This is a genomic window from Pseudomonas sp. ICMP 3272 (assembly GCF_001466905.1).
Classification (GTDB): domain Bacteria; phylum Pseudomonadota; class Gammaproteobacteria; order Pseudomonadales; family Pseudomonadaceae; genus Aquipseudomonas; species Aquipseudomonas amygdali.
Genome location: NZ_LKEK01000038.1, coordinates 1 through 57,348, shown reverse-complemented (window position 1 = coordinate 57,348; position 57,348 = coordinate 1). Strand labels below are relative to the sequence as shown.

At 58.4% G+C, this 57,348-nt stretch carries 50 protein-coding genes and 3 pseudogenes; 37 read left to right on the top strand and 16 right to left on the bottom strand.

From position 1 onward, the window contains the following. Positions 1 to 353 precede the first annotated feature (353 nt). From AO068_RS06025 to AO068_RS05990, 8 genes are all read left to right on the top strand, one after another. On the top strand, positions 354 to 2,015 hold the full coding sequence (locus AO068_RS06025) for an OFA family MFS transporter (protein ID WP_058407897.1): 1,662 nt from the start codon (positions 354 to 356) through the stop codon (positions 2,013 to 2,015). 267 nt (positions 2,016 to 2,282) lie between these two features. Continuing rightward, positions 2,283 to 3,482: an amino acid aminotransferase gene (locus AO068_RS06020; protein ID WP_058407896.1), complete on the top strand. Its 1,200-nt coding sequence runs from the start codon at positions 2,283 to 2,285 to the stop codon at positions 3,480 to 3,482. A 92-nt stretch (positions 3,483 to 3,574) separates the two neighbouring features. Beyond that, positions 3,575 to 4,168 (top strand): imidazoleglycerol-phosphate dehydratase HisB, encoded by a 594-nt coding sequence (hisB, locus tag AO068_RS06015; protein ID WP_058407942.1) that lies wholly within the window; start codon positions 3,575 to 3,577, stop codon positions 4,166 to 4,168. Beyond that, the gene (gene hisH / locus AO068_RS06010) at positions 4,168 to 4,806 is read left to right on the top strand and encodes an imidazole glycerol phosphate synthase subunit HisH (protein WP_058407895.1); all 639 of its coding nucleotides are present in this window, start codon (positions 4,168 to 4,170) and stop codon (positions 4,804 to 4,806) included. Before hisB ends, hisH begins: the two co-directional genes overlap by 1 nt. Before the next feature lie 4 nt (positions 4,807 to 4,810). Further along, positions 4,811 to 5,071 carry a DUF2164 domain-containing protein gene (locus tag AO068_RS06005; protein ID WP_002551456.1) on the top strand — a complete coding sequence of 87 codons (261 nt, stop codon included), beginning with the start codon at positions 4,811 to 4,813 and terminating at the stop codon, positions 5,069 to 5,071. A gap of 107 nt (positions 5,072 to 5,178) precedes the next feature. Then, positions 5,179 to 5,916, top strand: a complete 738-nt coding sequence (gene hisA / locus AO068_RS06000) for a 1-(5-phosphoribosyl)-5-[(5-phosphoribosylamino)methylideneamino]imidazole-4-carboxamide isomerase (protein ID WP_058407894.1) — start codon at positions 5,179 to 5,181, stop codon at positions 5,914 to 5,916. Positions 5,917 to 5,935: 19 nt separating this feature from the next. Then, positions 5,936 to 6,706, top strand: coding sequence for an imidazole glycerol phosphate synthase subunit HisF (hisF, locus tag AO068_RS05995; protein ID WP_002551458.1), 771 nt, complete (start codon positions 5,936 to 5,938; stop codon positions 6,704 to 6,706). Positions 6,707 to 6,890: 184 nt separating this feature from the next. Beyond that, complete coding sequence (locus AO068_RS05990) at positions 6,891 to 7,646, top strand: substrate-binding periplasmic protein (RefSeq protein ID WP_058400090.1); 756 nt, start codon at positions 6,891 to 6,893, stop codon at positions 7,644 to 7,646. Positions 7,647 to 7,879: 233 nt separating this feature from the next. On the opposite strand, the pseudogene AO068_RS05985 reads toward AO068_RS05990, so the two are convergent. The 5 genes and pseudogenes from AO068_RS05985 to gpmI all read right to left on the bottom strand — a co-directional run. Beyond that, a pseudogene (locus AO068_RS05985) lies at positions 7,880 to 8,341 on the bottom strand (serine protease); the annotation flags it as partial. A gap of 1,035 nt (positions 8,342 to 9,376) precedes the next feature. Continuing rightward, on the bottom strand, positions 9,377 to 10,159 hold the full coding sequence (locus AO068_RS05980) for a divergent polysaccharide deacetylase family protein (protein ID WP_058407892.1): 783 nt from the start codon (positions 10,157 to 10,159) through the stop codon (positions 9,377 to 9,379). Between the two features lie 3 nt (positions 10,160 to 10,162). Continuing rightward, positions 10,163 to 11,500, bottom strand: a complete 1,338-nt coding sequence (locus AO068_RS05975) for a S41 family peptidase (RefSeq protein ID WP_002551463.1) — start codon at positions 11,498 to 11,500, stop codon at positions 10,163 to 10,165. A 33-nt stretch (positions 11,501 to 11,533) separates the two neighbouring features. After that, positions 11,534 to 12,856 carry a murein hydrolase activator EnvC family protein gene (locus tag AO068_RS05970; protein WP_058400091.1) on the bottom strand — a complete coding sequence of 441 codons (1,323 nt, stop codon included), beginning with the start codon at positions 12,854 to 12,856 and terminating at the stop codon, positions 11,534 to 11,536. 153 nt (positions 12,857 to 13,009) lie between these two features. After that, positions 13,010 to 14,542 carry a 2,3-bisphosphoglycerate-independent phosphoglycerate mutase gene (gene gpmI / locus AO068_RS05965; protein WP_058407891.1) on the bottom strand — a complete coding sequence of 511 codons (1,533 nt, stop codon included), beginning with the start codon at positions 14,540 to 14,542 and terminating at the stop codon, positions 13,010 to 13,012. Between the two features lie 156 nt (positions 14,543 to 14,698). Between gpmI and AO068_RS05960 the strand changes: the two genes are divergently transcribed. The 3 genes from AO068_RS05960 to secB are packed head-to-tail and all read left to right on the top strand — an operon-like array spanning position 14,699 to position 15,895. Then, the gene (locus AO068_RS05960) at positions 14,699 to 15,112 is read left to right on the top strand and encodes a rhodanese-like domain-containing protein (protein ID WP_002551466.1); all 414 of its coding nucleotides are present in this window, start codon (positions 14,699 to 14,701) and stop codon (positions 15,110 to 15,112) included. A gap of 2 nt (positions 15,113 to 15,114) precedes the next feature. Further along, positions 15,115 to 15,366: a glutaredoxin 3 gene (grxC, locus tag AO068_RS05955; RefSeq protein WP_058400067.1), complete on the top strand. Its 252-nt coding sequence runs from the start codon at positions 15,115 to 15,117 to the stop codon at positions 15,364 to 15,366. Between the two features lie 40 nt (positions 15,367 to 15,406). Next, positions 15,407 to 15,895 (top strand): protein-export chaperone SecB, encoded by a 489-nt coding sequence (gene secB, locus AO068_RS05950; protein ID WP_002551468.1) that lies wholly within the window; start codon positions 15,407 to 15,409, stop codon positions 15,893 to 15,895. Between the two features lie 61 nt (positions 15,896 to 15,956). Here secB and trmL read toward each other — a convergent pair whose 3' ends face one another. Further along, positions 15,957 to 16,412, bottom strand: a complete 456-nt coding sequence (trmL, locus tag AO068_RS05945) for a tRNA (uridine(34)/cytosine(34)/5-carboxymethylaminomethyluridine(34)-2'-O)-methyltransferase TrmL (RefSeq protein ID WP_058407890.1) — start codon at positions 16,410 to 16,412, stop codon at positions 15,957 to 15,959. Between trmL and AO068_RS05940 the strand changes: the two genes are divergently transcribed. Then, the gene (locus AO068_RS05940) at positions 16,411 to 16,851 is read left to right on the top strand and encodes a hypothetical protein (RefSeq protein ID WP_004655063.1); all 441 of its coding nucleotides are present in this window, start codon (positions 16,411 to 16,413) and stop codon (positions 16,849 to 16,851) included. The two genes, trmL and AO068_RS05940, sit on opposite strands and share 2 nt — an antisense overlap. A gap of 347 nt (positions 16,852 to 17,198) precedes the next feature. Here AO068_RS05940 and tauC read toward each other — a convergent pair. The 3 genes and pseudogenes from tauC to tauA all read right to left on the bottom strand — a co-directional run. After that, positions 17,199 to 17,963, bottom strand: a pseudogene (gene tauC / locus AO068_RS05935) (taurine ABC transporter permease TauC); the annotation flags it as partial. 107 nt (positions 17,964 to 18,070) lie between these two features. Then, a complete protein-coding gene (tauB, locus tag AO068_RS05930) occupies positions 18,071 to 18,856 on the bottom strand; it encodes a taurine ABC transporter ATP-binding subunit (protein WP_058407889.1) in 786 nt (261 codons plus the stop codon). Positions 18,857 to 18,881: 25 nt separating this feature from the next. After that, positions 18,882 to 19,859, bottom strand: coding sequence for a taurine ABC transporter substrate-binding protein (gene tauA / locus AO068_RS05925; RefSeq protein ID WP_058407888.1), 978 nt, complete (start codon positions 19,857 to 19,859; stop codon positions 18,882 to 18,884). A gap of 770 nt (positions 19,860 to 20,629) precedes the next feature. Here tauA and AO068_RS05920 point away from each other — a divergent pair. From AO068_RS05920 to AO068_RS05890, 7 genes are all read left to right on the top strand, one after another. After that, on the top strand, positions 20,630 to 21,976 hold the full coding sequence (locus AO068_RS05920) for an OprD family outer membrane porin (protein ID WP_054071664.1): 1,347 nt from the start codon (positions 20,630 to 20,632) through the stop codon (positions 21,974 to 21,976). 169 nt (positions 21,977 to 22,145) lie between these two features. Beyond that, on the top strand, positions 22,146 to 22,784 hold the full coding sequence (locus tag AO068_RS05915; protein ID WP_058407887.1) for a peroxiredoxin: 639 nt from the start codon (positions 22,146 to 22,148) through the stop codon (positions 22,782 to 22,784). A gap of 540 nt (positions 22,785 to 23,324) precedes the next feature. Continuing rightward, positions 23,325 to 24,290 (top strand): sulfonate ABC transporter substrate-binding protein, encoded by a 966-nt coding sequence (locus AO068_RS05910; RefSeq protein WP_002555773.1) that lies wholly within the window; start codon positions 23,325 to 23,327, stop codon positions 24,288 to 24,290. Positions 24,291 to 24,318: 28 nt separating this feature from the next. Next, positions 24,319 to 25,116, top strand: coding sequence for an aliphatic sulfonate ABC transporter permease SsuC (gene ssuC / locus AO068_RS05905; protein WP_004655051.1), 798 nt, complete (start codon positions 24,319 to 24,321; stop codon positions 25,114 to 25,116). Next, positions 25,113 to 25,925, top strand: a complete 813-nt coding sequence (ssuB, locus tag AO068_RS05900; RefSeq protein WP_002555771.1) for an aliphatic sulfonates ABC transporter ATP-binding protein — start codon at positions 25,113 to 25,115, stop codon at positions 25,923 to 25,925. Before ssuC ends, ssuB begins: the two co-directional genes overlap by 4 nt. Before the next feature lie 26 nt (positions 25,926 to 25,951). Further along, positions 25,952 to 26,167, top strand: coding sequence for a TOBE domain-containing protein (locus AO068_RS05895; protein ID WP_002555770.1), 216 nt, complete (start codon positions 25,952 to 25,954; stop codon positions 26,165 to 26,167). A 133-nt stretch (positions 26,168 to 26,300) separates the two neighbouring features. After that, positions 26,301 to 27,347, top strand: a complete 1,047-nt coding sequence (locus AO068_RS05890; protein WP_058407886.1) for an RHS repeat-associated core domain-containing protein — start codon at positions 26,301 to 26,303, stop codon at positions 27,345 to 27,347. A gap of 6 nt (positions 27,348 to 27,353) precedes the next feature. Here AO068_RS05890 and AO068_RS05885 read toward each other — a convergent pair whose 3' ends face one another. Both AO068_RS05885 and AO068_RS05880 read right to left on the bottom strand, forming a co-directional pair. Further along, on the bottom strand, positions 27,354 to 27,986 hold the full coding sequence (locus AO068_RS05885; RefSeq protein WP_058407885.1) for a TetR/AcrR family transcriptional regulator: 633 nt from the start codon (positions 27,984 to 27,986) through the stop codon (positions 27,354 to 27,356). Between the two features lie 294 nt (positions 27,987 to 28,280). Continuing rightward, entirely contained in the window at positions 28,281 to 29,657 is a 1,377-nt protein-coding gene (locus AO068_RS05880; RefSeq protein ID WP_003413528.1) for a glutamine synthetase family protein, read from the bottom strand. 593 nt (positions 29,658 to 30,250) lie between these two features. Between AO068_RS05880 and AO068_RS05875 the strand changes: the two genes are divergently transcribed. The 7 genes from AO068_RS05875 to AO068_RS05845 all read left to right on the top strand — a co-directional run bounded on the left by AO068_RS05875 (position 30,251) and on the right by AO068_RS05845 (position 38,545). Beyond that, a complete protein-coding gene (locus tag AO068_RS05875) occupies positions 30,251 to 31,609 on the top strand; it encodes a glutamine synthetase family protein (protein ID WP_002555767.1) in 1,359 nt (452 codons plus the stop codon). A 69-nt stretch (positions 31,610 to 31,678) separates the two neighbouring features. Further along, positions 31,679 to 33,046: an aspartate aminotransferase family protein gene (locus AO068_RS05870; RefSeq protein ID WP_058407884.1), complete on the top strand. Its 1,368-nt coding sequence runs from the start codon at positions 31,679 to 31,681 to the stop codon at positions 33,044 to 33,046. Positions 33,047 to 33,188: 142 nt separating this feature from the next. Continuing rightward, positions 33,189 to 34,286: a polyamine ABC transporter substrate-binding protein gene (locus AO068_RS05865; protein WP_004663257.1), complete on the top strand. Its 1,098-nt coding sequence runs from the start codon at positions 33,189 to 33,191 to the stop codon at positions 34,284 to 34,286. Between the two features lie 171 nt (positions 34,287 to 34,457). Continuing rightward, positions 34,458 to 35,552, top strand: a complete 1,095-nt coding sequence (locus AO068_RS05860; RefSeq protein ID WP_011169790.1) for a polyamine ABC transporter substrate-binding protein — start codon at positions 34,458 to 34,460, stop codon at positions 35,550 to 35,552. A gap of 55 nt (positions 35,553 to 35,607) precedes the next feature. Next, positions 35,608 to 36,750: a polyamine ABC transporter ATP-binding protein gene (potA, locus tag AO068_RS05855; RefSeq protein WP_058400076.1), complete on the top strand. Its 1,143-nt coding sequence runs from the start codon at positions 35,608 to 35,610 to the stop codon at positions 36,748 to 36,750. Then, positions 36,747 to 37,667: an ABC transporter permease subunit gene (locus AO068_RS05850; RefSeq protein WP_003372160.1), complete on the top strand. Its 921-nt coding sequence runs from the start codon at positions 36,747 to 36,749 to the stop codon at positions 37,665 to 37,667. Before potA ends, AO068_RS05850 begins: the two co-directional genes overlap by 4 nt. Then, on the top strand, positions 37,664 to 38,545 hold the full coding sequence (locus AO068_RS05845) for an ABC transporter permease subunit (protein ID WP_058407883.1): 882 nt from the start codon (positions 37,664 to 37,666) through the stop codon (positions 38,543 to 38,545). Before AO068_RS05850 ends, AO068_RS05845 begins: the two co-directional genes overlap by 4 nt. A 320-nt stretch (positions 38,546 to 38,865) precedes the next feature. Here AO068_RS05845 and AO068_RS05840 read toward each other — a convergent pair whose 3' ends face one another. Then, positions 38,866 to 41,253 carry a penicillin acylase family protein gene (locus tag AO068_RS05840; RefSeq protein WP_058407882.1) on the bottom strand — a complete coding sequence of 796 codons (2,388 nt, stop codon included), beginning with the start codon at positions 41,251 to 41,253 and terminating at the stop codon, positions 38,866 to 38,868. Between the two features lie 270 nt (positions 41,254 to 41,523). Between AO068_RS05840 and AO068_RS05835 the strand changes: the two genes are divergently transcribed. After that, a complete protein-coding gene (locus tag AO068_RS05835; RefSeq protein ID WP_058407881.1) occupies positions 41,524 to 42,465 on the top strand; it encodes an alpha/beta hydrolase in 942 nt (313 codons plus the stop codon). Between the two features lie 14 nt (positions 42,466 to 42,479). Here the strand turns inward: AO068_RS05835 and AO068_RS05830 are convergent, their stop codons facing one another. After that, on the bottom strand, positions 42,480 to 43,232 hold the full coding sequence (locus AO068_RS05830) for a DUF2059 domain-containing protein (RefSeq protein WP_002555757.1): 753 nt from the start codon (positions 43,230 to 43,232) through the stop codon (positions 42,480 to 42,482). Between the two features lie 141 nt (positions 43,233 to 43,373). On the opposite strand from AO068_RS05830, the gene AO068_RS05825 reads away from it, so the two are divergent. Beyond that, on the top strand, positions 43,374 to 44,009 hold the full coding sequence (locus AO068_RS05825; RefSeq protein WP_058407880.1) for a 2OG-Fe(II) oxygenase: 636 nt from the start codon (positions 43,374 to 43,376) through the stop codon (positions 44,007 to 44,009). A 136-nt stretch (positions 44,010 to 44,145) separates the two neighbouring features. Continuing rightward, positions 44,146 to 44,583: a DUF4399 domain-containing protein gene (locus tag AO068_RS05820; protein WP_057453652.1), complete on the top strand. Its 438-nt coding sequence runs from the start codon at positions 44,146 to 44,148 to the stop codon at positions 44,581 to 44,583. Positions 44,584 to 44,767: 184 nt separating this feature from the next. Here the strand turns inward: AO068_RS05820 and serA are convergent, their stop codons facing one another. Beyond that, entirely contained in the window at positions 44,768 to 45,997 is a 1,230-nt protein-coding gene (gene serA, locus AO068_RS05815; RefSeq protein WP_002555754.1) for a phosphoglycerate dehydrogenase, read from the bottom strand. Between the two features lie 161 nt (positions 45,998 to 46,158). Between serA and AO068_RS05810 the strand changes: the two genes are divergently transcribed. The 4 genes from AO068_RS05810 (at position 46,159) to AO068_RS05795 (ending at position 50,417) form a co-directional block, all read left to right on the top strand. Next, complete coding sequence (locus tag AO068_RS05810; protein ID WP_058407879.1) at positions 46,159 to 47,553, top strand: FAD-binding oxidoreductase; 1,395 nt, start codon at positions 46,159 to 46,161, stop codon at positions 47,551 to 47,553. A gap of 67 nt (positions 47,554 to 47,620) precedes the next feature. Then, entirely contained in the window at positions 47,621 to 48,286 is a 666-nt protein-coding gene (locus tag AO068_RS05805) for a fumarylacetoacetate hydrolase family protein (protein WP_058400082.1), read from the top strand. 182 nt (positions 48,287 to 48,468) lie between these two features. Beyond that, a complete protein-coding gene (locus AO068_RS05800; RefSeq protein ID WP_058407878.1) occupies positions 48,469 to 49,401 on the top strand; it encodes an SdiA-regulated domain-containing protein in 933 nt (310 codons plus the stop codon). A 110-nt stretch (positions 49,402 to 49,511) separates the two neighbouring features. Then, the gene (locus tag AO068_RS05795; protein WP_058407877.1) at positions 49,512 to 50,417 is read left to right on the top strand and encodes an SdiA-regulated domain-containing protein; all 906 of its coding nucleotides are present in this window, start codon (positions 49,512 to 49,514) and stop codon (positions 50,415 to 50,417) included. A 45-nt stretch (positions 50,418 to 50,462) separates the two neighbouring features. On the opposite strand, the gene rpiA is transcribed toward AO068_RS05795, so the two are convergent. After that, positions 50,463 to 51,134 carry a ribose-5-phosphate isomerase RpiA gene (gene rpiA / locus AO068_RS05790; protein ID WP_058407876.1) on the bottom strand — a complete coding sequence of 224 codons (672 nt, stop codon included), beginning with the start codon at positions 51,132 to 51,134 and terminating at the stop codon, positions 50,463 to 50,465. Between the two features lie 163 nt (positions 51,135 to 51,297). Between rpiA and ilvA the strand changes: the two are divergent. Both ilvA and AO068_RS05780 read left to right on the top strand, forming a co-directional pair. Continuing rightward, positions 51,298 to 52,781 (top strand): annotated as a pseudogene (gene ilvA / locus AO068_RS05785) (threonine ammonia-lyase, biosynthetic). A gap of 276 nt (positions 52,782 to 53,057) precedes the next feature. Continuing rightward, a complete protein-coding gene (locus AO068_RS05780) occupies positions 53,058 to 53,486 on the top strand; it encodes a DUF2269 family protein (RefSeq protein WP_058407875.1) in 429 nt (142 codons plus the stop codon). A 13-nt stretch (positions 53,487 to 53,499) separates the two neighbouring features. On the opposite strand, the gene AO068_RS05775 is transcribed toward AO068_RS05780, so the two are convergent. Further along, the gene (locus AO068_RS05775; protein ID WP_058407874.1) at positions 53,500 to 54,156 is read right to left on the bottom strand and encodes an HAD family hydrolase; all 657 of its coding nucleotides are present in this window, start codon (positions 54,154 to 54,156) and stop codon (positions 53,500 to 53,502) included. 142 nt (positions 54,157 to 54,298) lie between these two features. Here AO068_RS05775 and AO068_RS05770 point away from each other — a divergent pair, with 142 nt between their 5' ends. Next, the gene (locus tag AO068_RS05770) at positions 54,299 to 54,778 is read left to right on the top strand and encodes an RNA pyrophosphohydrolase (RefSeq protein WP_002555745.1); all 480 of its coding nucleotides are present in this window, start codon (positions 54,299 to 54,301) and stop codon (positions 54,776 to 54,778) included. A gap of 21 nt (positions 54,779 to 54,799) precedes the next feature. Then, on the top strand, positions 54,800 to 57,079 hold the full coding sequence (ptsP, locus tag AO068_RS05765; RefSeq protein WP_002555744.1) for a phosphoenolpyruvate--protein phosphotransferase: 2,280 nt from the start codon (positions 54,800 to 54,802) through the stop codon (positions 57,077 to 57,079). Positions 57,080 to 57,348: the final 269 nt, after the last annotated feature.

The window sequence follows — 57,348 nt, the reverse complement described above, 5'->3', positions numbered from 1 at the left end:
GATGCCGTTATTGCTGTCCGGTCTGTGGTTTGAGGTGTCCGCGCGCCTCTCGACCAGACCGCCAAACAGCTTTTGCCGCAACTAAGGTTCTGACAGTTTTTCTTATCATTTAATTGACTGCATCTATGGCGTCATAGAGCGCGCGGATTAACCGATGCAATAGATAATAAAAAGCATGTAACGAGATGCTTATTTGCCATCAGACAGTGATAGTCTCCGTTTTTGCTGGCTCAGGTGCGTCTTTTTGTCACGTATCTGAATAACCTGCCGATAAAACAGACATGGCCGCTCGGCACTGAGTCTGTGGCGGACCAGCGGACCATCTGCGAGCTTCACACATTGGGGTAATTATAATGAGCACAAGCACAGCCTTGGGCGGCGCAGCCGTTCAACCTGCGTTCTTGTCCAAAGAGCGCATTATCGCCAAGCCCGGTTTCAACCGTTGGCTTGTTCCACCAGCAGCATTGGCAATCCACCTTTGTATCGGTATGGCTTACGGCTTCTCGGTGTTCTGGTTGCCGTTGTCCAAGGCCGTGGGTATTACTGCACCCGTCGCCTGCACTCCGGACATGGGTTTCTTCGCGCAGATGTTCGCGTCGACCTGTGACTGGCAGATCTCCATGCTGGGCTGGATCTACACCCTGTTCTTCATCTTCCTGGGTTGCTCGGCTGCCATCTGGGGTGGCTGGCTGGAGCACGCAGGTCCACGCAAGGCCGGTGTTGTTTCTGCCGTGTGCTGGTGTGGCGGTCTGCTGATTTCCGCACTGGGTATTTATACCCACCAGATCTGGCTGATGTGGCTGGGCTCGGGCGTGATCGGCGGTATTGGTCTGGGGCTGGGCTATATCTCCCCCGTATCGACTCTGATCAAGTGGTTCCCGGACAAGCGCGGCATGGCGACCGGCATGGCGATCATGGGCTTTGGTGGCGGCGCGATGGTGGGTGCACCGCTGGCCACTGCGCTGATGGGTCACTTCGCTTCGGCTGAAAGCGTGGGCGTCTGGCAGAGCTTCGTGGTGATGGCGGTGATTTACTTCATCTTCATGATCGGCGGTGCACTGGGCTACCGCGTTCCGCCAACCGGCTGGAAGCCTGAAGGCTGGACCGCTCCGGCTGCCAAGGCCAAGAACGCGATGATCACCAACCGTCACGTGCACGTAAGCGTGGCCTGGAAGACACCGCAGTTCCGTCTGGTCTGGCTGGTGCTGTGCCTGAACGTATCGGCCGGTATCGGCATCCTGGGCATGGCTTCGCCGCTGCTTCAGGAAGTGTTCGCCGGCAAACTGCTGGGCGTCGATCTGACCTTCAGCCAGCTCAATGCCGACCAACTGAAAGCCATTGCTGCGATCGCAGCCGGCTTCACGGGTCTGTTGAGTCTGTTCAACATCGGCGGTCGTTTCTTCTGGGCTTCGTGCTCGGACTTCATCGGTCGCAAGGCAACCTACTTCGTATTCTTCGCACTGGGCTTCCTGCTTTATGCGTCGGTTCCGACACTGAGCCATATGGGTAGCATCGCGCTGTTCGTGGCCGCGTTCTGCATTGTGCTGTCGATGTACGGTGGCGGTTTTGCGACGGTTCCGGCTTATCTGGCTGACCTGTTCGGTACGCAGATGGTCGGCGCGATCCACGGTCGTCTGCTGACTGCCTGGGCTGCGGCCGGTGTGCTCGGTCCGGTATTGGTCAACTACCTGCGTGAGTACCAACTCGCCCACGGTGTTGCACGTGCCGATGCCTACGACATCACCTTGTACATCCTCTCGGGTCTGCTGGTGCTGGGCTTTATCTGCAACCTGCTAATTCGTCCGGTTGCCGACAAGTACTTCATGACCGACGCCGAGCTGGCGGCTGAACAAGCCATCGGTCACGACAAGGGTGCCAATGCCACGACTTCGCTGGAGTGGAAAGCATCCGCAGGCAGTAAGCCGCTGGTCATCGCCGCCTGGCTGGCCGTAGGCATCCCGCTGGCGTGGGGCGTCTGGATTACCCTGCAAAAGACCGCAGTGCTGTTTCACTAAAAGCCTGTAGGTAACAGATAAGCGCTTGCACTTCGGTGCAGGCGCTTTTTTTTGTGCGCAGACTTCTTGTTCCACGCACTCTGAATCGGACGCAGAGCGTCGCACGATAGTTGAGGCTATCGTTCCGCACGCTCCAGCGTGGGAATGCCGTTCATGACGCTCCGCGTCACCTATCTGCGGCTCAATGTGTTTGATGCACTGCCCGTTCCCCCGCAGACGCTGCTACATTAGCAACCCCTGTTTTTATTGCCTGTAGGAGTTGTTTGCATGCTAGCCCACGTGGAGTCATACGCTGGTGATCCGATCCTTTCCCTGATGGAAACCTTTGGCAAGGATTCCCGTGCGGACAAGGTCAATCTGAGCATCGGCTTGTATTACGACGCGCAGGGCCGTATCCCTCAGCTGGCATGCGTAGCAACGGCACAACAGCAACTGGCCGAGGGCGAGCAGGCGGCTTCGGTCTATCTGCCGATGGAAGGCCTGGCGGCGTATCGGCAGGCGGTGCAAACCCTGTTGTTCGGTGCCGATCACCCGCTGGTTCAGGCAGGCCGTGTGGCCACCATTCAAACCGTGGGCGGCTCGGGGGCACTAAAGATAGGTGCCGATTTCCTCAAGTATGCGTTTCCGGACTCGCAGGTGTGGGTCAGCGATCCGACCTGGGAAAACCATAACGCGCTGTTCGGCGGAGCGGGCTTCAAGGTCAACGCGTACCCGTACTTCGATGCCCAGACGGGTGGCGTGAGGTTCGAGGCCATGCTCGACACGGTGCAGGGTCTGCCTGCGCAGAGCATCCTCCTGCTGCACCCGTGCTGCCATAACCCGACCGGTGCCGATCTGACAGTTGCGCAATGGGACCGCCTGATCGAAGTGATCAAGGATCGTCAGCTCATCGCGTTTCTGGATATTGCCTATCAGGGTTTCGGCAAAGGCATGGACGAAGACGCCTACGCCATCCGCGCAATGGCCAACGCAGGTGTCACAACGCTGGTCAGCAACTCGTTCTCGAAAATCTTCTCGCTGTACGGCGAGCGGGTCGGCGGGTTGTCGGTCGTTTGCGAAGACACCGCGTCGGCTGCCAACGTATTCGGCCAGCTCAAGGCCACTGTGCGCCGCAACTACTCCAGCCCGCCTGCACATGGCGCGTTTCTGGTGTCGAAAGTGCTCAACACACCGCATTTGCGCGAGCAGTGGCTGGGCGAAGTTGAGGCCATGCGTGTGCGCATCATCGACATGCGCACGCGTCTGGTCGAGGTGCTGGCGCAGAAGGTCTCCGGACGTGATTTCAGCTTTATACTCAGGCAGAACGGGATGTTCAGCTACACAGGTCTGACGCCACAGCAGGTCGATGAACTGAAAGACGTTCACGGCATTTACATGCTGCGCAGTGGCCGGGTGTGCATGGCGGGCCTGAATGAAGGGAATATCGACAAGGTATGTAACGCAATCGCGAGCCTCTTCACCCACTAAATGCCCTGCTGGTCGTCTGTTTGCTTCATGGCGGGCGCATCTGGGCCTATAATGCTCGCCTTTTTTCGCCCAATGATTTTGCGGAGCTGGTGATGGCCGAACGTAAGGCGTACGTCGAGCGTAATACTCTGGAAACCCAGATCAAAGCCTCGATCAACCTGGATGGCACCGGAAAGGTCCGATTCGATATCGGTGTGCCTTTTCTTGAGCACATGCTCGACCAGATCGCCCGGCACGGGCTGATCGATCTGGACATCGAATGCAAGGGTGACCTGGCAATCGACGACCACCACACGGTGGAAGACGTCGGCATCACCGTGGGCCAGGCGTTCAGCCAGGCGATCGGCGACAAGAAGGGCATTCGTCGTTACGGCCACGCCTACGTGCCGCTCGACGAAGCGCTGTCGCGCGTGGTCATCGATTTCTCCGGGCGTCCGGGCCTGCAGATGCATGTGCCGTATACCCGCGCAACGGTGGGCGGCTTTGATGTGGACCTGTTTCAGGAGTTCTTTCAGGGCTTCGTCAACCACGCGAACGTGACGCTGCACATCGACAACCTGCGTGGCACCAACACTCACCACCAGATCGAAACCGTGTTCAAGGCTTTCGGTCGCGCGCTGCGCATGGCGGTCGAGCTGGATGAGCGCATGGCCGGGCAAATGCCATCCACCAAGGGTGTGCTCTGATGCAGACGGTTGCGGTCATCGATTACGGTATGGGCAACCTGCACTCTGTCGCCAAGGCGCTTGAGCACGTAGGCGCAGGCCGTGTGCTGATTACCAGTGACGCCAAGGTGATTCGCGAAGCCGACCGTGTGGTGTTTCCGGGTGTGGGCGCGATTCGCGACTGCATGGCCGAGATCCGCCGTCTGGGCTTTGATTCGCTGGTCAGGAAAGTCAGCCAGGACCGTCCGTTTCTCGGTATCTGCGTCGGCATGCAGGCGTTGCTCGACAGAAGTGAAGAGAGCGGCGGCGTGGATTGCATCGGTCTGTTTCCCGGCCAGGTGAAGTTTTTCGGCAAGGACCTGCACGAAGAGGGCGAGCACTTGAAAGTGCCGCACATGGGTTGGAATCAGGTCGCTCAGGCGGTGGATCACCCGCTATGGCATGACATTCCGGACCTGGCACGTTTCTACTTCGTGCACAGTTTCTACATCGATGCCGCCAATCAGCGTCAGGTGGTCGGGCGCGGTCACTATGGCCTCGACTTTGCCGCCGCGCTGGCCGACGGTTCGCGCTTCGCCGTGCAATTTCATCCGGAAAAGAGCCACACCCACGGTCTGCAATTGCTGCAGAACTTCGCTGCCTGGGATGGTCGCTGGTAATCGTATGAGCAAAACCAAGAGCAAGCCGCCGATCCTGACCCTTTCGCCCGAGCATGAGCAGCAGGCGATCGACAAGCTCAAGCGCCTGTTCGCAGAGCGCTTCGAGCTGGAGCTGGGTACGTTTGAAGTGGCTGAGGTACTGGAATTGTTCACCCGCGAGATAGCCCCGCATTACTACAATCGCGCCATTTTCGATGTTCAGCAGCAGCTCAAGGAGCGGTTCGAGAGCATCGAAAGCGACCTCTGGGCGCTCGAAAAGAATTGAATAGAAGCAGCTTTGAGCTTCAGGCTTCAAGCCGCAAGAATCAGTGAGTACGCATACTTGCAGCTAATCGCTTGCAGCTTGCCGCTCTTTTTGACCAAGGAATAAGCATGCTGATTATCCCCGCTATCGACCTCAAAGACGGTGCCTGTGTGCGTCTGCGTCAGGGCCGGATGGAAGATTCCACAGTGTTCTCCGATGACCCGGTGGCCATGGCCGCCAAGTGGGTCGACGGTGGTTGCCGCCGTCTGCATCTGGTCGATCTGAACGGTGCGTTCGAAGGACAGCCGGTCAACGGTGATGTGGTCACAGCCATCGCCAGACGCTACCCGAAGCTGCCGATCCAGATCGGTGGCGGCATCCGTTCGCTGGAAACCATCGAGCACTACGTCAAGGCGGGCGTGAGCTACGTCATCATCGGCACCAAGGCCGTCAAAGAGCCCGAGTTCGTGGCTGAAGCCTGCCGTGCGTTCCCCGGCAAGGTGATCGTCGGTCTGGATGCCAAGGACGGTTTCGTCGCCACCGATGGCTGGGCTGAAGTCAGCTCGGTTCAGGTCATTGATCTGGCCAAGCGCTTTGAAGCCGATGGTGTGTCGGCCATTGTCTACACCGACATCGCCAAAGACGGCATGATGCAGGGCTGCAACATCCCGTTCACCGCCGCGCTGGCGGCCGCCACGCGGATCCCGGTAATTGCTTCGGGTGGCATTCATAACCTGGGCGACATTCAGGCGCTGCTGAACGCCAAGGCTCCGGGCATCATCGGCGCAATCACCGGTCGTGCGATCTACGAAGGCACGCTGGATGTGGCCGAAGCCCAGGCGCTCTGCGACCGCGAACAACGCTGAATAGCTGGAGACTGACCCTGTGGCCCTAGCCAAACGCATCATCCCTTGCCTGGACGTCGACAACGGTCGAGTGGTCAAGGGTGTCAAGTTCGAGAACATCCGGGATGCAGGCGATCCGGTGGAAATTGCTCGTCGCTACGATGAGCAGGGTGCCGACGAAATCACTTTTCTCGACATCACTGCCAGCGTCGATGGCCGTGACACCACGCTGCACACTGTCGAGCGCATGGCCAGTCAGGTGTTCATTCCGCTGACTGTCGGTGGCGGCGTGCGTACCGTGCAGGACATCCGTAACCTGCTCAATGCGGGCGCGGACAAGGTGTCGATCAACACTGCAGCGGTGTTCAACCCCGAGTTCGTCGGTGAAGCCGCCGCTCGTTTCGGGTCGCAGTGCATTGTGGTCGCTATCGATGCCAAGAAGGTCTCCGGCCCGGGCGAAACCCCGCGCTGGGAAATCTTCACCCACGGCGGACGCAAACCCACCGGGCTGGATGCGGTGCTCTGGGCGAAAAAGATGGAAGACCTGGGGGCTGGCGAGATCCTGCTGACCAGCATGGACCAGGACGGCATGAAGAACGGCTTCGACCTGGGCGTTACCCGCGCCATCAGTGATGCGCTGGGCATTCCGGTAATTGCTTCCGGTGGTGTCGGCAACCTTGAGCATCTGGCTGCCGGCGTCATCGAAGGTCACGCCAGTGCCGTGCTGGCGGCGAGTATTTTCCACTTTGGCGAATACACCGTTCCCGAAGCAAAGGCTTATATGGCCAGTCGCGGGATTGTGGTGCGCTGAGTACTGCGCATCAAAGCGGGCGTCGCTTGTTTCAGACCATGGGTTTGAAACAGCCGGCGCTCGGTCTGTTTCAGCCCTGTGGCATTCGAGTATTACCTGTAAGCGACATCGCCGGACAGCGCGCTAGACAGTGCGCCGGGTTCACGGCACTCTGCATGCGTCGTTCATGATCGAGTGCTGGAACATGTTCAAACGTCTATTTCTCGCACTGATCGGTGTCGGCTTGTTGCTGAGTGAAACTGCGCGAGCCAGCGACTCAGCGCCTTATTCCATGGTGTTGCTCACCGAGAATTTTCCGCCGTTCAACATGGCGGTCGATGGCAAGAATTTCGCGCAGGAAAACAACATCGACGGTATTGCCGCTGAAGTGGTGCGTGAGATGTTCAAGCGCGCAAACATTGGTTACAGCATGACCCTGCGTTTTCCGTGGGACCGGGTTTACAAGCTTGCCCTCGACAAGCCCGGTTATGGCGTGTTCTCCACCACTCGCCTGCCTGAGCGCGAAAAACTGTTCAAATGGGTAGGTCCGGTAGGCTCCTATGACTGGATCATGCTCGCCCGCGGCGACAGCCCCATCACGTTAACGTCGCTTGAGCAGGCAAAGAACTACAGGATTGGTGCCTATAAAGGCGACGCCATCGGCGAGCGTCTGAACGCGATGGGCCTGAACCCGATTTTGATGCTGCGTGACCGGGACAACGTGAAAAAGCTCGACAATGGTCAGATCGATCTGTGGGCCGTGGGCGATCCGGTTGGCCGCTATCTGGCGAAACTGGAAGGGGTCACGGGGTTCAAGACCGCGCTGCGTTTCAACAGCGCCGAACTTTACCTGGCAGTCAACAAGAGCACGCCTGACGACGTTGTGGCTCGCCTGCAGAAAGCCCTCGACCAGATGCGTGCCGAAGGCTGGGTCGACGCCGTCAAGGCGCGCTATCAGTAATTGCTCAACCTGCTGCGGGAATGATGTCTTCACGTACGTTGGAAGGCTGCCCATTGATGTCATGGCCGTAAGTGCAGATCTTCAACGGCAGCAGTGTCTGGCGGGCCCATCTTGACCGTGTAATGGTCGATCGGGCGATGTTCGTACGACCAACTGACCGATAATGCGCCTAACCGGTTTTTCCCAATAACCACCTGTGGCTAGGGCGTCGGTCCCGCCGGTTGCAGCTCTATGGCAAGCGCAAGCGGCTGGATGCCGTCCTTGATCAGCGTTTCGAGGTTTGGTTGCAACTCGACAATCGCCAATTCCACGCCCTGCATGCTGCTCCAGCTGACGCGTTTCAATGGATAGCTGCGTGCCACGCTGTCAGTGAAAAAATTGAACTGGACGCTGCCTTCGATCTCTCCATCAGTAATGATCAGACCGTTCTGCCGACTGATGCAGTGGCCGCTGGTGAGTGCATAGGCAGGCGCATCAGGCGGGCTATCGGCGTTTCGAGTATCGATCAGCGTCGCCGTACAGTTCGAGCCCGACCTGCTGTTGATACGGCCGATGTCGTTCCAGTGGTCGCGTGAGCCGTCGGCGTTCAGCAGAACTAGGGAAAGCAGTCCTTCGCCCAGGTCTGCCGCTGCATGAATGGAAAAGGGCAGCAGTGCGGCGATACAGCACGCACCTGTAATCGTTGTTGGTTTCATCATCATCCTTGATAGCAGTATCTTGGCCTCCGTCATGGAGACACCTTCCTTAAGTCGGAATTGACACGTTTATCAAGGCTGAAGCGGTGGTGGACATGGAGCGCAGATATATCGGACTTCGTATAGGGAAAGTGCTGACACAGACTGTGAGGGATCAGCTACAAAACCCATATTGCTCTGTTGCTGTAAGCGGTAGTCAGACTGAACTCACATAAACTCTGGTGCCATTCATGATTTGCACTGATTGCTGATGGATAAAGGGGTCAAGGTCGTCTGTCTGATGAACATTTATCGCGATATATCTTGGTTCTGGCGGTTTCCTGCAGACAAAAAAAGCCCCGCCGAAGCGAGGCTTTTTTCCTTCAGCCTTTACAGGCTGTCGAATGCGTCGCAAATCCATTCCCAGGTCCTGTAGGCACTGAAAATATTCATCGCTAGGCGCAGCAGGCGTTTTATAGGCCGCATACTGTTGTCCTCGTGAAAGGACTGCCTCCCTTGGCGCCTCCCAGCCAAACTCCAAGTCGGTCTCACGCGAATGATCCCTTGAGGCTGGTCCAGCTTCGGGCCTTTCGATAAAGCCGAGACGGGTTCCTAGGCCCGCGTCAAAAGGTCCTGCAACAGGCGTCACCGACCGTTGAGCCGGCTCGCATCTTACCAGTCTTTTGAGGGCCTTTTAGTAACCGCTTTTTACCACTGGCAAAAAAATAGCCTGACCCTGGGAAATTTTTCGTGAAGCAGTTTCTCGGGTTCCGTTTCGGTATATCTGAGGCCCTCAATCGGCTCTTCCAAGGGCCTAAATAGGCCATAATTTATGGTGCCATTCGCACAAAGTGTGTACTATCGGCCTCACACGCGAATGATCCCTTGGGATTGCGGAAATGGTTCCTAAGCCATTTCCATCAGAAAAGCCGCTTCCTAGAGCGGCTTTTTTGTGCCCTTTTTTTGGGAAACCTTTTCCCTATCAACTGCAATCCGGTGAGCTGATAGTGAGAGTAGAGGGCAAGTTTGAGCTCTGGCTGAGAGCGACGCGTACGATCAGCGATACACCCCATTCTTGCCGTGCGCCGCACTCGCCTGATTGCCGCGTTCGCTGATCATGCTGCGCAGGTCGATCCATTCGACGCCCTGGTCCTTGAGTTTGGGCAACTCGCGTTCCAGTACGTCCAGCGTGACCGGGTAGGGGTGACCGATGACCACTGCCGAGCCATGCTTGCGGGCGATTTTGATGGCGGTCTGCAATTGGCGGGTGATGGCTTCAGCCGTGCGCTCGTCGTCCAGAAACACGTCGCGCGAGACGCTGGCGAGGCCGATACGCTGCGCCTCGGCGGCTGCCACGGTTTTCGCGCTGGTGCGGCTGTCCACGAAAAACAGATGACGTCGTTGCAGTTCGGCCATCAGCCAGGCCATCGCGACCGGTTCGGCGGTCATCCGGCTGCCCATGTGGTTATTGATGCCGGCTGCATAAGGCACTTTCAGCAGCGCCGCATTGAGGCGGCTTTCCAGTTCAGGCAAGGGTAGTTCGGGGTGCCAGGCGTAAGGCCCGGTCGCCGGGTCCATCGGCATGTGCAGCATGACCGTCTTGCCTGCGCGGTGAGCCTCGCGGGCAAATTCAGTGGCGTGCGGAGTGTCAGGCATGATCGCCAGCGTTACCGGGCCGGGGAGCGCCAGTGTACGGCTGTCCCGCGTCGGGTTCTGACCCAGGTCGTCGATGATCAGGCTGAGATAGGCCTTCGGCGGCTTGCCGGTGTTCTCGGCTGGCGCTGCATGGGCAGCACCAGTGATCGAGAGTGTCAGCAGTAACAGAGCGAGAGCGCGCATCCGTCAATTGCCGCGGGTGATACTCAGCCCTTTCAGCAGGCTGAGCGCCTGGCTGAGCTGGAAGTCATCATCCTGCGGACGCGCCTTGGCTGCTGCGCCACCCTTGACGGTTGGCTTGTCGGCACCGCCGTTGCCATTGCCCAGGTGACCCATCAGGTCGGCTTCCTTGTAGTTCTCGCCGTCTGCTTCGCTGGTGACCTTGGCCCGACGTACCACGATGTCCGGGTTGATACCCTGCGCCTGGATCGAGCGACCGTTCGGCGTGTAATACAACGCTGTGGTGATCTTCAGAGCGCGATCGTTGTTCAGCGGCAGAACGGTTTGCACCGAGCCTTTGCCGAAGGTGTCAGTGCCCATCAGGATGCCGCGTTTCTGGTCTTGCAGGGCACCGGCGACGATTTCCGACGCAGAAGCGCTGCCGCCGTTGATCAACACCACCAGCGGTACGCCTTCGCTGGCGTCTGCCGGGTCTGCCGAGAAACGCAGTTCGGAGTTGGCGATGCGGCCTTTGGTGTAGACGATCAGGCCTTTGGTGAGGAAGTGGTCCGCCACCTGCACCGCCGATTGCAGCACGCCGCCGGGGTTATTGCGCAGGTCGAGAATCAGGCCGCTCATCTTCTTGCCGTTGTCCTTGCGGAATTTGGCCAGCGCCTTGCCGACTTCGTCCCCGGTCTTGACCTGGAACTGGGTGATGCGGATGTAGCCGTAGCCGTTTTCCAGCATCTGCGCCTTGACGCTCTTGACCTGGATGGTTGCCCGCGCCAGCGTCACATCAAACGGCGTACCGCCATCGCGCACCAGTGTCAGTGTGATCTTCTCGCCGATCTTGCCGCGCATCTTGTCGACCGCTTCCTGCATGTTCTGGCCCTGGGTCGGCGTGCCATTGATCTTCACGATCAGGTCGCCTGCCTCAATGCCAGCCTTGGAAGCAGGTGTGTCGTCGATGGGCGAAACCACCTTGACGAAACCGTCCTCGACGCCGACTTCGATGCCCAGGCCACCGAACTCGCCGCTGGTGCTTTCCTGCAGCTCCTGGAAATCTTCCGGGCCCAGGTAAGCGGAGTGTGGATCAAGGTTGCTGAGCATGCCCTTGATGGCGTTTTCCAGCAGGGTCTTGTCGTCAACCGGCTCGACATAGGCCGCCTTGACCCGGTCCATGACCTCGGCAAAGGTGCGCAGCTCGTCGAGCGGCAGCGGCGGCTTGGCGTTGGCATTGGGCTTGGCGGGCGAGACTGCTGCAGGCGTGGCTGGCGCGGTCTTTTCGGCAGCTTGCGCCAGAGGCGCGCCGATAACGATGGCAATTGCCAGGGCCAGCGAGGTGAGGCGGGACAAATGCAGCATGTCTAACGAACTCCTACAGATATTGACGCCGGCTTATCCTTGAGTGCGGCACCATTGGGCCGGATCGCTGGGGCGACCCTGCTGACGAATAGCAAAGTACAACGCTGCCGTGTCCTGACCGCCACTATTGCCGACCGTGGAAATCGCTTCACCGGCTTTTACAATGTCACCTGCCGACTTGAGCAGGCTCTGGTTATGCCCGTACAGGGTGAGATAACCGTTGCCATGGTCGAGAATGACCAGAAGCCCGGCACCACGCAACCAGTCGGCGAACACCACTCGTCCGCCATGCACGGCATGTACCTGGCTTCCGGCGGCAGCGCTGATCATGACGCCGTCCCATTTGGTTCGCTCGTCATCACCGCGGGCTTCACCGAAACGCGCAAGCAGTCGACCATCAATAGGCCATGGAAGTTTTCCCCGGGCCTCTGCAAAAGGTCCGCCGTAGGAAACTCCGGCACTGGAAACGACTGCGCCGGGGGCTTTGACCGGGCGACGCGGTGTGGGTTCAGCATCGCTTTTTCTGCTGTCGTTGCTGTCATTGCGCGCAACGGCTTGCGCTTCGCGCTGACGCTTTTCTTCCGCCTCGCGGGCTGCAACCAGCGCCTTCTGGCGAGCTTCTTCGGCTTCACGTGCCTGGCGGGCCAGGGTTTCCTCGATGGTCTTGAGAACCTTGGCCAGGTCGGCCTGATCCTGCTGACGCGCCTGCAGTTTCTGATCGCGGGCCTTGTAGTCCTGATTCAGCTTGGCCAGTGCCTGCTGACGCTCCTGGCGCACCTTGGCCAGTTCTTCGCTCTGGCTGTCCAGGTTGCTCTTCTGCACCAGCAACTGTGCCTGTTGCAGGTCGATGTCTTTTTCGACATTGGCCAGCTGGCGCAGGGTTTCATTGAAGTTGCGTAGCTGCTCCAGGCGCGCCTGGCTCAGGTAATCGTAATACGTGAGGGTTCGGGCGAACTTCTCGGGGTGCTGCTGATTGAGCAACAGCTTGAGGTATTCCTGACGGCCACTCTGGTAGGCGGCGCGGGCCTGGATAGCGATCAGGCGTTGCTGTTCAACGCGGGCGCTGTTCAGTTTCTTTTTTTCACTGTCGAGCTTTTGCAGCTCGGTTTCCGTCTTTTTTAGTTCCTTTTGCAGGACCTCGACCTGCTTTTCCAACTTGCCCATTTCGGTTTCGGTGGTGCGCAGGTCCTTCTGGACGCCTGCACGTTCTTCCTGAAGCTTGCCCAGGACTTTTTGCAGCTCCGTCACATCCTGACGCGCAGCATCTATCTGTTTTTGGGTTTGCACACGCTCGTCTTCGGCAAACGCCGGATTGAGCAGGCAGATCAGAGCAAGGGCAATCAAGGCGCGAAGCATGTGGGTGGGCGATACCGAGGAATTGTGAGAAAAAATGTCAGGCTTAGTATGCCCGCCATGCGCTGCAAAAAAAACGCCCCGCAGCCACTGCTTTAGGGCTTGAAACATAAAAAACCGGCTTTGCCTGATGGCTATAGGCCGGTTTTCAGCGTTTTACTTCGCCACAAGGATCGAGTGGCCCGTCATCTCTTGCGGTTTCTCCATGCCCAACAGATGCAGCATGGTCGGTGCCACGTCAGCCAGAACACCACCTTCGCGGACTTTCAGCGGGCGTTTGCCGACGTACACGAAAGGCACCGGCTCGGAGGTATGTGCAGTATGCGCCTGGCCCGTGGAGTCATCGGTCATCTGCTCGACGTTGCCGTGGTCAGCGGTAATCAGTGCTTCACCGCCGACTTTTTCCAATGCCGCGGTAATGCGACCGACGCATACGTCCAGGCATTCCACGGCCTTGATTGCCGCTTCCATGATGCCGCTGTGGCCGACCATGTCGCCGTTGGCGTAGTTGACGATAATCACGTCATAACGCTGATGTTCGATGGCATCGACAATTTTGTCGGTCACTTCCGGCGCGCTCATTTCCGGCTGCAGGTCGTAGGTGGCGACTTTCGGCGATGGAATCAGAATGCGCTCTTCACCCGGAAACGGCTCTTCACGACCGCCAGAGAAGAAGAATGTGACGTGCGCGTATTTTTCGGTTTCGGCGATACGCAGCTGAGTCTTGCCGTTGTCTGCCAGGTATTCACCCAGCACGTTTTTCAGGCTGCCAGCCGCAAATGCCGAGGGCGCAGGGATGCTCGCCGCGTACTGGGTCAGCATCACGTAATTGACCTTGGGCTGACGGGCGCGCTCGAAATCCTTGAAGTCGTCTTCGACGAACACACGGGTCAGCTCACGGGCGCGGTCGGCGCGGAAGTTCATGAACACCACAGCATCGCCATCCTCGACGCGAGCGGGTTCACCGATGCGTGTGGCTTTGACGAATTCGTCGTTCTCGTCACGCGCGTAGGCTGCTTCAAGCCCGGCAACACCGCTGTCTGCGTGAAATTCGGCGGTGCTGTCGACGATCAGGTTATAGGCGGTGGAGACCCGGTCCCAACGGTTGTCGCGGTCCATGGCGAAGTAGCGGCCGATGATCGTGGCGGTGCGGCCCTTGCCCAGGCGAGCGAAGGTTGCGTCCATCAGCTCAAGGGATTTCTTCGCGCTGCGCGGTGGCGTGTCGCGACCGTCGAGGAAGGCGTGCAGATAGATTTTTTCTGCACCGCGCTTGACCGCCAGTTCGGCCATGGCGACCAGATGGTCCTGGTGGCTGTGCACGCCGCCATCGGACAGCAGGCCCATAATGTGGACCGCCTTGCCCGCACCGACAGCTTTATCCACAGCGGCACAGATGGTCGGGTTCTCGAAGAACTCGCCGTCGCGAATCGCTTTGGTCACTCGAGTGAAGTCCTGATACACCACGCGACCGGCACCCAGGTTCATGTGCCCGACTTCGGAGTTGCCCATCTGACCGTCCGGCAGACCGACGTCCATGCCCGACCCTGAAATCAGGCCGTTGGGCATGGTTTGGTAAAGACGATCCATGACCGGCATCTTCGCGGCCAGAATGGCATTGCCTTCATGGCTTTCGCTGTGTCCGAAGCCATCCAGGATGATAAGAACCAGAGGTTTTGGCGTGGCAGTCATAGAACCCACTCGATGCTGGTTGAATAAAGAGAGTAACAAAGTACAAGGGAGCGGCATTTTAGGGACAAGTTCAAACGGCGTCACTGCCGTACGGACTTTGGCCCACCTTGGCTGCTGTGTATACTGGCCGACATTTTAACGCCCTGGAACCTACTGATGGTTGCTCACCTGCTTGAATTCGCCACTAACCACTATTTGATCACCGGTGCCTTCGTCATTCTGCTGGGACTGCTGATCGCTTACGAACTGAGCAAGGGCGGTGCCAGCCTGAGCACTCGCGAGCTGACCGCGCTGGTCAACAGCGACCAGGGCGTGGTCATCGACGTGCGCTCGAAAAAGGATTTCACTGCCGGCCACATCGTGGGCTCCCTGAACTTCCCGCAGGACAAGGTGCTGACCCGTACCGCTGAACTGCAGAAATACAAGGACAAGACGTTGATCATAGTCGATGCAATGGGGCAGCATGCTGGCACCACCGCCCGCGAGCTGCTCAAATCCGGCTTCAAGGCGGCCAAACTGTCCGGCGGTATTTCCAGCTGGCGCGGCGACAACCTTCCCTTGGTGAAGTGAACATGGCCCAAGTCATCGTCTATTCCAGCGACTATTGCCCGTATTGCGTACGTGCCAAACAGCTGTTGCAGAGCAAGAGCGTGGCCTTCGAGGAAATCCGTGTCGACGGCAAGCCGCAACTGCGTGCCGAAATGACCAAGAAGGCCGGTCGCACTTCCGTACCGCAGATCTGGATCGGCTCGACCCACGTGGGCGGCTGCGATGACCTGTTTGCTCTGGAGCGTGCTGGCAAGCTTGATGCGCTGCTGGCCTGATTCCCCTTAAACTTTCAGCCCTATCTGACAAGGATCCGAGATGACCGACCAACCGAACAACGGCGCTGTTGCCAACGAAGAAAACGGCCCACAATTTTCCCTGCAGCGTATCTACGTTCGCGACCTGTCGTTCGAAGCGCCAAAAAGCCCGGCAATCTTCCGCCAGGAGTGGACTCCGACCGTCAGCCTGGACCTCAACACTCGTCAGAAGCAGCTGGAAGGCGATTTCTATGAAGTCGTGCTGACCCTGTCCGTGACCGTCAACAATGGCGACGAAGTTGCTTTCATCGTTGAAGTGCAACAGGCCGGTATCTTCCTGATCAAGGGTCTGGACGACGGCGCAATGAGCCACACCCTCGGCGCATTCTGCCCGAACATCCTGTTCCCTTACGCTCGCGAAGCCATCGACAACCTGGTTGTACGCGGCTCGTTCCCTGCGCTGATGCTGGCCCCGGTGAACTTCGACGCCCTGTACGCGCAAGAGCTGCAACGCATGCAGGAAGCTGGCGAAACGCCAACTGTTCAGTAAGCGTTACCACTGCAAGCAAAAAGCGCCTTTCGGGGCGCTTTTTTGTGCGTCGTCGTTCGCTCTACGCAAACCCGTGCTGGCGCCACGCCTCATAGACGGCCACGGCCACTGTGTTGGACAGGTTCAGACTACGGCAGCCTTCACGCATGGGCAGTCGCAGGCGATGCTCGCTGCTCAGCGAGTCGAGGATGTCGGCGGGCAGGCCACGGCTTTCCGGGCCGAACAGAAATGCGTCACCTGGTTCAAAGCTGACATCGTGAAAAGGCCGAGAGCCTTTGGTGGTGAAGGCGAACAACCTAGGGTTGCCGATCTTCTCCAGACAGCTTGCCAGGTCAGCATGCGTCTGCAGCGTGGCATACTCGTGATAGTCGAGCCCGGCACGGCGCAAGCGCTTGTCGTCCAGCTCGAAACCCAAGGGTTCGATCAAATGCAGGGTGCAGCCGCTGTTGGCGCATAGCCTGATGACATTGCCGGTATTCGGCGGAATTTCTGGTTGAAAAAGGATGACGTGAAACATGCACGGCTCCGAACGAAAGGACGGGATGCATTCTACCCCTGAAGAGGACCCGAGACCGAAGCTATGGCCGCGAGTTCTGGGTTCGATGGCGATTGTCGGCTTTACCGTGGGCACCATAATCGGTCGTCTGCAGCAACCTGACCCCGTTGAACTTGAGCAGATCGAGGAACTGCCTGCCGGGCTGGCGCTCTGGTTCAATGAAGAACCGAAGTACCAAGGGTCGACGGTGGATGGCGCTGTGGTGCTCAACGTCGATGCTTCAGGGCGGCCGTGGACGGGCCAACTGAGGTTCGACAACAGGGTTGCACGCTGGAAGGTGGAGCGAGGTGAGAAGGGGTTGGTGCTGACACTCCTGGCAGCCCGTCCACTTCATGGCGACTGGCGCACTGAGAAGGTGGACGGGCGCTGGAGACTGGAGGTCAGTCTCCGGGAGGAATAAAAGAGGGGAATCCCCGGCCTGCCTGTACCAAGGTCCCCAAAACTGGTGATGTAATACCTATTGCAGAGTGCGTGCCAGTTTTGAGAATTAACCCGAAAGAACAGGCTGACTTAGTCATATCCGGTTAAGCATTTCTTGAGTCCAAAGCCCTTAAACCTCATCAACATACTGAATTTATTAAGTATTTTTCATATTCGAAAACCTTGGATTGGTTGATGAGTCAGCCGCTGTGAATGCTCGGCGCTGGCATCTGGTCGCCCTGAATGTCGCGCCAGGCCCCGCAATGCGGTATCAGCGCATGCACTCAATTTGCGCACCGCAACGACGCACACACCCATACTGATGCATTAATGCTGCTGACCATGCCAGGGCACCAGCCTGCGTTGCAGTGCGCGCAGGCCCAGCTCCATGGCAAAAGCGATCACGGCGATCAGCAGAATCCCCAGCACCACAACGTCTGTCACCAGAAACTGCGCCGCCGACTGCACCATGAATCCCAGCCCGCTGGTGGCAGCAATAAGCTCTGCGGCCACCAGCGTCGACCAGCCCACGCCCAGGCCGATGCGAATACCGGTAAGAATGTCCGGGAGTGCGCTGGGCAGGACCACGTGCCGAATCAACTGCCAGCGCGTCGCGCCCAGCGACTGTGCCGCGCGCACTTTGGTCGGGTCCACGGTGCGAACGCCGGTAGCCGTGGCAATGGCAATCGGCGCGAAGATCGCCAGATAAATCAGTAGTACCTTGGAGAATTCGCCGATACCGAACCAGATAACGATCAGCGGCAGGTAGGCCAGCGGTGGTATCGGTCGGTAAAACTCGATCAGCGGGTCGAATATCCCCTGAGCGATGCGGTTATGGCCGATGGCGATTCCTATCGGGATGGCTGTCAAAATTGCCGCGGCCAGCGCCAGACCGATGCGTTGCAGGCTGGCGCCCAGATGCTGCCAGAGTGTGGCGTCCATGTAGCCCTTGGTTGCCAGCAGCCAGCCTTTGCTCAGCACATCCGCTGGCGGTGGCAGGAACAGCGGCTCGATCCAGCCCCCGGCAGTTACGGCCCACCAAAGAATCAGCAGTACGGCGAGGGTCAGGATGCTGATCGCTCGGGTGCTCAAATAAACCTTCGGCGTGGGGGCAGCCGGTTGTTTGGCGAACGGTTGGCTGATTCCGGTCAGTTCGCGGCTATCTATAAGCTCATGGCTGCCAACAGGCTCAAGGCTACTCATACACGCTGCTCCCGGGTGCGCTGGGAAAACACGCTGGTCAGCACATGCTCGCGGGTTTCGATAAAACGCGGGTCAGACTTTATCGCGCGGGCTGATTCGCCAGCGCTATAGCGAAGGCCGAAGTCCAGGTGCAGATGCTCGGCGATACGACCGGGGTTAGGGGCGAACAGAACAAGGTCGGTGGCGAGGAAAACCGCTTCTTCTATATCGTGGGTTATCAGAAACACCGGCTTGGCGGTACGTTGCCAGACTTGCAGCAATAGCTCCTGCATCTGCTCACGGGTGAAGGCATCCAGCGCACCGAATGGCTCGTCCATCAACAGGATGCGCGGGTCGGCTGCCAGCGCTCTGGCCAGGCCGACGCGTTGCCGTTGTCCACCGGACAGCTGCCATATTCGCCGCTGGTCAAAACCGGCCAGATCCACCAGTGCCAACATCTCCCGCGCTCTGGCTTCACGTTCCGAACGGCCGACACCCGCCAGTTCCAGGCCAAACGCAACATTGGCCAACACGTCCTGCCAGGGCAGCAAGGCATCATCCTGAAAAACTACGCCACGCTCTGCGCTCGGGCCCTCCACGGGAATGCCGTCGAGAGTAATGCGGCCGCTGCCGGGTTTGATGAAGCCGGCGATGAGGTTCAACAACGAGGTTTTACCGCTGCCGGAAGGGCCGAGCGCAACCAGCAGTTGCTGTGGGCCCAGGCTCAGGTTGATGTCCGCCAGCACGGGTGCCGCGGCACCGGGGTACTGAGCGCCAATACGCTCCAGCTGTAATAGCGCCATGCGTGTCTCCTTGTGCTGAGAGCGTTTAGCGTGGGATGAACCGGGCGCTGACGTACGGTGAGTAGTCAGGCAGTACCGCGTCGACCTTGCCCTGTTCTTTAAGGAATGCTGCGGTTTTGGTTACCGCCTCGATGGTCGGTGTACCCAGCAGCGCCGTCTGCTCGGCAGCCAGCGGGTAGACATTGCCTTGCAACAGGCCGGGTACGTCAGACGCCTTGGCGCCAGACAGTCGGGTCAGCTTGTCGACGTTGGCCGGGTTGGCGATCCATGCAGCGGGGTCCTGGCGATACCGGGCGTAGGCATCGAGCGTTACCTTGGCGAAGGCGCTGACAACTTCCGGGTGTTTGCTGGCGAAGTCCTTGCGCACAATCCAGGCATCGAAGGTCGGTGCTCCGACTTTCGCCAGTTCGCCTGAAGTGATCAGCACCTTGCCGGTTTCCTTGGCGACGCCCAGCGCCGGGTCCCAGACGTAAGTGGCATCAATGTCGCCGCGCTTCCAGGCCGCAGCAATGGCAGGCGGCGCGAGGTTGAGGATCGTGACCCTGGCCGGATCGATATTCCAGTGTTTGAGCGCTGCAAGCAGGCTGTAATGGCCGGTGGAGACAAAGGGCACGGCCACTTTCTTGCCGATCAGGTCCTGTGGTGAGTTGATCCCCGAGCCATTACGGGCAACCAGCGCCTCGGCAGCGCCGATCTGCGTGGCTATCAGAAAGGTCTCCACCGGGAGTTTGCGTGTAGCGGCGGCTGTGAAGGGGCTTGAACCGAGATAGCCGATCTGTACGTCGCCGGATGCGATTGCGGTGATGACGTCCGCACCATTATCGAACTTGCGCCAGGCGATTTTCGAGTCAGTGGCTTTTTCGTAGGCGTTATCGGCCTGGGCAACCTTGGCCGGGTCGACGGTGGTCTGGTAGGCGACGGTAAAGTCTGCTGCCTGTGCAATGAATGTTGCGCCAGTCAACGACAGCGCAGTCAGCAAGCGCAGGGAAAAATGCAGTTTCATGATGACGCTCCGAATCAGACGGGCCGAGGACTGGCTGGATAAGGAGGCTAATTGATCTAAGAATCTGCAAATAAAGAACTTTTCGGAATTAGCTTATGAAGTGTTTTTAGAGCCATCTGCAGAACCGATCTGCACATCAGGGACCTGTTACGCATCTGCCAATCGGCTCGGGCGTCACGGCCCGGACACCAAAATTGCTTTTTTGTTCACCTGGGCTACAGTTGAGCGCAAGTTTGAGACGGTAAAAAACGCTGAAAAAGCGTATTTGGAGCGGTTTTTAGAAAATATTTCATGACCGCAGGGCGCTGGCCATCAAAGTGGTGACAACTGTCATATTTCTTCACTAATCTCTCTGAAGTGCCCGTTTTACAAGGCTTTTACTGGCAGGCAAATTGCGCTCTGCCGTTGGGGACTATGACCGGCTGGTCTCGATTTGGCCGGTCACTGGTACAAAACCAAAAGATCTGACGAACGGTACCGAAATAAATTTTGGGAATTACCCGATTAGGTCGATACACTCCGTGACGTCCTGGCTGACACGAGTTGTGACATATGCCTGATTGTTCTTAGAAGCTGCAAAACGGTTTCTTTTGAGTATGAAGATTTTTCACTAACGTGCGGCCACCGACATGCGCGGTCTAGTCAAAAGTCGGGGTGTACAGAATCCATTGACCTCCAGGTCGGGACTGTCACCTATCGCAATATCTCTGGGTCAGGGCAACGCCCGGCACCGGAGACATAAAAAATTAGATTCACGAGGAGCGTAGTTAATGAAGAAGTCCACCCTGGCCTTGGCCGTAACAGTCGGTGTATTGGCCCAGCAGGCCGGTGCAGCTGGTTTCCTTGAAGACAGCAAAGCGTCCGTTAGTTCTCGTACTCTGTATTTCAATAACGACCTGCGTGAAGGCTTTCGTGCATCCGATCAGCGCGAAACCGCTACCGGCCTGAAATTTGACTACACCTCGGGCTTTACCCAGGGCACCGTTGGTTTTGGTCTTGATGCACAAGCCGTGATGGGTCTCCATCTGGGCGGCGGCATTGAACACCACACTGTTAACACGGCCAACACCGTTGTGCCGACCGATACTGATGGTTCTTCGGTCAGCGACTGGTCCCGTGTCGGCGCCAACGCCAAGATGCGCTTCTCCAAAACTGAATTGAAGGTCGGTAACGCTCTGGCACCGAACCTGCCAATTCTGGTCAGCAACGATGGTCGCCTGCTGCCTCAAGCTTTTGAGGGCGGCATCCTGACTTCGAAGGATCTGGACAGCGTTACCTTCACCGCTGGTCAATTGAACAAGTCCATCGGCCGTGCTTCGAGCAACTGGACTGACCTGTCCGTTGCCGGTGCTACTCAGGGCTCCGACCAGTTCCGTTTCGCTGGTGCTGACTGGAAAGTCACCAAAGACCTGACCTTGCAGTACTACTACGCCAACCTGGAAGACTTCTACAAGCAGCACTTCCTGGGTCTGGTTCATGTTTACCCGATCAGCGACAACCAGTCCTTCAAGACTGACCTGCGTTATTTCAACAGCAGCGCTGACGGCAAAAACAGCCAGGCCGCAGCAGGCTATCGTTTCAACAACAACGGTGGTTACGCCTCTCACACCGGTGAAGTCGACAACCAGACCTGGTCTGCCATGTTCACTTACTCCCTGGGTGGTCACGCGCTCATGGTTGGTCACCAGCAAGTGGGTGACAGCGGCGGCATGGTCTACCTTGGTCAAGGTAACGTAGTGGATGGTCGCGGTCGTCCTGAAGGTAACGGCGGCTCAAGCTTCTACCTGTTCACCGATTCGATGATCAACGGCTTCAACCGTGCTGGTGAAAACACCACATTCGGTCAGTACTCGTATGACTTTGCCAAGGTCGGTGTTCCTGGTCTGAAGGCTGCGATTGCTTACTTGAGCGGTGATGACATCCGTGACGTAAACCGCAATCTGGGTACTCACTCCGAGTGGGAACGCGATATGCGCGTTGACTACGTGATTCAAAGCGGCGTGTTGAAAGGCTTCGGCACCACTGTACGTCACGGCAGCTTCCGCGGTGACGTCGCTACTACTGCTGATACCGATCAAACCCGTATCCTCTTCAACTACACCTACAACTTTTTGTAAGTGTACTGAAGCTTGAAGAAACCCCGCCCCGTGCGGGGTTTCTTTTGCCCGTTTTTTGATATTCCTGGCAGGTCTATCAAGCGCATTATTTATTCTTTTTAACTTTTCTCAGCAGGGCGCACAGTAACGTCATACCAAGGCCTACCCGATACAGACAAGGAGCAACACCATGACACTGCGACTTGGCGACATCGCCCCTGACTTCGAGCAGGAATCCAGCGAAGGTCGTATCCGTTTCCATGAATGGCTCGGCGACAGCTGGGGCGTGTTGTTTTCTCATCCTGCAGACTTCACGCCTGTGTGCACCACTGAACTGGGCTTCACCGCCAAATTGAAGGACGAGTTTGCCAAGCGCGGTGTGAAAGCCATTGCGTTGTCGGTCGACCCGGTTGATTCGCACATCAAGTGGATCGATGACATCAACACTACGCAAAACACCCAGGTTAACTTCCCGATTCTGGCCGATGCCGACCGCAAGGTCTCCGACCTGTATGACCTTATTCATCCCAATGCCAACGACACACTGACTGTGCGCTCGCTGTTCGTGATCGACCCGAACAAGAAAGTACGCCTGACGATTACTTATCCGGCGAGTACCGGGCGTAATTTCCACGAGGTTCTGCGCGTTATCGACTCTCTGCAATTGACCGACAACTACAAGGTTGCCACGCCCGCCAATTGGGTGGACGGCGATGATGTAGTGATTGTGCCGTCGATCAAAGACGAAGCCGAGATCAAGCAACGCTTTCCCAAGGGCTACAAGGCCGTCACGCCCTATCTGCGCCTGACGCCACAGCCAAACCGCTGATTTTCGATCTACCAAGCGTGGGGTTATTCGGGCCGATTTATCGGCCCTTTTTTATTCCTCCCTCATAGCCGCCGACTGCGTTGCTCGATCAAGCGCGGACGCAGAGCGTCCAGAACGGCATGCGACGCGCAGCGTCGCACGATAGTCGAGATCATCGTTCCTCACGCTCCAGCGTACGAATGCCGCTAGTGACGCTCCGCCGCCTGTTCAAGATCGGACGCAGAGCGTCGCACGATCGTTGAGATCATCGTTCCTCACGCTCCAGCGTGGGAATGCCTGTCGTGACGCTCCGCGTCATGGATATGCGCCACGCCGCATACTCAAGATCGGACGCAGAGCGTTCAGAACGGCATGCCGCCGTAGCACGCGGCAGGATAGTTGAAAAATAGTGCTGCTCTTTATATTCATTTATGGAATAACTAAATGAATAAATAAGATTTATAGATATAAAAAAGTGCTGTTAATGTCGTCCCTATTCCCGCCTTGTTCGTCTGTGACTGGCTGAGCAGGCACTACCCAACACCCGCTAAAGGAGCGCATATGCGCACTGTCATTTTGCGTCGAGGCCTTGTCGCTCTGTTTGCTGCTGCGGTCGCGCTTGGCGCGGTCACCCAGGCCCAGGCGGAAGATCTGCGCATCGGTTATCAGAAATACGGCACGCTGGTGCTGCTCAAGGCCAAGGGTTCACTGGAGAAGCGCCTGGCCGAGCAGGGCGTAAAGGTTCAGTGGACAGAATTTCCGGGCGGTCCGCAGTTGCTTGAAGGTCTGAACGTGGGCTCGATTGATTTCGGCGTGACCGGTGAAACACCACCGGTTTTCGCTCAGGCCGCAGGCGCGGATCTGCTGTACGTCGCATACGAGCCGCCAGCGCCGACCAGTGAAGCCATCCTGGTGCCCAAAGACTCGCCCATTACCTCGGTCAAAGACCTGAAAGGCAAGAAAGTCGTCCTCAATAAAGGCTCCAACGTCCATTACCTGTTGGTCAAGGCACTGGAAGATGCAGGCCTGAAGTACACCGATATCCAGACTGTCTTCCTTCCCCCGGCTGATGCGCGTGCCGCTTTCGAGCGCGGCAGCGTAGACGCCTGGGTCATCTGGGACCCGTACCAGGCCGCAGCTGAAAAGCAATTGCAGGCGCGGACCTTGAAAGACGGCACCGGCATCGTCGACAACCACCAGTTCTATCTGGCGACCAAGCCTTACGCACAAAAGAATCCGAAGGTGATTCAAGCCCTGATCGAAGAAGTTCGTGCAGTGGGCGAATGGTCCAAGGCCCACCCCGATGAAGTGACCAAACAGGTTGCGCCGTTGCTGGGGCTGCCCGCCGATATCACCCTGACCTCGGTAAAACGCCAAGGCTACGGTGCGCTGTTCATTACTCCACCGGTTGTAGCGGCGCAGCAGAAAATTGCTGACACCTTCTACCAGCTCAAACTGATTCCGAAGCCGCTCAGCATTGCTGATGTGGTCTGGACACCTCCTGCTGCTGTTGCTCAAGCACAGTGATCGTCAGGCCCTTCGAGGAGACAACTCCATGAGCCTCAGTGCTTCGCAACGCATCATTCACCGACTGGCGCCCTGGGCACTTCCAGTCCTGTTGTTGGCCGTCTGGCAGCTGTCGGTCAGCGCCGGGTGGTTATCCACACGCATTCTGCCCGCACCCAGCGCAGTCATTGAGGCGGGTATCAATCTGGTCGCGAGTGGCGAAATCTGGACCCATCTGGCTATCAGCGGCTGGCGTGCCGGGATCGGTTTCGCCATCGGCGGCGGCATCGGTCTGGCTCTGGGCTTTATCACCGGCCTGAGCAAATGGGGCGAGCGCCTGCTGGACAGCTCGGTGCAGATGATCCGTAACGTGCCGCACCTGGCGCTTATTCCGCTGGTCATCCTGTGGTTCGGCATCGACGAGACAGCGAAGATATTTCTGGTCGCGCTGGGCACGCTGTTCCCTATTTATCTGAATACCTACCACGGCATCCGCAACATCGATCCGGCGCTGGTAGAAATGTCCCGCAGCTATGGCCTGTCAGGTTTCAGCCTGTTCCGGCATGTGATCCTGCCAGGTGCTATGCCTTCGATTCTGGTCGGTGTGCGCTTTGCGCTGGGCTTCATGTGGCTGACGCTGATCGTGGCGGAAACCATTTCTGCCAGCTCCGGCATCGGTTACCTGGCGATGAATGCGCGGGAATTCCTGCAAACCGACATCGTGGTACTGGCCATTGTGTTGTACGCCGTCCTCGGCAAACTGGCCGATCTTGCGGCGCGAGGCCTTGAACGTGTGTGCCTGCGCTGGCACCCGGCCTATCAAGTGAGCAAAGGCGGTGCCGCATGACCAGTCTGAAACAGCAACCTCCACATTTGCTGCGCGGTATTCCGCTGGCAGTCCGCAACCTGAAAAAAGCGTTCGGCACTCGCGAAGTGCTCAAGGACATCGACCTGCATATTCCGGCCGGTCAGTTCGTCGCCATCGTCGGCCGTAGTGGCTGCGGTAAAAGTACCTTGCTGCGCCTGCTTGCCGGTCTCGACAAGCCAACCGAGGGTCAATTGCTTGCAGGCTCTGCGCCGCTGGACGATGCCCGCGAGGACACGCGCTTGATGTTCCAGGAGGCGCGCCTGTTGCCCTGGAAGAAGATCATCGACAACGTCGGCCTTGGCCTGAGCGGCGACTGGCGTGCGCAAGCACTCGAAGCGCTCGAGGCCGTCGGCCTTGCCGAACGCGCCAACGAGTGGCCAGCGGCATTGTCCGGTGGCCAGAAGCAGCGTGTTGCTCTGGCGCGTGCGCTGATTCACAAGCCGCGCCTGCTGTTACTCGACGAGCCGTTGGGCGCGCTGGACGCTTTGACCCGCATCGAAATGCAGCAACTGATTGAAAAACTGTGGGGCCAATACGGCTTCACGGTACTGCTGGTTACTCACGATGTCAGCGAGGCAGTCGCCATCGCCGACCGCGTGATCCTGATCGAAGAAGGCCAGATCGGCCTCGACCTTCTGGTCGACCTGCCACGGCCACGTGCTCGCGGCTCGCACCGCCTTGCTGCGCTGGAAGCCGAAGTGCTCAACCGCGTATTGGCCATCCCCGGCTCGCCACCTGACCCGGAACCGTTTTCGCCACTGCCCACGCAATTGCGCTGGGCAAATTAACCCTGATCCCCAAAGGAAGACATGCCATGACTATCAAAGCCATCAACGTTCGCAACCAGTTCAAAGGCACCATCAAGGAAATCGTCCACGGCGATGTACTGTCGGAAATCGACGTACAGACCGCTTCCGGCGTTGTGACCTCGGTCATCACCACCCGCTCGGTAAAAGAGCTGGAGCTGGTCGTCGGCAGCGAAGTCATCGCCTTCGTGAAGTCGACAGAAGTCTCCATCGCCAAGCTGTAAACAATGGGTAAAAAACACCCCGGACGGTCCTGGCCCTCCGGGGTTTTTTGCTGTTTACCTAGCAATTATGTGAGGTAGGCGAAGTATCGGTTTTGCTGGATGCTGATGGCTGGTTCTATTTGAAGCATCAGCCATGACCTCTTCAGCCCAAGCAGTTTTATGCCGCTATCGCTACGACCCGCTGGACCGTCTGGCTTCCAGCTCGCTGGCGGGGCAGGAAGATATCCAGCGCTTCTATCAGAAGAACGTTCTGGCGACCGAGATTCAGGGTGCTTTACGGAGCACGGTCTTTCAGCATGAAGACCGGCTATTGGCTCAACAGCGGCACGTTGATGATCTAGTGGACACGACGCTGCTGGCGACCGATCAGCAACGTTCAGTTTTGCAACTTGTGGATAACACTGGGGTTGAGTCTGTGGCGTATAGCGTCTACGGACATCATCCGGCTGAAAGCGGACTAACCAGTTTGCTGGGTTTCAATGGCGAGCGACGAGATCCGGCGACCGGGCATTATCTGCTGGGGAATGGGTATCGGGCTTATAACCCGGTGTTGATGCGGTTTAACAGCCCGGACAGTCTGAGCCCGTTTGGCGAGGGAGGGTTGAATACTTATGGTTATGTGGGTGGGGATCCGGTTGGGTTTGGGGATCCGTCGGGGCATATAAGTGCGGCGTTGCTTGATAAATTAATACGGGCCGGAATAATTATACGGGCGCCTAAAAAAATACCGTTATCACAGTTGCCTAGCATTGTTGATGATTTGCCATATTCCTCTACTACTGTTTCGTCAACTCCCTCGCTTCCCATTGCGTCATCAACAGGTGAGGGCTTGGCAAGTACAAGTTCAATTTCCAGCTCGTCTGTTGGTCCGAGTGCAGGCGGGACTTTAAAATCTATGGTCAGAAGTTATAAAGAAACACGTAAAGCTTTTAATCACCTTTATAAATCTGGTACAGATGAACAGCGCAAGGCAGGCTTACTCAAGTTCGCAGAAACAACCTTCCGAAAAGAGTTAGACGTTACAGTGAAAGCGCTCGAATTAATGGAGGCGTCGAAAGGAACCAGTGCTTTTGATCCTGAGAGGTACAATGCTCTGAGCGCCAGGCTTATCGAGCGAGAAAAAAAATATAGCAAACGTTTTACGCCTTATTCTGAAGTTGTGAAGGATATCCGTGAATAGTGAGCTTTAAATAACTCGCTTCCCCAAAAATACCGGCAAATACAACCCCAAATAAGCATCAAACACCCGCACCCCTTCCTCAGCCATGCGCGGTGTAATCTCGTCATGCAATTGCACTGATCGCGCATACACGCGATCCCCCAGTTCCATCGCCAGCGCAAACACGTCCACGTCATCCGGCAGCGCAGGCAACTGGAAGTGACGGTCAAAGACCTCAAGCATCAAATGCCCCAGCTCTATGTCGTGCTGGCGGTCGGCCTGGTTGATTTCGGTAAGCCCATGCTGGGCGAGGATCAATTGGCGGGCGGCAGCGTCGGCGTTGTAGATGGCCAGCATGCGCAGTTCGACGATACGCGACAGGTCGCGCCAGGTAGAGAGCTGGTCGTGATCGATAGGTGCCTGCAGCGACGCGCGGAAAGCCGCGTGAATATCGGCTGTCAGCGCTTCAAGCAGCGCCGGAACGCTGGCGAAGAAGTGGTACACCGAGGAGGGCGGAATACCTGCGCGTTCGGCCACGCTGTAAATCGACAGGCTGGCCACCCCTTGCTCGGCGAGCAACGTACGCGCGGCGTCGAGAATCGAATCGATCCTGGCCTGGCTGCGTGCTTGAGGTTTACGAGGTGCAGCGGCGCGTGTCATGGAGGCGGCTCTTGGATGGACTGGTGGTTATTGTAAGGCATTCTGTCTGAACGAATCTTGATCGTGTTTTAGCTTGCCGTCACATACAGTTATCGCTCCAACGCTCCGCGTGGTTGCGCATTTCTGGACGCTCTGCGTCCGATTTTGAGCATGCGGCGCGCCTCAGAGTTGTGACGCGGAGCGTCATCCACGGCATTCCCACGCTGGAGCGTGAGGAACGAGGAGTGTTCCTCACGCAAACAAAAACGCCGCAAAGCTCAAGGCTTTGCGGCGTTTTGTATTACTCGGCTTCAATCAGACCGTATGCAGGTACCAGTTGTACTCGAGGTCGGAGATGGAGTGTTCGAACTCTTCCAGCTCGCTCTCTTTACAGGCGACAAAAATGTCGATGTATTTTGGATCGATGTACTTGGCCATCACCGGGTTGTCGTCCAGCTCGCGCAGTGCGTCGCGCAGGTTGTTCGGCAGGCTTTGTTCGTGTTGCTCGTACGAGTTGCCTTCTACCGGCGCGCCCGGTTCGACCTTGTTGACCAGGCCGTGGTGCACGCCCGCCAGGACCGAAGCCATTACCAGATACGGGTTGGCATCGGCACCGGCAACGCGGTGTTCGATACGTACCGCGTCGGCGGTGCCGGTCGGTACACGAACGGCGACCGTGCGGTTGTCCAGGCCCCAAGTGGGCGAGTTGGGCACATAGAACTGCGCACCGAACCGGCGATACGAGTTGACGTTCGGGCACAGGAAAGCCATTTGTGCCGGCAGGGTCTCGAGCACACCGCCGATTGCGTGACGCAATGCGGCGTTCTGCTCGGGATCCTCGCTGGTGAAGATGTTCTTGCCATCGCGATCCAGGATCGAGATATGAACGTGCAGACCATTACCCGCCTGACCCGGATAGGGCTTGGCCATGAAGGTCGTGTCCATCTCGTGATCGTAGGCGATGTTCTTGATCAGGCGCTTGAGCAATACGGCGTAATCGCACGCCTTGATCGCGTCGGCGACGTGATGCAGGTTGACTTCGAACTGGGCCGGGGCGCTTTCCTTGACAATGGCATCGGCAGGAATGCCTTGCTCCTTCGCACCTTCAAGTATGTCCTGAAGGCAGTCGACGTACTCGTCGAGGTCGTCGATCAGGTAGACCTGTGTCGAATGCGGGCGTTTGCCGGAAATAGGCGAGCGGGGCGGTTGTGGGCGACCGTTCACGTTCTCCTGATCGATCAGGTAGAACTCCAGCTCGAATGCCGCGCAGATGGTCAGGCCCATTTCGTCGAATTTGGCGACGACCTGACGCAATACTTCACGCGGGTCGGCGAAAAACGGGTCGCCTTCGAGTTCGTGCATGGTCATCAGCAATTGCGCGGTAGGGCGCTTTTGCCATGGCTCGTTGCAAAGGGTGTCAGGGATGGGATAACAGATTCGGTCAGCATCACCGATGTCCAGGCCCAGGCCGGTGCTTTCCACCGTGGAGCCATTGATATCCAGAGCAAATAAAGAGGCAGGCAGGTTGATGCCCTTCTCGTAAACCTTATGGAGGCTGGTGCGTTCGATGCGTTTGCCACGCACCACACCATTCATATCTGCAATCAGAAGGTCAACGTACAGAACCTCAGGATGTTCCTTAAGGAACGCGTTCGCTTCGTTAAGCTGAACGGCACGCGGGGGTACCGACATGATGCAACACCTTTGTTGTTAAAAATATCAATCATCAATGATTGCGGATCTCAGTCAATCCGAAAGCCATGATGAAGTCAATAGAGCCTTTTTTGCCCTAAAACTGCGCCATATGGCCTTTTCTGCCGCTATTTAGGGCGTTTTATTCCGTTTCTGACCGCTGTTAAATACAAGCTAGAGCGGCCTGTCTTCTATTTTTAACGGGTTGTTGTATAAAAAAATGAACGAGGCTAAGCTCGATCGCAACCCAGTAGAGCAACAATAGCGGGGGTCCAATGCTTCACCTTTCCCTGGTCGACACGCGACTATCAAGTCCGTACAGCGCTCATCATGCCTGTGATATCGGTGCTCGTGGTGGGTTGCCACACCTTGCGACATCCCTGAACGGCTATCGAAGCCAGTCTGCTCTACTCTCAATGCTCGACATTACCACTATAACGGCTTCGTCAGTGTGACCGCGGCCGTCTGGAAATCCGGCCCCGCAGCTGTCACCTTACCTCTAATCGGCGTCTGCCGAAACGAGTTGTACAACATGACGCCGATGCGTCTGGAACGCCTGATCACGATCAGGACAATAAAACCCTGAGGTATTTATGAGTACCAACCTCGACCAGCTCACCGATTGGTTGAAAGAACACAAGATTACCGAAGTCGAATGCATGATGTCCGACCTTACCGGCATCACCCGAGGCAAGATCTCGCCGACCAACAAGTTCATCGCTGAAAAAGGCATGCGTCTGCCTGAAAGCGTGCTGTTGCAGACGGTGACCGGCGACTACGTAGAAGACGATATCTACTACGAGCTGCTGGACCCGGCAGACATCGACATGATCTGCCGTCCCGACCAGAACGCGGTGTATCTGGTGCCCTGGGCGGTCGAGCCCACTGCGCAGGTGATTCACGACACCTACGACAAGCAGGGCAACCCCATCGAGCTGTCGCCGCGCAACGTGTTGAAGAAGGTCCTCAAGCTTTACGCCGATCAGGGCTGGCAGCCAATCGTGGCGCCGGAGATGGAGTTCTACCTGACCAAGCGTAGCGACGACCCGGACTATCCGCTACAGCCACCGATCGGGCGCTCCGGGCGACCAGAGACCGGGCGTCAGTCGTTCTCCATCGAAGCGGCCAACGAATTCGATCCGCTGTTCGAAGACGTCTATGACTGGTGCGAACTGCAGAATCTGGACCTGGACACGCTGATCCACGAAGACGGCACGGCGCAGATGGAAATCAACTTCCGTCACGGTGATGCCCTTTCGCTGGCTGATCAGATTCTGGTGTTCAAGCGCACCATGCGCGAAGCCGCGCTCAAGCACGACGTTGCGGCGACCTTCATGGCCAAGCCGATGACCGGCGAACCGGGCAGTGCCATGCACTTGCACCAGAGCATCATCGACATCGAGACCGGCAAGAACATCTTCTCCAATGAAGACGGGACCATGAGCGAGCTGTTTCTGAACCACGTCGGTGGTCTGCAGAAGTTCATACCCGAGCTGTTGCCGCTGTTCGCCCCCAACGTCAACTCGTTCCGCCGCTTTCTGCCTGACACCTCGGCACCGGTGAACGTCGAGTGGGGCGAAGAGAACCGTACCGTCGGCCTGCGCGTGCCGGACGCCGTGCCGCAGAATCGTCGTGTCGAAAACCGTCTGCCAGGTGCCGATGCCAACCCTTATCTGGCCATTGCCGCCAGCCTGCTGTGCGGGTTCATCGGCATGGTTGAAGGTATCAACCCGAGTGCGCCGGTGGTCGGGCGTGGCTACGAGCGTCGCAACCTGCGCCTGCCATTGACCATCGAAGACGCGCTGGAACGCATGGAAAACAGCAAGACCATCGAGAAGTACCTGGGCAAGAAGTTCATCATCGGTTACGTCGCGGTCAAGCGCGCCGAGCATGAAAACTTCAAGCGCGTGATCAGCTCGTGGGAGCGGGAATTCCTGCTCTTCGCCGTCTGATCCCGCAGAGCGCCGCAGCAGCAGGTGTGCGGCGCTCTGATAACTGACCTGAATTAAAGGAAGTGCTGCATGAGTGCCCACAATAATCCGCAAACCCTCGAATGGCAGGCCTTGAGCAGCGAACATCACCTGGCACCGTTCAGCGACTACAAACAATTGAAAGAGAAAGGCCCGCGCATTATTACCCGTGCCGAGGGCGTTTATTTGTGGGACAGCGAGGGAAGCAAGATCCTCGATGGCATGTCCGGCCTGTGGTGCGTAGCCATCGGTTATGGCCGCGAAGAACTGGCCGACGCTGCCAGCAAACAAATGCGTGAGCTGCCTTATTACAACCTGTTTTTCCAGACCGCCCACCCGCCGGTGCTGGAGCTGGCCAAAGCCATTTCCGAAATCGCTCCGCAGGGCATGAACCACGTGTTCTTCACCGGTTCAGGCTCCGAAGGTAATGACACGATGCTACGTATGGTTCGTCATTACTGGGCTCTCAAAGGCCAGCCGAATAAGAAAACCATCATCAGCCGCGTCAATGGCTACCACGGCTCCACTGTCGCCGGGGCCAGCCTGGGCGGCATGACCTACATGCACGAGCAGGGCGACCTGCCTATTCCGGGTGTTGTGCACATTCCTCAGCCCTACTGGTTCGGCGAAGGCGGCGACATGACGCCGGACGAGTTCGGCATCTGGGCTGCCGAGCAACTGGAAAAGAAAATTCTCGAGCTGGGCGTCGAGAACGTCGGTGCGTTCATTGCCGAGCCGATTCAGGGCGCAGGCGGTGTGATCGTGCCGCCCGAGTCCTACTGGCCGAAGATCAAGGAGATCCTTTCCCGCTACGACATCCTTTTCGCCGCCGATGAGGTGATTTGTGGCTTCGGCCGCACCAGTGAGTGGTTCGGTAGCGATTTCTACGGCCTCAAACCCGACATGATGACCATCGCCAAAGGGCTCACCTCCGGGTACGTGCCGATGGGCGGCCTGATCGTGCGTGATGAAGTCGTTGCGGTGCTCAATGAGGGCGGCGATTTCAATCATGGCTTTACCTACTCCGGGCACCCGGTGGCTGCGGCGGTGGCGCTGGAGAACATCCGTATCCTGCGCGAAGAAAAGATCGTCGAACGGGTCAGGTCGGAAACGGCACCGTATTTGCAAAAGCGTTTGCGTGAGTTGAGCGATCATCCGCTGGTGGGCGAAGTCCGGGGTGTCGGTTTGCTGGGGGCCATCGAGCTGGTGAAGGACAAGACCACCCGCGAGCGCTATACCGACAAGGGCGCGGGGATGATCTGTCGAACCTTCTGCTTCGATAATGGCCTGATCATGCGGGCCGTGGGCGACACGATGATCATTGCGCCGCCACTGGTGATCAGTTTTGCGGAAATCGACGAACTGGTGGAAAAGGCTCGCAAATGCCTGGATCTGACGCTGGCGGTATTGCAGGGCTGAAAACGTGGAAAAAAGCGTCGATTCAAGCGCAATGTGCATTGTTTAACGGGTGTCGGCTTGAAAGCCTGCCCAGGAAGTTGCCAGACTAATGGCTACACGCCGCTAACTGACGGTCAGTGATAAAAATACATTGGAGCTACGCATGAAAAAATTTGGCAAGACCCTTCTCGCGCTGTCCCTGATGGGCGTTGTGGCCGCCGCTGCGCAGGCCGATGATAAAGTGCTGCACGTCTATAACTGGTCCGATTACATCGCGCCGGACACCGTTGCCAAGTTCGAGAAAGAATCGGGCATCAAGGTGGTCTACGACGTTTTCGACAGCAACGAGACGCTGGAAGCCAAATTGCTCGCCGGCAAGTCCGGCTATGACATCGTTGTGCCGTCCAACAACTTCCTGGCCAAGCAGATCAAGGCGGGCGTCTACCAGGAACTGGACAAATCCAAACTGCCGAACTGGAAAAACCTGAACGAATCGTTGCTCAAAGCCGTGTCGGTCAGCGACCCGGACAACAAGCACGCATTCCCGTACATGTGGGGCTCGATCGGTATCGGCATCAACCCGGACAAGGTCAAGGCCGCACTGGGTGCTGACGCGCCGGTCAACTCGTGGGATCTGCTGTTCAAGCCCGAGAACGCTGCCAAGCTGAAATCATGCGGCATCAGCTTCCTCGACTCGCCGACCGAAATGCTGCCGATTGCCCTGCATTACCTGGGCTACCCGACCGACTCTCAGGACAAGAAGCAGCTCGCCGAAGCTGAAGCGCTGTTCATGAAGATTCGTCCGTCGATTGGCTATTTCCACTCGTCGAAGTACATCTCGGACCTGGCCAACGGCAATATCTGCGTCGCAGTCGGCTACTCGGGCGACATCTATCAGGCCAAGTCCCGTGCTGCGGAAGCCGGTGGCAAGGTAAAAGTTGCCTACAACATTCCGAAAGAAGGTGCCGGCAGCTTCTATGACATGGTCGCCATTCCCAAGGATGCCGAAAACGTTGAAGGTGCCTACAAGTTCATGACCTTCCTGATGAAGCCCGAAATCATGGCTGAAATCACCAACGCAGTGCGCTTCCCGAATGGTAACGCGGCAGCAACGGCGCTGGTCGACAAGGAAATCACCAGTGACCCTGGCGTTTATCCGCCTGCCGACGTACAGGCCAAACTGTATGCAATCGCTGACCTGCCTGCTGCCACGCAGCGGATCATGACTCGCAGCTGGACCAAGATAAAGTCGGGTAAATAAGCCTGTCATCAAACCTGTGGATGCTGCGTAGCCTTGGCCGCGCAGCAGCCAGCAGACAGGAATATTGCCTAAACCTTTGCTGGTTGGACGCATAGACGGTAAGTTGCGCGCCGGTTTGGTTTTCCGGACGCCCTCCGGCGCTCAGGCCCCTCTGTTAAAAGGACTCATTCTTTGTCTATTTCTATTTTTTCCAAAGCCTTGCTGGCGGCTGCCGGGCTGACACTGTCGATTAGTGCTCAGGCTGAATCCACCGTGCATATTTATAACTGGTCCGATTACATCGGCAAGACCACCCTGGCGGACTTCGAAGCCGCGACCGGCATCAAGCCGATGTACGACGTGTTCGACTCCAACGAAACCCTTGAAGCCAAGCTGTTGGCCGGACGCACCGGCTATGACGTGGTGGTGCCGTCCAATCACTTCCTCGGCAAGCAGATCAAGGCTGGCGCGTTTCAGAAGCTCGACAAGTCGCTGCTGCCCAATTACAAGAATCTCGACCCGGCGCTACTCAAGCGTCTGGAGAAGAACGATCCGGGTAACCAGTACGCCGTGCCGTACCTGTGGGGTACCAACGGCATCGGTTACAACGTCGAAAAGGTCAAGGCCGTGTTGGGCGTCGACAAGATCGACTCCTGGGCCGTGCTGTTTGAGCCGGAAAACATCAAGAAGCTATCCAGCTGTGGCGTAGCGTTTCTTGATTCCGCTGATGAAATGTTGCCGGCGGTGCTCAACTACATGGGGCTGGACCCCAACAGCACCAAGGAAGCGGACTACAAGAAGGCCGAAGCCAAGCTGCTGGCGATTCGTCCTTACGTGACCTATTTCCACTCGTCCAAATACATCACTGATCTGGCCAATGGCGACATCTGTGTTGCCGCAGGATTTTCGGGTGATGTGTTCCAGGCCAAGGCTCGCGCAGAAGAGGCAGGCAAAGGCGTGAAGCTCGCTTACAGCATCCCGAAAGAGGGCGGCAACCTGTGGTTCGATATGCTGGCTATTCCGGCAGACTCGAAAAACATCAAGGCTGCCAGCGCCTTCATCAATTACATGCTTGACCCCAAGGTGATTGCCCAGGTCAGCGATGAAGTCGGCTACGCCAACCCCAATCCCGCCTCCGGCGAGTTCATGGACCAGAAAATCCGCACCGATGCAGCGGTTTACCCGCCTCAGGAAGTGCTGGACCGTCTGTTCGTGAACAGCGAGTTGCCCCCCAAGGTGCAACGTCTGATGACCCGCAGCTGGACCAAGGTCAAGTCGGGCAAATAAAAATCCAGCACCCGGCCGTATTGGCCGGGTTGCCTACCTGTTGGGAGTTTCACCCATGGCAGTTGCCTCCGGCGCCTACAAGAAAGCCCTCGAAGGCGGTCAGCAACCCAAAGAGGTGCTGGTCAAGATTGATCGGGTCACGAAGAAGTTCGACGAGACGATTGCGGTGGACGACGTGTCCCTGCAAATCAACAAGGGCGAGATCTTCGCCCTGCTTGGCGGCTCCGGTTCCGGAAAGTCCACACTGCTGCGCATGCTGGCCGGTTTCGAGCGCCCGACCGAGGGGCGTATCTACCTCGACGGCGTCGACATTACCGACATGCCGCCGTACGAACGTCCGATCAACATGATGTTCCAGTCCTACGCACTGTTCCCGCACATGACCGTGGCGGACAACATCGCCTTTGGCCTGAAACAGGACAAGCTGGCCAAGCCGGAAATCGAAGCCCGCGTGGCGGAAATGCTCAAGCTGGTGCAGATGACGCAGTACGCCAAGCGCAAGCCGCACCAGCTCTCCGGCGGTCAGCGTCAGCGTGTGGCCCTGGCTCGCTCGCTGGCCAAAAAGCCCAAGCTGTTGCTGCTCGATGAGCCAATGGGTGCGCTGGACAAGAAACTGCGTTCGCAGATGCAGCTGGAACTGGTGGAGATCATCGAGCGCGTCGGCGTGACTTGTGTGATGGTGACTCACGATCAGGAAGAGGCCATGACCATGGCCGAGCGCATCGCAATCATGCACCTGGGCTGGATCGCGCAGATCGGCAGCCCGATCGATATCTATGAAACCCCGACCAGCCGTCTGGTCTGCGAATTCATCGGAAGCGTCAACCTGTTCGAAGGTGACGTGATCGAAGACATGGAAGCCCACGCGCTGATCCGCAGCCCCGAGCTGGAGCGCAATATCTATGTCGGCCACGGCGTCAGTACGTCGGTGGAAGACAAGCACATCACCTACGCCTTGCGTCCGGAAAAACTGCTGGTTACCACTGAGCAACCCGGCTTCGAATACAACTGGTCGCGCGGCAAGGTCCACGATATCGCCTACCTGGGCGGTCATTCGGTGTTCTACGTCGAGCTGCCGGGCGGCAAACTGGTGCAGTCGTTCGTCGCCAACGCCGAGCGTCAGGGCGCGCGGCCTACCTGGGGCGATGAAGTCTACGTGTGGTGGGAAGACGACAGCGGCGTGGTACTGCGCTCATGAAAATCCGCAAGATCAAGCGCGCGTTCGAGCGCATAAAGCCCAACGGGCGGCAGATGGTCATCGGTGTGCCGTTCCTCTGGCTGTTCCTGTTCTTTGCCTTGCCGTTTTTGATCGTGCTCAAGATCAGCTTCGCCGAAGCCGACGTCGCGATCCCGCCATACACCGAGATCTTCAGCTACGCCGACGAAAAGCTGCAGATGGTCCTCAACTTCGCCAACTACACCTTGCTCAGTGGCGATGACCTGTATGTTTCGGCCTATCTGGGCTCGCTGAAAATGGCCTTCATCAGCACGTTGCTGTGCCTGCTGATCGGCTACCCGATGGCTTATGCCATTGCCAGCGCCCGTAAAGACCTGCAAACCGTGCTGTTGCTGCTGATCATGATGCCGACCTGGACCGCGATCCTGATCCGCGTCTACGCCTGGATGGGTATTCTCAGCAACAACGGGCTGCTCAATGCCTTCCTGATGTGGCTGGGCCTGATCGACGCACCGTTGCAGATCCTCAACACCAACCTGGCGGTGTACATCGGCGTGGTCTACTCCTACCTGCCGTTCATGATTTTGCCGCTGTACGCCAACCTCGTGAAGCACGACACCAGCCTGCTGGAAGCCGCGTCCGATCTGGGTTCGAGCACTTTCAACAGCTTCTGGAAAATCACCGTACCGCTGTCCAAGAACGGTGTGATCGCCGGCTGCATGCTGGTATTCATTCCGGTGGTCGGCGAGTTCGTGATTCCCGAGCTGCTGGGTGGCCCGGAAACCCTGATGATCGGCCGCGTGCTGTGGCAGGAATTCTTCAACAATCGTGACTGGCCGGTGGCTTCGGCGCTGGCGGTCATCATGCTGCTGGTGCTGATCGTGCCTATCATCCTGTTCAACCGCAGTCAGGCCAAAGAACTGGAGGGCAAGGCATGAACCGCTTTCGATTCTCGAACCTGATGCTCGTTCTGGGTTTGCTGTTCATCTATGCGCCGATGGTGATTCTGGTCATCTACTCGTTCAACGCCTCGCAACTGGTGACGGTCTGGGGCGGCTGGTCGGTGAAGTGGTACGTCGGCCTGCTGGACAACTCGCAGCTGATGGGCTCGGTGATGCGCTCGCTGGAAATCGCCTGCTACACCGCCGTTGCCGCAGTGGCGCTGGGGACCATGGCCGCGTTTGTGCTGACCCGCATCAGCCGCTTCAAGGGCCGGACGTTCTTTGGCGGGCTGGTAACTGCGCCGCTGGTAATGCCCGAAGTGATCACCGGCCTCTCGCTGTTGCTGCTGTTCGTGGCCATGGCGCAGATGATTGGCTGGCCGCAGGAGCGCGGTATCATGACCATCTGGATCGCGCACACGACGTTCTGCGCGGCCTACGTGGCAGTTGTGGTCTCGGCGCGGCTGCGTGAGCTGGACCTGTCGATCGAAGAGGCGGCGATGGACCTGGGGGCGCGTCCGTGGAAGGTGTTCTTGCTGATCACTATCCCGATGATCGCACCGTCGCTGGCAGCCGGTGGCATGATGTCGTTTGCGTTGTCGCTGGACGACCTTGTGCTCGCCAGCTTCGTCTCCGGGCCGGGCTCGACAACCTTGCCGATGGAAGTGTTCTCCGCCGTGCGACTGGGCGTTAAACCTGAAATCAACGCGGTTGCCAGCCTGATCCTGCTAGCCGTGTCACTGGCAACCTTCCTGGCCTGGTTCTTCACCCGTCGCGCGGAAAACAGCCGCAAGCGCGCTGTCCAGCAAGCCATCGAGGAAAGCGCAGCAGACGCCTGGAAGCAGCCAGACCCAAGGCGTGCGCCTGCGGCGTGAAGACCTGATCGTGCCCGGAGGGCGTGGGAGCGAGCTTGCTCGCGAACTGCCGGGTACCGGCAGCAACTAGCTATCCCGGTTTATCGCTCCCACGCTCCAGCGTGGGAGCGCAGCTCTGGACGCTCTGCGTCCGATCTTGATAGCGCGGTGCTACGCAGACTTGTGACGCGGAGCGTCACGAAAGGCGTGCCAACGCAGAGCATTGGCACGATAGTCAAACCCGGTTGTGCCTGATGTACCGTACGTGAAGGTTTCACTGTCGGTTCCCGACAGTTCGCGAGCAAGCTCGCTCCCACGAGAAGCCACATTTCAGGGGTCGGCTATTCCCCCGGCACTAACCGTAAAACCCCTTCCGTATGCTCTGCCACGTCCTTCTCACTGAAGCGCTGTGGCACGTACTCGCCACTCACAAACGCCTTGGCCTGATCCGAATAATGCTTGTCGAACGGCACGCCGCTCTGGCCTACCGGGTTGATACCCAGGCTATGCGCCGGGTCGGCGAAGTCGATAAGGCGGCGGGTCGAAGGGCCGTAGCCGACGGGCCACGGGGCAGGGCGGATGCTGGATGACAGGTTGTTCGGCACTTCATGGGTGCCCGGCGCTGCATACGGGCCAACGTTGAAGATCATGTCCAGCGGCTTTTGCGACCCCATCGGGTGACCCTGAGTAAGGGTGTGTGCCTTGCCCCACACCCATTCATCCGGGTTGGTGCCATACAGCGACCGCAAGTGCGACACGCTGGCTCGCCAGGCTACCTTGACGGTATTGGCGCGGCTTTCTTCATGGGGTGAATTGCGATTGTTCCACCACGGCGAATCGGCATCGGCGGCCAGACGCGGCAGGGCGGCGTCCAGTACGCGGGTCGACAGCAGCGTTTCGAACATCGTATCGCCCAGTTCGTCGTGGAATGTTTCTTCCGTCAGGTCGAACAGGAACTGGTTGAACAGTGTGGCACCCACCGAATCAACGGGGTAATCGCCTTTCCAGCTGGCCAGCCGCTCCACGAGGGCGAGTTCGTCCGGGTCGCTGACGACGCTGCGCAGTACCGGAATCAACGGTTTGAGAATGCTTGGTGCGTAATCGGTCTGCGTGCCCAATTGCAGCGCCTTGCTGGCTGCCAGGTCCCACTTGATGGTGGAGTCACTCAGTTGCCGGTTCAGTTCCTGGCCGCGCTCGGCCGGGTTGTAATAGCCGGGAATCTGCATTCCGGTCGGCGACAGCGGCTGGAAGTTGGCCGACACGATGTAGCCACGCGCCGGGTTTTCTTCGTGCGGGTTGGCGCTGAACGGGTAAAAGCCGAGCTTATCGGCCTGTGCCGTGCTGCCGTCCAGAATGAAACTGGGGTTGACGCCCTGCGGACGGATCGGCAGTTGCGCGGCCGCCCACCAGCCGATATCGCCTTTGGCGTTGGCCCAGACGATATTGAGGCCCGGCGACTGAATCTTCTCGGCCGCGCTACGCATCTTGTCCAGCGTATCGGCGCGGTTGGTCTCATAGAAACCGTCCAGCACCGGATTGGCGGATGCCAGAAACGACCACCACATCGCGATTGGCGTCTGGCCGGCGTTCTTGCCCATCACATTGTTGACGATCGGTCCGTGCGGCGATTCGAGCAGCGTCAGTGTGACCGGGGCCTGGCCCTTGCCAGTGATTTGCTGCTCGGTGCGTTTCATGTCCACCCATTGCCCGTGGTACCAGACCTGATTGGGGTTATCAGGATTGGTCTTCTCGGCGATCAGGTCCACGTCATCGTTCTGGAACATGGTCAGGCTCCAGCCGAAATCCATGTTGTGGCCCAGAAACGCAAACGGATTGAGCCCCGGGAAGTGCCCGTACAGCTCAAAGCCCGGCGCAGAAAGCTGTGCTTCGTACCACACCGAAGGCACCGAGAAGCGGATGTGCGGGTCGCCCGCCAGTATCGGTTTGCCGCTTTGCGTGCGGCTGCCGGAAATCACCCAGGCGTTGCTGCCCTCGAACTGCGGCAGACCTGCGCCTTCCAGCGCCTTGTGGCTCAGCTGGGCCAGCTGCGCCAGGCCTTTCCAGTCGGCGCTGGCCAATGCCGGTTTAGAACCGAGCATGCCGTCCGGATGCCAGTCCAGATCAAACACTTTCAAATATTGCGGGCCCAGTTGATCGCGCACATACGTCAGCAATGGCTCGGTTCTGAATGCTGCCGCAAAGCTGTACGCCAGATAGCCGCCGATGCTGACGGTGTCTTCGGTAGTGAAGCGCCGCTTGGGAATACCCAGCGCGTCGAACTCCATCGGACGTGCGTGGGTGTCCTGATACTGATTGACGCCGTCGATGTAGGCTTCCAGCGCTTTCCAGGTCGGGGTGTTCTTGTCCTGGCGTGCTACATACGCGTCGGCATGCTCGCGAATGCGCAGCGTGCGAAACAGTTTGTCGGTCTCGACCAGGTTCGGCCCGAGTATTTCCGCCAGTTCGCCACGCGCCAGACGCCGCAGCATTTCCATCTGGAACAGCCGGTCCTGAGCATGGGCATAACCCAGCGCTCGATACAGGTCTGCTTCGTTCTCTGCCCGGATGTGTGGCACGCCACGCTCGTCGTAACGCAGCGTGACAGGTGCCTGAAGATGGCTCATGGCAATCTCGCCATCACGGACCGGTTGTTTGCTATTGACGTACCAGCCCGCGCCGCCTGCAAGGATGGCGATGATGATGGCTAGAATGACGAGGCTGCGTTTCATCCGGTTTCTCTGTGAATGGCGTAGGCGGGAATTAAGACTATCGTTGTGACGCAGTTGATTCGATGAAACCCGATACAAGAGCCCGTTCGAAACGGCTTCAGGGCGAATTCGGGCAGGTGAGCTCGCGAGCATCGCCCAATGTGCAGACAGCAATGTGCACGTTCAATGACAGATGTCTGCGATTACAGCCGCTTAGCTTGCCATGCCGGGGCAGACAGAAGAATATCGTTACACAACTTTACGAGTCATTTGTTGAAATCTGGAAACCACATGTCCGTCACGTTCGACCCCGATAACCTGCGTGCCAGCCTGCTGCCGCTGAGCGTTATTGATCCGCTTTCCATGGAGGGACTGGCTTATCAGCGCTTCTACGGTCTTGCCGGACTGGGCGGCGAAAAAGTCATACGCAGCTGGCTGGGGCGTCTCGATGTCGCGGGCTACGAGGTTGTCGGGCAGGTGTGGATGCCTGACAGCCCGGTCGCCACGCTGTTTCTGTTTCACGGTTTTTACGACCACATGGGGCTATACCGGCACGTCATCGAGTGGGCGCTGGAGCAGGGGTTCGCCGTGATCGCCTGCGACTTGCCGGGCCATGGCCTGTCAAGCGGCAGTCGGGCCTGTATCAATGACTTCGCCGAGTATCAACTCGTGCTGCAACGCCTGCTGCTTGAAGCCGAAGGCCTTGGGCTTCCGCATCCCTGGCACCTGTGCGGACAAAGCATGGGTGGGGCCATCGTGACCGATCACCTGCTTCATCAGGGGCATGACACGCCTGCGCAAGGTGAGGTGATCCTGCTGGCACCGCTGGTCAGGCCAAGGGCATGGGGATGGTCGCGGTTGAGTTATCACCTGCTCAAACCGTTCGTAAACGGCATTGCCCGGCGTTTCACCGAAAACTCCAATGCGCCTGCGTTCCTGCCCTTTCTCCTGGCGGACCCTTTGCAGCCGCGTCGCCTGCCCACTGCCTGGGTCGGCGCGTTGTCGCAATGGATCGTGCGTATTGAGCGCGCGCCGCGCAGCCTGCGCAGCCCGTTGATCATTCAAGGTGACGCAGACATGACGGTCGACTGGTCTCACAACCTCACGGTTCTGAAAGGCAAGTTCAGCCAGCCACAAATCCTGATGCTGGGGCACGCCCGGCATCATCTGGCCAATGAATCGCCGGAGTTACGGGCAAGGTACTTTGATTTTCTGGAAGGGCGTTTGCGCTAAGCCGTCGGTACCGATCAGGGGTTCAGGCTCGACGCACTCTGCCCGACGGCCAGACCGGCGCGAATCGCGGCAAGAGCGGCCTGGTAATAGGCTTTGCCTTCCGGAGACTCGGCGAAGGTCGAGAATTCTTCGAGCTCAGGGTCCGACAGGTCGCGATAGACGTACAGCAGCGTGTTGTTCAGGTCGGCGCTGATCTGCGCCATCAGGCGTTCGCGCTGGCCTTCGAGCATGCCTTGCGCCTGACCGCCGCCCAACAGGCCGGGAATCATCTGGCTCAGGCTGTCGGCGGCAACGCCTGCGATGGCCAGGCTGACTTCCGCCCCGGCCTGTCTGGCTGGCAGCGCCTGGGCCAGGTGGCCAATCAGCAACTGACGCGTGGCATCCGCTTCGATATGTGGCAGCCCTTGCGCGTGCTTGGCCAACTGGTCGGCGCGGGTGGCGGTCAGCTCGGCGTTGACGATCTTGCGACCCAGCGGCGACTGAAAAAATTGCAGCGACGGTGTGGGGTCCTTGAGGCTTTCACGCAGGCGCCTGGACGCGCGCTGATCCATGGCCTGGGGGGAAAAACGCTGATTGCTGTTATTGACCAGCGCTTGATAAACCGCAGGCGGCAGGTTGTTGCTGTAGCGCTGTTGGGCAGCCTTGAGAGCATCGTTGAAATGCGCGCGCTGTTCCGGCCAGCCTGCGGCCTTGTACAACTGATCGTAGCTGTCTGCCCAGGCAGGGGAGGTGCAGAACATCAACAGCAAAACAAACAAACGACGCATTGGGGACTCCTGTCGGCAGGCCGCTATTCTCCGGGTGTTAGCGTGGATTTGTCGAGTTATGAGTGCCGCCAGCGAGTGAAATCTCACGCGTGTGATACCACATGTATACGCCTCTGTCGGATTTCATGGCTTATCGATACTATGCACGCCATGCGCATACCCTCTGACCACCCACTGCTGTTGCGAATCGTCGACGACCTGGCCGCCAACGGCTGGTCGCAGCAGAATATTTTCCTGCCCGAAGCTCTGACTCTTGAACTTGAGCAAGAGTGCCGAAAACGTGCTGCCGAAGGCGAGCTCGAGCCTGCCGCTATTGGCAAGGGTACAGCGCAGGAAATACGCGAAGGCATTCGTGGTGACCGCATTCAGTGGCTTGAAGCGGGGCAGGTGCAGTGTTGCGACAGCTATCTGGAATTGATGGAAAGCCTGCGTCAGGCGCTCAATCGCGGCCTTTTTCTGGGGCTGGAGGACTACGAAAGTCATTTTGCGCTGTATCCACCGGGTGCCCGCTACCTCAGGCATGTGGATCGCTTTCGCGATGATGACAAGCGCATGGTGTCGGCGGTGCTCTACCTCAACAATGCCTGGCTGCCCGAGCATGGCGGCCAGTTGCGCATGTATCTCAAGGACGATGTAGCTTACGACGTCCAGCCTACAGGCGGTTGCCTGGTGGTTTTTCTGTCCGGTGATATTCCCCACGAAGTCATGCCTGCCAGCCGTGATCGACTGTCACTGACAGGCTGGTTCAGGCGCCGCAGCAATGAGTTGTTCCAGTGACCTGTAGCCCGTTCATGAAAACTGTTTCATCAATGCAGTGAGCCATTGAGCCCGGCTGCGGTCTATCGTGAGCACTCCTGAGCCGACGGATTTGTTGTGTGAGGGTCGACTTACATCAACTGTAATCGGAGCAATCATGAAATCCTTATTTTCTGGAACGATGGTCGCGGGCCTGTTGCTCAGCGCATCCATGCTGGTCAGCGCCGCCGATATGCCACGCACTGCATCCCCTGAAGGCGCCGAGGTGTACATCATCTCGCCCAAGGACGGTGAAACCGTCACCTCACCGTTCACGGTGCAATTCGGCCTCAAGGGCATGGGTGTCGCGCCTGCGGGTGTCGATGTTCCCGAGACCGGTCACCATCACCTGCTGATCGACGTGAAGGACCAGCCGTCGATGAATGCGCCGCTGCCGGTCAGTGACAACATCCGCCACTTCGGCAAGGGCCAGACCGAAACCGAAATCAACCTGCCGCCTGGTCAGCACACATTGCAATTGCTGATGGGCGACAAAGGCCACATGCCGCTGAACCCGTCGGTCGAGTCGAAGAAGATCACGATCAATGTGAAGTAGGGCTGTCAGTGCTTGTGTGACGCCAAGCGTCACGAACGGCACTCCCACGCTGGAGCCTGGAAGAACACTTATCGTGCCCATGCTCCGCGTGGGCATGCAGTTCTGGACGCTCTGCGTCCGATCTTGAGGGGGCTTGTAGCGGAAGGCGCGCCCATGCAGAGCATGGGCACGCTGATCAGGGCGATCAGAACAGAACGCGGCTGCGGATGGTGCCTTTGATCTGTTGCAGCTTGGCTTGTGCCAAATCCGAGTACTCGGCGTCGACGTCGATGACCACGTAACCGACTTTCTCGTTGGTCTGCAGGAACTGACCGGAGATGTTGATGCCGTTCTCGGCGAAGACCTTGTTGATCTCGCTGAGCACGCCCGGGATGTTCTCGTGGATGTGCAGCAGGCGATGCTTGCCAGGGTGAGCAGGCAAGGCCACTTCCGGGAAGTTGACCGACGACACCGAGGTACCGTTGTCGCTGTACTTGACCAGCTTTTCTGCGACTTCCAGACCGATGTTGGCCTGCGCTTCGGCAGTGGAACCACCGATGTGCGGGGTCAGGATCACGTTGTCCAGGCCACGCAGCGGGCTTTCGAAGATGTCGTCGTTCGAGCGTGGCTCGACCGGGAACACGTCGATTGCAGCGCCGATCAGGTGCTTGTCCTTGATCGCGTCGGCCAGGGCGTCCAGCTCAACGACTGTGCCGCGAGCCGCGTTGATCAGGATGCTGCCCTTTTTCATCGCGCGAATTTCTTTTTCGCCGATCATCCACTGGGTTTCCGAGGTTTCCGGCACGTGCAGGGTAACGATATCGGACATGCCCAGCAGCTCGTTCAGGCTGGACACCTGAGTCGCGTTGCCCAGTGGCAGCTTGGTCAGCGTGTCGTAGAAGTACACCTGCATGCCCAGGCCTTCGGCCAGCACCGACAGTTGCGTACCGATCGAGCCATAGCCAATGATGCCGAGTTTCTTGCCACGGATTTCGAAAGAGTTAGCCGCGCTTTTGATCCAGCCGCCACGGTGGCAGGAAGCGTTCTTCTCGGGGATACCGCGCAGCAGCAGGATGGCTTCGGCCAGTACCAGTTCGGCGACCGAACGGGTGTTGGAGTAGGGCGCATTGAACACTGCAATACCACGCTCACGCGCTGCATTGAGGTCAACCTGGTTGGTGCCGATGCAGAAGCAGCCGACGGCAACCAGTTTCTTGGCGCAATCGAACAGCTCTTCAGTCAACTGAGTGCGGGAGCGGATACCGATGAAGTGTGCGTCGGCGATCTTTTCTTTCAGTTCGGCTTCCGGCAGAGACTTGGTGTGGTACTCGATGCTGGTGTAGCCGGCTGCCTTGAGGACGTCGACAGCGGACTGATGGACGCCTTCGAGAAGAAGGAACTTGATCTTGCTCTTGTCGAGGGAAGTCTTGCTCATCTGCGTAAACCTGTGTCCCGAAGAAAATTGGCAGGGGGTGCCCGGTTCGGCTCTGGGCACGACTCACGGGGGGCGTATGCTAGCATATGAGCCCCGCGAAACCTCATCCCGTAACGTGAACCGTTCTCAGGATGCCCATGAATTGTTCGAGAGTTGAGTCCATGACTGATCGCGCTTTGATTGATGAGCTGCAGACCCTGGTTGACACCGGCAAGGTGCTGACCGATGCCGATTCTCTGCAGACTTACGGCAAGGACTGGACCAAACAATTCATCCCCGCGCCACTGGCTATCGTGTTTCCCAAAACCACCGAACAAGTGCAGGCGATCGTGCGCTGGGCCAATGATCGGCTCGTGGCGCTGGTGCCTTCGGGTGGACGAACCGGGCTTTCGGCGGCCGCGGTGGCTGCCAACGGTGAAGTGGTCGTCTCGTTCGATTACATGAATCAGGTGCTGGAGCTGAATCTGATCGACCGCACGGCAGTCTGCCAGCCCGGTGTGATCACTCGCCAGTTGCAGGCCCTGGCTGAAGAAAGCGGCCTTTATTACCCGGTCGACTTTGCCTCTTCGGGCTCCAGCCAGATCGGCGGCAATATCGGCACCAATGCCGGCGGGATAAAGGTCATTCGCTACGGTATGACCCGCAACTGGGTCGCGGGCCTGAAAGTGGTCACTGGCAAGGGTGATCTGCTGGAGCTGAACAAGGACCTGATCAAGAACGCCACCGGCTATGACCTGCGACAACTGTTCATCGGTGCCGAGGGCACGCTGGGTTTTGTTGTCGAAGCCACCATGCGCCTTGATCGTGCGCCGAAGAACCTCACCGCGATGGTGCTGGGCACCTCTGACTTCAACTCGATCATGCCGGTGCTGCATGCCTTTCACGGCAAGCTCGACCTGACGGCGTTCGAGTTCTTCTCCGACAAATCCTTCGCCCGCGTCATGGCGCGCGGTGACGTACCGTCGCCCTTCGACACGCCATGCCCGTTCTATGTATTGCTGGAGTTCGAGGCGACCACCGAAGACCTGGCCGATCAGGCGCTGGCGACCTTTGAGCATTGCGTGGAGCAGGACTGGGTGCTGGACGGGGTGATGAGCCAGAGCGAACAGCAGTTGCGCAACCTGTGGAAGCTGCGCGAATACATATCCGAAACCATCTCGCACTTCACCCCGTACAAGAACGACATCTCGGTCACTGTCTCGAAAGTGCCGGAATTTCTGGCTGAAATCGATGCCATCGTCGCCAAGTACTATCCTGACTTCGAAGTGCTCTGGTACGGCCACATCGGCGACGGCAACCTGCACCTGAACATCCTCAAGCCCGAAAGCCTCGACAAGGACGAGTTCTTCGTCAAATGTGCGCAGGTCAACAAATGGGTATTTGAGACCGTGGAAAAGTACAACGGCTCGATTTCCGCCGAGCACGGGGTCGGGATGACCAAGCGCGACTATTTGACGTACAGTCGCTCGCCGGTCGAAATCGAATACATGAAAGCGTTGAAAGCGGTGTTCGACCCCAATGGCATCATGAATCCGGGGAAAATATTCGCCGTTTGATGCCTGTCGTATGGTGCATCGCCACGCTAAAACAGCCACGCCACACTTATCAGCCTCAGGAGACGTCATGAGCTACCAGCACAAATATGTCGATGGCACCAACATCCACTTCCCGCTGGGCAAGGTGGTTTGCATCGGCCGTAACTATGCCGAGCACGCCAAGGAGCTGGGCAACCCGGTGCCTACCGAACCATTGCTGTTCATGAAGCCCGGCAGCGCAGTGGTTGCGCTGGAAGACAGTTTCACTATTCCGGCAGACCGCGGCTCGGTGCATTACGAAGCAGAGATCGTTGTCCTGATCGGCAAGCCCTTGAGCAAGAATCCGTCCCGTGAAGAAGTGCTCGACGCGATCAGCGGCTTTGCGCCCGGTCTGGACCTGACCCTGCGTGATGTCCAGTCGCGTCTGCGTGAGAAAGGCCTGCCGTGGGAGCTGGCCAAGTGCTTTGATGGCGCTGCAGTGATCCCGCCTTTCGTTCCGGCTGGCACCTTTACTGACCTGACAGATATAGGCATTCGTCTGACCATCAACGGCAAAGTGGTGCAGGACGGCAACAGCAGCCTGATGCTCAACCCGATTGTGCCGATGATCCAGCACATGGCAGCCAACTTCTCGTTGCAGGCCGGTGACCTGATCATGACCGGCACGCCTGCTGGCGTGGGGCCATTTGAGGCCGGTGACGAAATCGTCCTGGAGCTGGTTGGGCAGGCGCCGTTCAGCAGCGTCGTTCGCTAACTGCGCAGCCGCTTGATGCAGTACCCAAAGCCACACGAGGTCATTCTCGGGTGGCTTTTGTTTATCCGGTGGTTGATAGTTCGGTCGATTTTGCGTTTTTTTCACACCTGCTCTGGATAATCCCGCCGACCCGTGCGGGCACCCATGTCGTCATGAAGTCTCATCTGCTCAGGAATACTTGAATGGCCCTTCCTGCCTCAACGCCCCCTCGCGCAAAAAAACGCTTCGCCTTCATACGCACACTGCGTTGGTATTCGTGGCTGCTGCTGGCTGTCGTGCTGGGCTATGGCCTGTCTCACATCATGCATTGGGATGATCGCGGGCTGCTTTGGCTCAAGGAACGGTTCGAGAGCAACGAAGAGCGCAGCGCAAGTATCTGGCTGCCGGACTATCACGTAGATATCGATGCCAAGGCGCTGCCGGGCATGGAAAAGGACGAGGCTTCTGATCTGTCCTACAGCCCGGTCACCAAAACGCTGTTTGCGGTCATGGGCAAGAATGCATTTCTGGTGGAGTTGACGCTCACGGGCGATGTATTGCGCAAGATTCCGCTGGTGGGCTGGAGCAATCCCGAGGGGGTTGCCGTCATGAATGACGGGTTGATCGCGATTACCGATGAGCGTCAGCACAAGCTGACCGTCGTCAAGGTGACGGCCGATACCAGCACCCTGAACATCGCGGATTTCCCCCAGTACGAACTGGGCAAGTCTGCAAACCAGAACAAGGGTTTCGAAGGCATTGCCTGGGACCCGCGTCGCCAGCAGTTGCTGCTCGGTGAAGAACGTCCACCGGCGCTGTTCACCTGGCAAAGTAACGGCAGTGATGTGCTCAAAGGCGACAAGCAGAAACTCCCGAACCGCTCTCTGGACATGCGCAACCTTTCCTCGCTGAGCATCGACCCGCGTACCGGCCACATGCTGGCGCTCTCTGCCGATTCGCATCTGTTGCTGGAAGTCGACGAACAGGGCGAGCAGGTGAGCTTCATGACCCTGCTGGGCGGTATGAATGGCTTGAAGAATACGATTCCACGCGCAGAAGGTGTTGCGCTGGATGAAGCCGGGACGTTGTACATGGTCAGCGAACCGAACCTGTTCTATTCGTTTCGCAAGCACTGAGCCAGGACGGCAGCCACATAGCTGATAATCAAATAGCACTGCGCCATTAAGTTTGCTTTCAGAATGGCGTGGTATCAATGCCGCCCGCTCAACCTGTCCGAGTCACCTCAATGCGTCGTTCTACCCGCTCTTTACTCCTGCTTCTGGCCCTTGTTCCGTTGGCGATGCTGTTCATGCTCGCCAATGAGCGATACCGCTACGTGGAGCGCGTGCTGTTCGACTGGCAAGTTTTCTGGCAGTCCGACTCGCTCCATTCCATCGGGCTCGATCAGTATCGTGTCGTGACAGAAGAAAAGGTGATCGAGGGGCTTGAGGATGATGTTTCCGGCCTCAGCTACGACCCGGACCGCAAGAGCCTGTTCACGGTGACCAACCAGAACCCCGAACTGGTCGAACTGAGCCTGGATGGCAAGGTGTTGCGGCGCATTCCGCTGGTTGGTTTCGGCGATGCCGAAGCTGTCGAATACATCAGCCCCGGCGTTTACGTCATCAGCGACGAGCGTCAACTGCGGCTGATTCAGATTCATGTGGATGACAGCACAAAAAGCCTGAACGCCGCCGATGCCGAGCAACTGACGCTGGGGATAAGTACCAGCGGCAATAAAGGCTATGAAGGGCTGGCCTATGATTCGGTCGGCAGGCGCCTGTTTGTCGCCAGAGAGCGTGACCCGGTGCAGATCATTGAAGTGCGTGGTTTTCCAAAGACCGATCTTCAGGCCCCCGGCAACCTGCAGGTCATTGCCAACAGCAAGCGCGATGGCCGACTTTCGGTTCGTGATCTTTCCAGCCTGCAATTCGATGAGATCAGCGGCCACCTGCTGGCCTTGTCCGATGAGTCGAAGCGGATTCTCGAACTTGACACCAGTGGTCACCCGATTGGCAGCAGCTCACTGGCAAAAGGGGCGATGGGCCTGAGCAAGGGCGTGCCGCAGGCTGAAGGGATGGCCATGGACGCAGAGGGAACGCTGTATCTGGTGAGCGAGCCGAACCTGTTCTACGTGTTCCGCAAGCCTTGAGCCTGTAAAGCACATGCCCACCTTGCGTGGGCATGACCGGTTTTATCAGCGCTTCAGGGTCTTCACGCCTTCAGCAGTACCGAGCAGCAGCAGATCAGCCGGGCGAGCGGCGAACAGGCCATTGGTGACCACGCCGACAATGGCGTTGATGTTCGCTTCCAGCTCCACCGGGTTGGTGATGCTCATGTTGTGCACGTCGATGATGATATTGCCGTTGTCGGTCAGAACGCCCTCGCGATAGACCGGGTCGCCGCCCAGTTTGACCAGTTGGCGAGCTACGTGGCTGCGCGCCATCGGAATAACCTCGACCGGTAGCGGAAATGCGCCCAGCACCGGCACCAGCTTGCTGCCATCGGCGATACAGATGAAGGTCTTGGCCACGGCCGCGACGATTTTCTCGCGAGTCAGTGCCGCGCCGCCGCCCTTGATCAGGTTCAGGTGCTCGTCGCTTTCGTCGGCACCATCGACATAGAACTCCAGATCGCTGACCGTGTTCAGCTCATACACCGGAATGCCATGGCCCTTGAGGCGCGCGGCGGTAGCTTCCGAGCTGGCGACTGCGCCATCGAATGCCGCCTTGTGTTTAGCCAGCGCATCAATAAAGCAATTGGCCGTGGAGCCGGTGCCGACGCCCACAATGCTTTTGTCATCGAGCTTCGGAAGGATGAAGTCGACAGCTGCCTGGGCGACTGCCTGTTTGAGTTGATCCTGGGTCATGCGGGCTCCACGGTGCCTGATGTAGGTAAAAAGAGGGGGTATGTAAAAAAGGCCCGCATTATAGCGGCGACTGCGCTGCAAAGCCCTGTCATTCGTATGGTCGTCTTTCGGCACGCAGGGTAGACTTCCCGACCTTGCCCGCTTCGTCAGTGATGCCGCCCCGATGCTTGAACACTACGTCAAGAAAATCCTCACCTCCCGCGTGTACGACGTGGCGGTCGAAACCCCGCTGCACGGCGCTCGCCAGCTGTCCGAGCGGCTGGGAAACCGGGTATTGCTCAAGCGCGAAGACCTCCAGCCGGTGTTCTCCTTCAAGATTCGTGGCGCGTACAACAAGCTGGCGCAATTGACCGCAGAAGAGGCCGCACGCGGCGTGGTCACGGCCTCGGCGGGTAATCACGCGCAGGGCCTGGCGCTGGCCGCGCGTGAACTGGGCATTCTGGCGACCATCGTCATGCCGCGCACCACCCCGGAAATCAAGGTCGAAGGCGTGCGCTCGCGGGGCGCCACGGTGGTGTTGCACGGCGATTCATTCCCGGAAGCGCTGGCCTACTCGCTGAAGCTGGTCGACGAACAGGGCTTCGTCTACATCCACCCGTATGACGACCCCGACACCATCGCCGGTCAAGGCACCGTGGCGATGGAGATTCTTCGTCAGCAGCCGGGGCAGCTGGACGCTATCTTCGTACCGGTCGGTGGCGGCGGTCTGATCGCGGGTATCGCGGCATACGTCAAATACCTGCGCCCGGAGATCAAGGTCATCGGTGTAGAGCCGGACGACTCCAACTGCCTGCAAGCGGCAATGGCCGCCGGGGAGCGCGTGGTGCTGAGCCAGGTCGGGCTGTTTGCCGATGGAGTGGCGGTGGCGCAGATCGGCCATCACACCTTTGAAGTGTGCCGTCATTATGTCGATGAAGTGATCACCGTCAGCACCGATGAAATATGTGCGGCGATCAAGGACATCTACGACGACACCCGTTCGATCACCGAGCCCTCCGGCGCGCTGGGCGTGGCCGGGATCAAGAAATACGTCGAGCAGCGCGGCGTCAGCGGCCAGACGCTGGTGGCGATTGATTCAGGGGCCAACGTCAACTTCGACCGTTTGCGTCACGTTGCCGAGCGCGCCGAGCTGGGCGAAGGCCGCGAAGCGATCATCGCCGTGACCATTCCCGAGCAGCCGGGCAGCTTCAAGGCATTCTGCGAAGCCATCGGCAAGCGCCAGATCACTGAATTCAACTACCGCTACCACACCGACCGTGAAGCGCACATCTTCGTCGGCGTGCAGACCCATCCCGAGAACGACCCGCGCAGCGCGCTGATCGCCAGCCTGACCGGGCAGGGTTTTCCGGTGCTGGACCTAGCCACATGGTCGGCGGGCATGCCGAGCGCGTCGACGATGAAGTGGTGCTGCGTTTCGAATTCCCGGAGCGACCGGGCGCGCTGTTCAACTTCCTCAACCGTCTGGGCGGCCGCTGGACCATATCGATGTTCCACTACCGCAACCACGGCGCTGCTGACGGCCGGGTGGTTGCCGGGCTGGTGGTGCCGGAGGAAGAGCGGCATCTGGTGGGCGCAGCGCTGGACGAGATTGGTTACCCGTATTGGGACGAGAGCGAGAACCCGGCGTACAGGCTGTTTTTGGGCTGAGGCCTTAGATACTCCCGTTCCTCACGCTCCGCGTCACAAGAGGACGCAGAGCGTCCCGAACGGCATGCGACGCAGAGCGTCGCACGATAGCGGTAACGTTATCCCTGACGACCCTCGTTCCTCACGCTCCAGCGTGGGTATGCAGCTCACGACGCTCTGCGTCGCAAGAGGACGCGGAGCGTCCAGATCGGCATGCCCACGCTAGCTCTTAAGGCGCGGCCCTTGTGTCCGCGCTGCTAAACTCACCCAAGCCCGATTCCAGAGGAACACCGCGTCATGGAACCCATCACCACCCTCAATACCTTGCACATCGTCGCCATTGCGCTGTTGTTGATCAGCGCGCTGGTGTTGGCCAGCGGGGTGGTCAAGGTGCGTCTTGAAGGCGACACGACCATTCAGAATCGCCTGCTCAAGCGGCCTTTGCTGTTTTTCTGGGTCCTTATGGCCGTGTGCCTGGCGACACTGCCATTCAGCGGCTGGTGGCTGGTGCATTTGAAAGGGTTGTCACTGGGCCAGACCTGGGTGCTGGGCAGCAGCGTGCTTTACACCCTGGGGCTGTGCAGTTGGAGCTGGCTGGTGGTCAGGCTCAACCGGTTGCGCCTCGGTGCCAGGGGCGGCAAGCGAGGTTTTACCCTGGCGCTGACTGTGATCAGCGTCGTGTGCTTTGTGGCGATGGCCGGTCTGATGGGCTTCAAGCCGGCCTGAGTATTGCCGACACTCAGTTACGCAGGGTGATAACCGGCCAGCCGCGTCGCTCGGCTTCGGCACGCAATTTATCGTCCGGATCGACCGCAACCGGGTTGGCCACTTGCTCCAGCAGCGGCAGGTCGTTCATCGAGTCGCTGTAGAAGTAGCTGTCCTTGAGGCTGAACGCGTTATCTTCCAGCCACTGATTGAGGCGTGTCACCTTGCCCTCGCGGAAGCACGGAACGCCCGTAGTACGGCCTGTGTAACGTCCATCAACCATCTCGCATTCAGTTGCCAACAGTGTATCGATGCCCAGGCGCGCCACAATCGGCGCGGTCACAAAGCGATTGGTAGCGGTGATGACCACCAGCTTGTCGCCTGCGTCGCGGTGTTTGGCGATCAATTCCAGCGCCTTGGGCAGCATGATCGGCTCGATGCAGTCGCGCATGAAGTCGCGGTGCCATTCTTCCAGTTGCGCCATATCAGTGTTGCCCAGAATCTCCAGGGTAAAATTCAGGTAGTCGGTCATGTTCAGCGTGCCGGCCAGGTAATCCTGATAGAACTCGTCGTTGCGGGTCTTGTAGGTTGCGGCATCTAGGATCCCGCGTCGGCACAGATAATCGCCCCAGGCATGGTCGCTGTCGCCGCCCAGAAGCGTGTTGTCGAGGTCGAATAAAGCCAGACGCATAGGGTTACTCGCTGAAATAGTTGAAAAAAGAGTCCCAGAATACGAGGTTTTCACAAGTCTTCACATAAGGTGATAAGCCTCGTTGCTGGTTTGATCGCCTTTGTGGAACAATGCGGCGACATGCGTTTGCGAGGTTGTTGCCGTGATCGACCCCGATGGTTTCCGTCCTAATGTCGGGATTATTCTGACAAACGATGCTGGTCAGGTCCTATGGGCTCGGCGTATTAACCAGGATGCCTGGCAGTTTCCTCAGGGTGGAATCAACCCGCAGGAGACGCCGGAAGACGCGCTTTATCGTGAATTGAATGAAGAAGTCGGGCTGGAACGACATGATGTGCAAATACTTGCCTGTACTCGGGGCTGGTTGCGCTATCGTCTGCCGCAACGCCTGGTTCGTACGCACAGCCAGCCGCTGTGTATCGGCCAGAAGCAAAAATGGTTTCTCCTGCGCCTGATCTCCAATGAGCAGCGGGTGCGGATGGATTTGACCGGTAAACCGGAGTTCGATGGCTGGCGCTGGGTCAGTTATTGGTACCCGTTAGGCCAGGTGGTGACATTCAAGCGCGAGGTGTATCGACGCGCACTCAAAGAGCTTGCCCCGCGCCTGTTATCGCGCGACTGACACGGAGTTCGACCCCGAGCCATGCTCAATACGCTGCGCAAGATCGTCCAGGAAGTTAACTCCGCCAAGGATCTCAAGGCGGCGTTGGGCATTATTGTGTTACGCGTCAAGGAGGCCATGGGCAGCCAGGTCTGCTCGGTCTATCTGCTCGATGCCGAGGTCAACCGCTTTGTGCTGATGGCCTCTGAAGGCCTCAACAAGCGCTCCATCGGTAAAGTCAGCATGGCGCCGAATGAAGGCCTTGTCGGTCTGGTCGGCACGCGTGAAGAACCGCTGAACCTCGAAAACGCCGCAGATCACCCTCGTTATCGCTATTTTGCCGAGACCGGTGAAGAGCGTTACGCCTCGTTCCTGGGCGCGCCGATCATCCACCACCGTCGCGTGGTGGGGGTGTTGGTGATCCAGCAAAAGGAGCGTCGCCAGTTCGACGAGGGCGAAGAAGCCTTCCTCGTGACCATGAGCGCGCAACTGGCGGGCGTTATTGCCCATGCCGAAGCCACCGGCTCGATCCGCGGTCTGGGTCGTCAGGGCAAGGGCATTCAGGAAGCCAAGTTTGTCGGTGTGGCCGGTTCGCCGGGTGCTGCGGTCGGTGTCGCGGTGGTCATGCTGCCGCCTGCCGATCTGGAGGTGGTGCCGGACAAGACCGTCACTGACATCGCCGCCGAGCTGGCTTTGTTCCAGAACGCTCTGGAAGGCGTGCGCAATGACATGCGCACCCTGTCAGCCAAGCTCGCCACCCAGCTGCGCCCCGAAGAGCGCGCGCTGTTCGATGTTTATCTGATGATGCTCGATGACGCCTCGCTGGGCAGCGAAGTGACCGATGTCATCAAGACTGGCCAGTGGGCGCAGGGTGCCTTGCGCTCGGTGGTCAGCGAGCACGTCAAACGCTTCGAACTGATGGACGATGCCTACCTGCGCGAGCGGGCCTCGGACGTCAAGGACCTGGGCCGTCGCCTGCTGGCTTACCTTCAGGAAGCGCGGCAGCAGGCACTGGTCTACCCCGACAACACGATTCTGGTCAGTGAAGAATTGACCCCGGCCATGCTGGGCGAGGTGCCGGAAGGCAAGCTGGTCGGCCTTGTATCGGTTCAGGGTTCCGGCAACTCCCACGTTGCGATCCTGGCGCGGGCCATGGGCATTCCCACGGTCATGGGGCTGGTGGACTTCCCTTACTCCAAGGTCGACGGCATCGATCTGGTGGTCGACGGTTATCACGGCGAAGTCTTCACCAACCCCAGCGAAATCATGCGCAAGCAGTTCGGCAAGGTGGTCGAGGAGGAGCGCCAGCTTTCCCAGGGTCTGGATGCCCTGCGTGAACTGCCTTGCGTGACCCTGGACGGCCATCGCATGCCGCTGTGGGTCAATACCGGCCTGCTGGCCGATGTCGCTCGCGCCCAGCAGCGCGGTGCCGAAGGGGTGGGGCTGTACCGTACCGAAGTGCCATTCATGATCAACCAGCGTTTTCCGAGTGAAAAGGAACAGCTGGCGATCTACCGCGAGCAACTGGCCGCCTTCCATCCACTGCCAGTGACCATGCGCAGCCTGGACATCGGCGGCGACAAGTCGCTGTCCTACTTCCCGATCAAGGAAGACAACCCGTTCCTCGGCTGGCGCGGTATTCGCGTCACCCTCGATCACCCGGAAATCTTCCTTGTCCAGACCCGCGCCATGCTCAAGGCCAGCGAGGGCCTGAACAACCTGCGCATTCTGTTGCCGATGATTTCCAGCACCCACGAAGTGGAAGAAGCGCTGCACCTGATCCACCGGGCGTGGGGCGAGGTGCGCGACGAAGGCACCGACGTGCCGATGCCGCCTGTGGGCGTGATGATCGAAGTGCCTGCGGCGGTCTACCAGACCCGCGATCTGGCGCGTCAGGTGGACTTCCTCTCGGTAGGCTCCAACGACCTGACCCAATACCTGCTGGCGGTCGACCGCAACAACCCGCGTGTGGCCGATCTTTATGATTACCTGCACCCGGCCGTGCTCCAGGCCCTGCAAAGCGTGGTGCGTGATGCACATGCCGAGGGCAAGCCGGTGAGCATCTGCGGCGAAATGGCCGGCGACCCGGCTGCAGCTGTGCTGCTGATGGCGATGGGCTTTGACAGCTTGTCGATGAACGCCACCAACCTGCCGAAAGTGAAGTGGATGCTGCGTCAGATCAACCTCAGCAAGGCCAAGGAGCTGCTTGCGCAGTTGATGACCAACGACAACCCGCAAGTCATCAGCAGCTCCCTGCAACTGGCGCTGAAAAACCTCGGCCTGTCGCGCATGATCAACCCGAGCTCGGTCAAAGGGCACTAAGCGCCACGATAGTTATAGAAACTATCGTTCCTCACGCTCCAGCGTAGGAATGCCGTGGGTGACGCTCCGCGTCACGAATCTGCGCCGCACCGCCCGCNCGGACGCAGAGCGTCCAGAACTGCATGCGACGCAGAGCGCCGCACGATAGTGAGGTGATCGTTCCTCACGCTCCAGCGTAGGAATGCCGCAGGTGACGCTCCGCGTCACAACTCTGCGCCGCGCCGCCCGCTCAAGACCGGACGCAGAGCGTCCAGAACTGCATGCGACGC

Coding starts and splice junctions, on each gene's coding strand:
- serA (WP_002555754.1), bottom strand. CDS start 45,997: ATGAGCAAGACTTCCCTCGACAAGAGCAAGATCAAGTTCCTTCTTCTC.
- AO068_RS05805 (WP_058400082.1), top strand. CDS start 47,621: ATGAGCTACCAGCACAAATATGTCGATGGCACCAACATCCACTTCCCG.
- potA (WP_058400076.1), top strand. CDS start 35,608: ATGGCAGTTGCCTCCGGCGCCTACAAGAAAGCCCTCGAAGGCGGTCAG.
- trmL (WP_058407890.1), bottom strand. CDS start 16,412: ATGTTTCACGTCATCCTTTTTCAACCAGAAATTCCGCCGAATACCGGC.
- AO068_RS05850 (WP_003372160.1), top strand. CDS start 36,747: ATGAAAATCCGCAAGATCAAGCGCGCGTTCGAGCGCATAAAGCCCAAC.
- AO068_RS05840 (WP_058407882.1), bottom strand. CDS start 41,253: ATGAAACGCAGCCTCGTCATTCTAGCCATCATCATCGCCATCCTTGCA.
- hisA (WP_058407894.1), top strand. CDS start 5,179: ATGCTGATTATCCCCGCTATCGACCTCAAAGACGGTGCCTGTGTGCGT.
- AO068_RS05910 (WP_002555773.1), top strand. CDS start 23,325: ATGCGCACTGTCATTTTGCGTCGAGGCCTTGTCGCTCTGTTTGCTGCT.
- AO068_RS05940 (WP_004655063.1), top strand. CDS start 16,411: ATGCACGGCTCCGAACGAAAGGACGGGATGCATTCTACCCCTGAAGAG.
- AO068_RS05960 (WP_002551466.1), top strand. CDS start 14,699: ATGGTTGCTCACCTGCTTGAATTCGCCACTAACCACTATTTGATCACC.
- ptsP (WP_002555744.1), top strand. CDS start 54,800: ATGCTCAATACGCTGCGCAAGATCGTCCAGGAAGTTAACTCCGCCAAG.
- AO068_RS05830 (WP_002555757.1), bottom strand. CDS start 43,232: ATGCGTCGTTTGTTTGTTTTGCTGTTGATGTTCTGCACCTCCCCTGCC.
- AO068_RS05775 (WP_058407874.1), bottom strand. CDS start 54,156: ATGCGTCTGGCTTTATTCGACCTCGACAACACGCTTCTGGGCGGCGAC.
- AO068_RS05890 (WP_058407886.1), top strand. CDS start 26,301: ATGACCTCTTCAGCCCAAGCAGTTTTATGCCGCTATCGCTACGACCCG.
- AO068_RS05800 (WP_058407878.1), top strand. CDS start 48,469: ATGGCCCTTCCTGCCTCAACGCCCCCTCGCGCAAAAAAACGCTTCGCC.
- AO068_RS06025 (WP_058407897.1), top strand. CDS start 354: ATGAGCACAAGCACAGCCTTGGGCGGCGCAGCCGTTCAACCTGCGTTC.
- AO068_RS05920 (WP_054071664.1), top strand. CDS start 20,630: ATGAAGAAGTCCACCCTGGCCTTGGCCGTAACAGTCGGTGTATTGGCC.
- AO068_RS05885 (WP_058407885.1), bottom strand. CDS start 27,986: ATGACACGCGCCGCTGCACCTCGTAAACCTCAAGCACGCAGCCAGGCC.
- AO068_RS05780 (WP_058407875.1), top strand. CDS start 53,058: ATGGAACCCATCACCACCCTCAATACCTTGCACATCGTCGCCATTGCG.
- AO068_RS05810 (WP_058407879.1), top strand. CDS start 46,159: ATGACTGATCGCGCTTTGATTGATGAGCTGCAGACCCTGGTTGACACC.
- AO068_RS05990 (WP_058400090.1), top strand. CDS start 6,891: ATGTTCAAACGTCTATTTCTCGCACTGATCGGTGTCGGCTTGTTGCTG.
- AO068_RS05880 (WP_003413528.1), bottom strand. CDS start 29,657: ATGTCGGTACCCCCGCGTGCCGTTCAGCTTAACGAAGCGAACGCGTTC.
- AO068_RS05980 (WP_058407892.1), bottom strand. CDS start 10,159: ATGCGCGCTCTCGCTCTGTTACTGCTGACACTCTCGATCACTGGTGCT.
- tauB (WP_058407889.1), bottom strand. CDS start 18,856: ATGGCGCTATTACAGCTGGAGCGTATTGGCGCTCAGTACCCCGGTGCC.
- AO068_RS05895 (WP_002555770.1), top strand. CDS start 25,952: ATGACTATCAAAGCCATCAACGTTCGCAACCAGTTCAAAGGCACCATC.
- AO068_RS05835 (WP_058407881.1), top strand. CDS start 41,524: ATGTCCGTCACGTTCGACCCCGATAACCTGCGTGCCAGCCTGCTGCCG.
- hisH (WP_058407895.1), top strand. CDS start 4,168: ATGCAGACGGTTGCGGTCATCGATTACGGTATGGGCAACCTGCACTCT.
- AO068_RS05870 (WP_058407884.1), top strand. CDS start 31,679: ATGAGTGCCCACAATAATCCGCAAACCCTCGAATGGCAGGCCTTGAGC.
- AO068_RS05875 (WP_002555767.1), top strand. CDS start 30,251: ATGAGTACCAACCTCGACCAGCTCACCGATTGGTTGAAAGAACACAAG.
- rpiA (WP_058407876.1), bottom strand. CDS start 51,134: ATGACCCAGGATCAACTCAAACAGGCAGTCGCCCAGGCAGCTGTCGAC.
- AO068_RS06005 (WP_002551456.1), top strand. CDS start 4,811: ATGAGCAAAACCAAGAGCAAGCCGCCGATCCTGACCCTTTCGCCCGAG.
- grxC (WP_058400067.1), top strand. CDS start 15,115: ATGGCCCAAGTCATCGTCTATTCCAGCGACTATTGCCCGTATTGCGTA.
- AO068_RS05975 (WP_002551463.1), bottom strand. CDS start 11,500: ATGCTGCATTTGTCCCGCCTCACCTCGCTGGCCCTGGCAATTGCCATC.
- AO068_RS05970 (WP_058400091.1), bottom strand. CDS start 12,856: ATGCTTCGCGCCTTGATTGCCCTTGCTCTGATCTGCCTGCTCAATCCG.
- gpmI (WP_058407891.1), bottom strand. CDS start 14,542: ATGACTGCCACGCCAAAACCTCTGGTTCTTATCATCCTGGATGGCTTC.
- secB (WP_002551468.1), top strand. CDS start 15,407: ATGACCGACCAACCGAACAACGGCGCTGTTGCCAACGAAGAAAACGGC.
- AO068_RS05915 (WP_058407887.1), top strand. CDS start 22,146: ATGACACTGCGACTTGGCGACATCGCCCCTGACTTCGAGCAGGAATCC.
- AO068_RS05820 (WP_057453652.1), top strand. CDS start 44,146: ATGAAATCCTTATTTTCTGGAACGATGGTCGCGGGCCTGTTGCTCAGC.
- AO068_RS05795 (WP_058407877.1), top strand. CDS start 49,512: ATGCGTCGTTCTACCCGCTCTTTACTCCTGCTTCTGGCCCTTGTTCCG.
- ssuB (WP_002555771.1), top strand. CDS start 25,113: ATGACCAGTCTGAAACAGCAACCTCCACATTTGCTGCGCGGTATTCCG.
- AO068_RS05845 (WP_058407883.1), top strand. CDS start 37,664: ATGAACCGCTTTCGATTCTCGAACCTGATGCTCGTTCTGGGTTTGCTG.
- ssuC (WP_004655051.1), top strand. CDS start 24,319: ATGAGCCTCAGTGCTTCGCAACGCATCATTCACCGACTGGCGCCCTGG.
- AO068_RS05865 (WP_004663257.1), top strand. CDS start 33,189: ATGAAAAAATTTGGCAAGACCCTTCTCGCGCTGTCCCTGATGGGCGTT.
- hisB (WP_058407942.1), top strand. CDS start 3,575: ATGGCCGAACGTAAGGCGTACGTCGAGCGTAATACTCTGGAAACCCAG.
- AO068_RS05825 (WP_058407880.1), top strand. CDS start 43,374: ATGCACGCCATGCGCATACCCTCTGACCACCCACTGCTGTTGCGAATC.
- AO068_RS06020 (WP_058407896.1), top strand. CDS start 2,283: ATGCTAGCCCACGTGGAGTCATACGCTGGTGATCCGATCCTTTCCCTG.
- tauA (WP_058407888.1), bottom strand. CDS start 19,859: ATGAAACTGCATTTTTCCCTGCGCTTGCTGACTGCGCTGTCGTTGACT.